Source organism: Flavobacterium sp. (assembly GCF_044360715.1).
Classification (GTDB): Bacteria; Bacteroidota; Bacteroidia; order Flavobacteriales; family Flavobacteriaceae; genus Flavobacterium.
In genome coordinates, this window is sequence record NZ_JBIKJY010000011.1 from 1 (window position 1) to 57,671 (window position 57,671).

Consider the following 57,671-nt stretch of genomic DNA (forward strand, 5'->3'; position numbering starts at 1 on the left):
TGAAAAATCCTTTTATTATTCCTGGTATTAGAAATGTTAAAATAGAATCTCAATTAAATGCCAATTATAGCTTTGATAATTTTTTAGAAGGCGATTCTAACCGATTATCTAGAAGTGCAGGTTTGGCAGTTGCCAATAAACCAGGTGGTACGTCATTTAACCCATTATTGATTTTTGGTGGTGTTGGTTTAGGAAAAACACACTTAGCACACGCTATTGGTGTTGAAATTAAAGATAAATTCCCTGAAAAAACCGTTTTATATATTTCTGCAGAAATTTTCACGCAACAATATATCGAATCTGTTAAGAAAAATACTAGAAATGATTTCATTCACTTCTATCAACTTATTGATGTATTAATTATTGATGATGTTCAGTTTCTATCAGGAAAAGCTGGAACTCAAGATGTGTTTTTCCATATTTTCAATTATTTGCATCAAAACGGAAAACAAGTTATTTTAACTTCAGACAAAGCGCCTGTAGACATGCAAGATATTGAGCAACGCTTATTATCTCGTTTCAAATGGGGATTGTCTGCCGAATTACACCAACCCGATTATGAAACAAGAATTTCTATCTTAAGAAATATCTTGTACAGAGATGGTGTTGAAATGCCAGATGAAATTTTAGAATACGTAGCAAAACATATAAAATCAAACGTTAGAGAATTAGAAGGGGCTATTATTTCATTAATTGCGCAGTCTTCATTTAACAAACGTGAGATTAATATAGAATTAGCTAAGCAAGTTGTAGAGAAGTTTGTGAAAAATATCAAACGTGAAATTTCTATTGATTATATTCAAAAAGTAGTTTCTGATTATTTCCAATTAGATACAGAAACTTTAAAATCGAAAACCAGAAAGCGTCACATTGTTCAAGCGCGTCAATTAGCTATGTACTTTTCTAAAAAATTCACTAAAGCATCATTGGCAAATATTGGTTCACAAATTGGTGATAGAGACCATGCAACCGTATTACATGCTGTAAAAACAGTTGACAATTTAGTGGCTACCGACAAACAATTTAAAAAGTTTGTGGAAGACATTAACAAAAAGCTGAGTATTTAAAATGCCTACCAAGGTTTTAATGGTTTGTTTGGGAAATATTTGCCGCTCGCCATTAGCAGAAGGTGTTTTACAATCAAAACTTCCTAGAAATAAATGTATAGTTGATAGTGCTGGAACAGCAAACTATCATGTTGGAACGGCACCAGACAAACGTTCTATAGTAACTGCTAAGAAATTTGGTATTGACATTAGTCAACAAAAATGCAGGCAACTATCAAAATCTGATTTTGAAACTTTCGATTATATTTATGTTATGGATAACTCCAATTACAAAAACGTAATCGCCATAGCGCCCAATAAGGCTTCCAAACAAAAAGTTAAATTAATTTTGAATGAAGTAGATTCAACTAGTGATTTGGAAGTTCCAGATCCCTATTATGGTGAAATGGAAGATTTTGAACATATTTTTCATCTGTTAGATGAAGCATGTACTCTAATCGCAAACAAAATTCATTCAAAATAAACACATTAAGTTATTTTCTCTTTATTAAAAAAATAAAAGATGAGCACAAACACAACATTTGGTAAATTATATTTGATTCCATGTACCTTATCAAATCCTGGTGAAGTTACTGTAAATCCAAATGATGTTTTACCAGAAACCATCAAAAGATGTGTGACACTTTTGGATCATTATATTGTAGAGAATGAAAAAACGGCCAGAAAATGCATTAAAGCAATATGCCCAGAAAAATCGCAACCAAGTTTAAAATTATGGTCATTAAATAAACATACTGAGATTTCTGAACACTACGAAATGATTCAACCGCTATTAAACGGAATAAATATGGGTGTAATGAGCGAAGCTGGATGTCCAGGAGTTGCTGATCCAGGAGCTGTGATTGTCAAATTGGCTCACGAAAAAGGAATTCAGGTAGTACCTCTTGTAGGACCAAGTTCTATTCTTTTAGCATTAATGGCGAGTGGTATGAACGGTCAAAGTTTTGCTTTTACTGGTTATTTACCCATTGATAAAAGTGAAAAGAAAAGTGCTTTGAGAAATTTAGAGAGATGGTCTCAAGAAAAAAATCAGGCGCAACTTTTTATGGAAACGCCGTATAGAAATAATAAATTTTTAGAAGATATTTTAACCACACTTCATCCACAAACTAATTTGTGTATTGCATGCGATGTTACGTTACCGACAGAATATATAAAAACAAAAACCGTAAACGACTGGAAAAAACAAAAGGTCGATTTACATAATCGACCTTGTATATTTATTATTCAAAAAAATTAGTTTGTTACTTTAGCAAACCTATTGGATATAACATTTGAAGTATCATAACCGTTAAATCGTTTGATATAAGACCTCAAGGAAGTCCCAAATCCGTCTCTAAAACCATTTTTACCATTACTTCTAAGGTATGCTTTTACTGAACTTGCACCTGCTAAATGAGCTGCCGCTAACAATCCCGATTCTGTAATTTTAATTCCGTTAATTATTCTACCTGAATAATTTTTAATTTCTTTTCTTAACTCCCATTTATTTATGCATAATAACGTATAAAAAGCATTTTCTTGTAAGTTTGGGTTATCAAGGAAGTTTTTGAAGTTATAAACACCAATGTGTCGTAATGTGCTTCTTCCGAATTGGTATTTGCCCATATAACCATAAGGATTAACCAAAGTGTAAATGCCTGCAGATTCTTTAACTCCTAGGGCTTGTGTGAAACCGATATAAGTATTTCCTGTATAAGGTATAGAAAAATTGAACTTTACCGATTCGTCTTTTGAAGGTACTCGATATTCGAAAACTTCCGAATCATCGATATGAAACCCTGTTACAGATTCCTCTTTAAATGCTTTAAAACCAGAACTAATAATGGCAATAAATGCAATGGTAACTCCAAAATAAAAAATGTCTTTTCTCATGTAAATTTATTTCTCAAAAGGGTAAAAAAATTCATTTTTTACATTGTGTTTGATTGACATAAATCATACCACTCCAATTGAATTAACTATGCAAAGATACAACATTTTTTATTATTTTTCTGAATATCAAGTAATTAACATTTCATTAAGATGTATTAAACCGTCAAATTGTGATTTAACCATCTTGATTAATAGGGTTTTAGAGAAAACAAAAAAATCAGAATAAAAGACAATAAAATTGAAAAATTAAGCTGTTTTTAGATGATTTTGAAGAAATAAAAAGAATAAATAATGGCAAAAAACCGCAAAAAATATACTATTTGAAAAATGTATTAATAATGTGATTTGTATAGATAATAGCCCCCTCATTATTTAGATGTCCACAAGATGCAAAATAACGATCATCTGTAACCGTATTTTCAAAATTATTTATTTCTGGATATTGTTTTTTTACCTTGTCAAAAAAATCTAATCCTTTTGTGTTTTTACACATGGGTGTCATTACTACAATTAAATTGATATTATTCTGCTTACAGAGTTTTTTAATTTCTTCGTAATATTTATTTCGGATTACTTTTAATGTAGAAATATCATTTTTCATACTTCCTTTTTTATCTGAGATTAAAGGGTAATATCCTTTATTATAAAGTGTATTTGTTGGTTTTTTTGAAAGTACTTCGTATACTTCTCTAAAACCAATTTTTGCATCAAATTTAATATATCTGTAAAATGGTACATAATATAGTTGTTTAAAATCTGATTCGTGTTTATAATGTTCTTTAATAATAGAATTCGTATGAATATAAGGCATAAAACGCGCTGTTGTTCCTTCGTCTCTTTTTTCATTACAAATACTTAAATCCGCTTCCAGAATTAGATTCTTAATTTGAAATTTATTTGCCATCATTAGTTTTAACAACAAAGACGTTTCAAATAAATGCGAGCCACTAATGCCATAATTAAAGGATTTTAGTCCTTTCATTTCAAACAAATCGGTTACGAAATGATTGTTGGCACGAGAAGTTCCCATAATAACTACATCATATTTTTTTCCAAATGAATGCAGTACGTTTTCTACTTTATTTCTTTCAGAAGATTGAGAAATTATTGTAGTAAAAATAACATCTAATAACAATGAAGCTATAAAAAGTATAAAAACAAAAAGAACTAAGAGTTTAAAAAAACGTTTCATTAAAACTGAAAATAAATAAATTCTTTATAATCTGAAAAAACGCCTAACGCTAAAATAGCTAAAATGCAAAACAATAATTTTATATTTTCATATTTTCCGGAAATGGGTTCTGTTTTGTATTTGTTAAACCATTCAAATAAAATAAAAACACCAATTAACCATAGCAATTCTGGAGCATAACGAGCATTATTTAAATATTGAATATCAAAATTTAAATTCGTAAACATACTCTTTATATATTCTATGCCAGCTGTAAGCGATTTTGCTCTAAAAAATATCCAAGCTAAAGTGGTTATTGAAAAAGTAATAAGCATTTGGAAAATCGTTTTTACTCCTTCAAAATTCCATTTAAAATGAATGTCTTCTAAGTTATTTCTGTTTTTATTTAGTAATAGTAATGGCAAAAAGTAGATAGCATTTAGAAACCCCCATGCAATGAATGTCCAATTGGCACCGTGCCAAAAACCACTTACTAAAAAGATAATAAACGTGTTACGAACTTGTATCCATTTTCCACCTTTGCTCCCGCCTAAAGGAATATATAAATAATCCCTAAACCAAGAAGATAATGAAATGTGCCAACGTCTCCAAAACTCAGCTATATCTCTTGAAAAATAGGGAAAATTAAAGTTTTTCAATAAATCAATTCCAAATAACTTTGAAGTTCCTAATGCAATATCCGAATATCCTGAAAAATCGCCATAAATTTGAAAAGCAAAATAAATCGCACCTAATAATAAGGACAACGAATTCATTTGTTCCTGATGATTGAATACTTCATTGGCATACAAGGCGCAAGAATCTGCTATAACGACTTTTTTTACTAATCCCCAAATAATTTGATGGACGCCTTCTTTGGCTTTTTCGAAATTAAATTCTCGTTTTACTTTTACTTGAGGAAGTAAATGAGTAGCTCTTTCAATAGGTCCTGCAACTAATAAAGGAAAGTAACTTACAAAAAGCGAATAGTCGATGAAATTTGTCTCGGCTTTTATACGTTTATAATAAATATCAATTACGTAAGATAAGCCATGAAAGGTATAAAATGAAATTCCGACCGGTAAAATTACTTTAATCAACAACGGATTTACTTGAAATCCGAAGCCATTTAGTAATTCGGTGAATGAAGTGGCAAAAAAATTGTAATATTTAAAAACACCTAAAAAACCTAAGTTAATTATAACACTTAACCAAAACCAGAATTTTCTTTCCTTAACTGATTTGCTTTTTTCTATTTGAATACCTGAAAAATAATCTAAAAGCGTAGAAAAGACAAGCAAAAAAAGAAAACGCCAATCCCAACATGCATAAAAATAATAACTAGCAATAATTAACAATGCATTTTGCCATGATTTATTTTTATTAAAAACAAACCAATATAAAATAAAAATTATTGGTAAAAATACGGCAAAGTGAAGGGAATTAAAAAACATAATTTATGAACCAATGGCTTGATAAATAAATCCTATTTTTTCCAATTCTGCTTTGTTCAATACATTTCTTCCATCAAAAACAAAGGCAGGTTTCAGCATATTGTCATATATTTTTTGCCAATCGTAGGTTTTAAACTCATCCCATTCTGTCAAAATAGCAATAGCGTGAGCTTTATTACAAGCATCGTAGCCATTATTTTCTACTGAGATGTATTTTTTATTTTCTTCCGCTGAACGAGATTCTAAATAATTTAAATCCGAAAGTATTTGATTTTCTTCAACTTTTGGATCGAAAACCGCAATATTTGCCCGTTCACTTATTAAATCATTTGCCACATAAATAGCAGCAGATTCTCTAGTATCGTTTGTGTCTTTCTTAAAAGCCCAACCTAAAAAAGCGATTTTTTTTCCCGAAACGGTATTGTATAACGTATTAATAATATTTTTAGAAAAACGACGCTTTTGATGGTCATTCATAATGATAACTTGTTCCCAATAATTGGCTACTTCATTTAAACCGTATGATTTAGCGATATATACCAAGTTTAAAATGTCTTTCTGAAAACAAGAACCGCCGAAACCTAATGATGATTTTAGAAATTTTGAACCAATTCTACTATCTAAACCAATGGCTTTTGCCACTTCATTTACATCGGCACCTGTTTTCTCACACAATTCACTCATTGCATTAATAGAAGAAACGCGTTGCGCTAAAAAAGCATTTGCGGTTAGTTTTGATAATTCCGAAGACCACACATTTGTGGTTAAAATAAGATCTTTATTTACCCAATTTGCATATACATCAACTAATTTACGAATGGCATCTTGGCCTTCAACTGTAGTGTCCCCACCAATTAACACTCTATCTGGAGCAAACAAGTCTTCAATTGCTGTACCTTCAGCTAAAAATTCAGGATTCGATAAAATTTGAAAATTTACACCGTTTCCAGTATTATCTAAAATATCTTTTATTGCCTGAGCAGTACGAACAGGTAAAGTTGATTTTTCAACAACTATTTTATCTGTTTTAGCTACGCGAGCAATTTGTCTGGCACATAATTCGATATATTTTAAATCTGCTGCCATACCTTTTCCTACACCATACGTTTTCGTGGGTGTATTTACAGAAATAAAAATTAAATCCGCTTCATCTATGGCTTGATCTACTTCGGTTGAAAAGAATAAATTTCTTCCTCTTGCTTCAGCAACTACTTTATCTAATCCAGGCTCATAAATGGGTAATAAACTCACATCTTCATTATTCCAAGCGTTAATTCTGTCTTGATTTAAATCAACTACAGTTACCTTAATATGTGGACATTTTTGAGCAATAACCGCCATAGTTGGACCTCCAACATAACCTGCACCAATACAACAAATATTTTTAATCATCTTATTAACGTTCTTTATTTTTTAAATTTTATTTAATGTATTAAAATCTACATTGATTTCATAGAAGATTCAAAAGGAATTCTTTGCAATAAACTTCTTCCTAATGTAACTTCATCTGCGTATTCTAATTCGTCACCAACTGAAATACCTCTTGCAATTGTTGATACTTTTATTGAAAATGGTTTAATTTGCTTAAAGATATAAAAATTTGTAGTATCGCCTTCCATAGTGGAACTTAAGGCAAAAATAATTTCTGTAACTTTTTGTTCCTTCACTTTTTCTACTAATGAAATAATATTTAATTGGCTAGGTGAAACACCTTCGATAGGTGATATTTTACCACCTAAAACGTGATAAATTCCTTTATACATTCTAGTATTTTCAATAGCCATTACGTCTCTTACATCTTCAACCACACAAATTATTGAATGGTCTCTTGAAGGATTATTGCAAATTTCACATACTGCAAAATCAGAAATATTGTGACAATTTTGACAATATATAATTTCATTTCGCATTTTAGTTAATGCATCTGTTAATAAAAGCGTTCGTTCTGCTGGTTGTTTTAGCAAGTGTAACACCAATCGCATCGCCGTTCTTTTACCTATACCTGGCAACATAGCGACTTCATTAACGGCATTTTCTAATAATTTTGACGAGAATTCCATTTTGCAAATATATTAAAAAGAAAAAACCTATTTACATAAATATAAATAGGTTTTTTACGATTTTATTTTGTTCTAATTTAAAATTTGTGCAGAAATAATAGCTTTTTTTGCTTCTTTTTCAAATATTGACTTATGTTTGGGCTGAAACATAGACGTTACCACAATACAATGGTCAGCATCTGTTTCTTTTAATATAACTTCTAAGAAAAACTCTTTCGTTTTTTCCACTATAATATTTCCTGAATAGAAAAAATACTTTTGCCCTGCATTTTCAAACTCACCATTTTGTAAATTCTTTACACCATCTGCTGCATCTTTTTTCATTTCCTCCATCAAATCAGTATATTTTTTTGGAACAATCATACCAACCAAGGCGGCCTTAGGATCTTCAGAAAAATAGGCATTTCCTTCACTTTTTGCATATAAAGATTTATTAAAATCCATAAAAATTACAACCGCAGGAGCGAGTTTTTCTTTGCTTTCTACTTTTTGAGCGAATGCAGTACAGGAAACCATAAAAAAAGTTAAAAAGCTTACGAACTTTCTTGTAAATAAATTTTTCATCTTAATTAATTTTTTCAAATTTAAACAAATATGCCGCGAATATACATTATTCTGTTATTTTTGTAAAAAAAACTTATGCAACCAATTACAATTTTACTATTTTTTGTTTCATATTTCATTGTTTTGTTTGGAATTTCTTATTTCATGAACAAAAAATCAGGGAGCAGTAACGATACTTTTTTTAAAGCAAATAGCAAATCACCCTGGTATTTAGTAGCTTTTGGAATGATTGGAACAGCACTTTCAGGTGTTACTTTTATTTCAGTTCCTGGTGCTGTAGAAGCGAATCAGTTTGCTTATTTTCAATTTATTTTAGGAAATGCTATTGGATTTATTATTGTAGCCACCGTATTATTACCTTTATATTATAAACTTAATTTAACTTCAATTTATACGTATATTGAACAACGATTGGGTTATTTTAGTTACAAAACCGCTTCTTTTATATTTTTATTAAGCAGAACAATTGGTTCTGCCTTTAGATTGTATTTAGTGGTTTTAGTGTTACAAAATTTTGTTTTTAACACTTATGGCATCCCATTTTGGGCGACTGTTTTGATAAGTTTAGGACTAATTTTTGCGTATACTTATAAAGGAGGATTAAAAACAATTATTATTACAGATACGTTACAAACTGTATTTTTAGTAAGTTCGGTGTTTTTTACTATTTATTTTGTTTGTGACAGTTTAGATTTTGGATTTAGCGAAGCCATTTCAAAAATTAATGGTTCGAAATATTCTAAAATTTTCTTTTTTGAAGATTTTATAGGTTCAGGACAACATTTTGTAAAACAAATTTTAGGTGGGATTTTTGTCACCATCGCAATGGTAGGATTAGATCAAGATTTAATGCAGAAAAATTTAAGCTGTAAAAACATCAAAGAAGCTCAAAAAAATATGTTTACGTTTACGGGAATTTTTGTAATTATCAATTTATTTTTCTTGAGTGTTGGGGCTTTATTGTATTTATTTGCAGCTAAAAATAATATTCCAGTTCCAACTTTAAATGGCGCTGTTAGAACCGATTTATTATTTCCTGAAATAGCATTCAATCATTTTGCTTTAATACCAGCAGTTGTGTTTTTATTAGGATTAACCGCTGCTACATTTGCAACAACAGATTCTGCATTAACTGCATTAACTACTTCATTTTGTATTGATTTTTTAGGAATGGAGAAAAAAGAAGAAACAAAAAACACAGTAAAAACAAGACATCTTGTGCATATTGGATTTTCATTGGCAATTTTTTTGGTGATATTAATTTTTAATTCATTAACCAATCAATCAGTTGTAAAACTGATATTTAAAGTTGCGTCGTACACCTACGGACCGCTTTTAGGATTGTTTGCTTTTGGAATTTTAGCCAAAAATCGTTCTGTGAAAGATAAATTGGTGCCGTTTATTTGTTTGTTATCACCTGCCATAACTTTTTTAATTAGTATGAATTCTGGAATTGATGCGGAAGCCCCTAAATTAATTCCATATGCATTTGCAGAAGAATTAATTATAGTTAACGGATTAATTACTTTTATTGGACTTTACTTAATAAGTAAAAAAGGTGAAATTAATACTGATTTGTAGCTAATAAAACCAACGTGCAAGCCACATCGAATTCAATATTATTTTGTTTTAATATTTCATAAAATGCTGGATTTTCAGTTCCAGGATTAAATATCACGCGTCTTGGTTTTAATGAAATAATATAGTCGTAATAGTCTTCTTGATTCTTTGGATTTAAGTATAATGTAACGGTATCAATTCCCGTAAATGGAAATTTAGTTATCTCAATTTTTACATCTAAAGCCATACCTTCTTTGGTTCCGATTGCTACAACTTGATGCGTTTTGTTAATTAAACTTTGTATCGCTTTATAAGCATATCTTTCCTTATTTGTGGTGGCACCTATAACTAACGTTTTCATTTTGTCGATTTTTATTGACACTAATTTACAAAATGTTTTTTAATTTACATTTAAATAATTGTATTATAAATTCTATCTTTGAATAACAAGATATATTTGCAAAAAAACTATGGAGATTTTTATTTATTTATTTGCCGCCTTATTTTCTGTTTTAAATCCGATTGGAACCGTGCCTATTTTTGTAGGATTAACGCAAGGATATTCTTCATCTGAACGATCTAAAACTTCTTTAATTACTTCAATTAATGTATTTGTGATTTTACTAATTTCGTTTTTTGTAGGTCAATATGTATTGTCTTTTTTCGGAATTACTATAACCGCTTTACGAATTGCAGGTGGGATTATAATAGCCAGTTCGGGATTTTCATTATTAAATGGAAACTTTAGCAAAAACAAAGGAATTAATAAAAAGGTGCAAAAAGAAGTAGAAACACGTCAACATATTGCTTTAACACCTTTAGCAATGCCTATGCTTGCTGGTCCTGGATCTATTTCTTTATTAATAGCATATTATCAAGAATTAACAGAATCTGACGCTTCTATAACCACTTCGGAAATATTATTTTCTTGTTTTGCCATTTTGGCTGTAGCCATTTTAATTTATTTAATATTACGAAGTGCCCATTATTTAGCAAAAATATTAGGATCATCTGGAATTGTAGCCATATCCAGAATTATTGGTTTTTTAACCATTGCTATCGGAATTCAATATATAATAAGTGCCGTTTTAAGTATTATTAGAGGAATTTAAATTTAGAATACTCCTAAAACAAAAATTCCAAATTCCATCTGAATAGTGTTGGAATTTGGAATTTAAGCATTTATATAATTTTCATTTATTCGATTTTCGGCAAGAAAACCTCAGCCATCATACAGCGCGCGCTTCCCCCACCGCACGCTTCAATAACATCTAAACTTGCGTGTAAAATCTCACAATGTTTTTCGATTTTATCAATCTGTGCTTTCGTTAGATTTTGATATGCTGAATTACTCATTACTAAATAACGTTTATCAGCAGCACCACGAACTTGTAACATATTTCCTGCAAAATTATTTACTTGCTCTTCTGTGATTAAAATAATTTCTTTACCGTCCGCTTTAAGGTTTTCTAAAACCATTTTGCGTTCTTTTTTATCATCAATACAATCGGCACAAATAACGGCAAATGTTTCTGCAATACACATCATTACATTGGTATGATAAATCGCTTTTCTTTCTCCATTTACAGTTTGGAAGGCTTCGAAAATAATGGGAGACATATCAAAATCTTCACAAAATTCGATAAATAATTCTTCGTCAGCTCTTGGCGAAAGCGCGCAATACGCTTTATTAAATTCTCTGTCTAAAATTAAACTTCCTGTTCCTTCTAAATATACATTATCCTCTTCAGCCGAAGAATAATCCATAATTTCAGTTATTTCAAAACCTTTGTCTTCCAAAACATCCAAAATATCTTCTCTTCGTTCTAATCTTCTGTTTTCGGCAAACATTGGATATAAAACAACATCACCTGTTTCGTGAAAAGAAATCCAGTTATTTGGAAAAATACTATCTGGTGTGTCAGGTTCTTTCCTGTCTTGAATTACAATTACTTGTACGCCTACACTTTTTAATTTTTCAACATAGGCATCAAATTCCTGCACTGCTTTAAAATTTACCGTTTCTGGAGTTAAATCATCTAAAACTTTTTGATAATAATTGTTTACAGCTGTTTGTTCGTTCATACGAAACGCCACGGGACGAATCATTAATATGGTGTTGGTAGTTTGTTTCATTTTATTTTGTTTAAAGTTTCAGGTTTCAGGATTTATTACGTGAAACTTGAAACAAATTAATTTAATCTCTAATTAATGGTAAAGTGGAACATCTTAGTAGTCCTTCTTGTTTTGAAATTTCGGCATAAGGAATTTCTTCTACCGTAAAACCGTTTTGGCGTAACCAAGTATTTAATCTTGTGAAATTTTTCTCAGATACAATTACATCTGGAGCTATTGAAAAAATATTTGAGTTCATATGATACATTTCTTCTCTTTCGATATGAAACAAATTATCTTTACCAAATAAATTTACAAGAAACATATAATCTGCTTCTTCACGAAAACCGCTTTTGTAAATTATTCCTTTATTTGTTCCGATTGGCTGAAAACAACAGTCTAAATGTAACGCATTATCTCGCGGTTCAATTTTAGATTTTACCAAGTCAAAAGCCTTTACTATTTTATTTGGAAACAAATTTTGAATGAATGCTACCCCTTCCATATTTGTTCTTGCTGTAATATAATTTTTATAATCAGAACCTTTATATGTACCAATAAAAATGTAGTCATTCCAAGGCATTACATCGCCACCTTCGATATGAACATTTTCGGGTGGACGAACCACTTTTTTTGGATTAATTTTATCAATTATGTATTGAATGGCATCTAATTCTCGTTCTCTATCTGGTAAAATATTCGCTTTAATAAAAATGTCATCAATAACAAAACCAATATCTCTTGAAAAAATTTGGTTGTAATTTTCAATAATTTCTGGTCGATAAACTTCTACATTATATTTTTGAAAAACAGCATTAAAAGCTTCCATTTCAGCAACCATATCTACTTCAATTGGATAGGTTCCTGCTTTTATGTGCTCTAATGATTTTGGATCATAAGCTTCTTCAACTGTAGGTGTTGGTCCATTACTAATAGCGGTTCCAAGTACTACTGCTCGTAATCGTGAGGTTTCGTTTTTTACATTTAATGATAACATAAAACTGTTTTTTACAAATATAGAAAATTGATAACGATTGAGAAAGAGAGAACTTTGGTTTTATTTTAAAAATTTGAGCGCGAATTAAAAAGAAATTTACAATTTGTTAAAATAATTTTTTGTGTATTGATTTCCAATTACTTATCTTTGAACAAACTTAAAACTAAATTATTATGGGATTATTAAATTTTTTTAGCTCATTATTTGGAAAAGCTAAACAAACTGAAGAAAATACGAATGTAAAAAAGTCAGAAATTGCTGAACCAAAATTGGAAAAAGCCTCTGAAATAATTGAAGAAAAGCCAATAGTTAAAAAAGTTCCTGTTAAAAAAGCTGCCGTTAAAAAAGCACCTGCAAAAAAAGTAGCAGCGAAAGATAAAGTTGAAAAAACAACAGAGAAAACAACAAAAAAAGCAGCTCCAAAGAAAGCTCCAGCTAAAAAAGCTCCAGCAAAAAAGACAACATCAAAAGAAGCTACTCCTAAAAAAACAACTACAAAAAAAGAGTAACTTTTTATATACATTCAAAAAAGCTTCAGAAAATTCTGAAGCTTTTTTTTATAAATTTAATAGTATAATTAATTTGAAATGACCTCAACTTCTGCATTAGGTTGAAATAAGAATAATCTTCCTGAACTTATTTCTAAACATTCATATCGTTTCACGCGTAATGCAATTTTTTTAAAAACTTTTCCATTTTTAATACGAAAGGTACTACCAAACGGAATTTCAAACATATAATTGTGCTCTGTATTTCTTTCGTCAAACTGTTTTAACGCTAAAGACAAAGTGGCATCCGTATCTGAACTTGCTTTTGGATTTCTGAAATGTCTTGCCATTAAAGGCAATATTTGATGAGGAAAAATTTCTGGACGAATAAACGGAATCATTAAATGCTGAAACGTAATTTTCCATTCCGTTCCATGAGGCAAAATGTTTCTACCATATTTTTCAAAGGCAACCAAATGCGCAATTTCATGAATCAACGTCATTAAAAATCGGTATTTATTCAAATTGGCATTGACCGTTATTTGATGAAACCCGTCTGGATGTCTACGATAATCACCGTGACGCGTATTTCGTTCATTTACTATTTTTAAATGCACGTGATTTTGCTTAATCAATTCGAAAACGGGTGCTACGGCGTGTTCTGGTAAATATTTTTGTAAAACGTTAAACATTTAATTGGTATCGTTATTTTTACTATTTAAAAGTGCTTTTGCATTAGTAGCCGTAATTACTTTTTTTCCTGTTTTTGCTTCTAATTCTTTCCTTGCTACATTTGCTACATTTCCACCTTGAGCAGCTACGATTTTGTTTTCTTCAAAAGTTTCAGGATTTACAGACTGTGAAATATCTTTTACTGAAGCTTCTGCCAACATGTTTAAAATTAACTCCGTATTTGTCATGTTGTCTCTAAGATTTTCTTTCTTTAGACCTTTTAATATTTTATATTCTTTTGTAGTTTTATTTGACCAAGATTTAGAAATAATATCTGTTAAAATAGCGAATTGTTGTCCTTCTTTTACCCCTCTATTTTTCCATTCATCTGTTAATTCTTTTCGAATTTCAATACTTTTTAAGCGTTGATTTATCCAATTCTCAGAATATCCCAATTGCAAATATTGCTCCAAAGCCCTATCAATTGAAAGTTCTGGATCTTGCATTTCATCTAATCTTTCTGCTGCGATTTGTGCTAACCACAGTTTGAATGGTTCTGCTTTTGGAGATGGAACAGATTGAATTATTCTAAAAAGTTGTTCTGTATCTGCAACATCTGTTTTATAAAATTTACCGTCTGATGATTGCAGTTTCAGTTGACTACAATTTGTAGTCAACTCACTTCCTTCTCTTTTTAAACGAAGTTTTAAAACACTCCAATACTTTCGAGCATTTGGACTTTCCGTTAAAACTTCAATTACATCAATAATTGAAATAAACCATTTTTCTTGTTCGGAATCCCAAATGGTTCTTACTTTTTTGTCTTCAAATAATTGAATGGCGTTTAATTTAGTCATAGGTATATAGTTTAATTTGAAATCAAGTTACTACTTTTAAGGTGTTGAAGCACTTACCTGAAGTACTTTCCCATTATAATATTTATTTCCAGTTAGGGAAAAATTAAATATATAATCCGCCATTTCTTTGGCAGAAAGCGGTGCTTCATATCCTGGAAAAGCTTCTTGTAACATTTCTGTATTGACAGCACCTAAGGCTAAAACATTAAATGCAATTCCGTTTTCTTTATATTCCTCCGCTAATAATTCTGATAATGTAATAACGGCTCCTTTACTTGAACTATATGCTGAAAGTCCTGCGAATTTCATACTTCCTTGGATGCCGCCCATAGAACTTATGGTTACTACATGACTTCCTTTTCCCATAAATGGAATACAAATTTTAGTTAGTTCTGCGACAGCGAAAACATTTACTTTATAGATATTTTGAAATTCTTGTGAAGAAATTTCAGTAAAATTTTTATGCAATAAACTCCCTGCATTATGAATTAGCACATCCACTTTTTTCCAAGTTTTCGAAACAAAAACAAGTACTTGTTGCAACTGATTTTCATCTGAAATATCAATTGACAAACACGTAATATTTTCGTGTTCCATTAAAACTTGTGATGTTTTACGAGAAATCGCCAGTACTTGATGACCCGCATTAGCAAACTGCAAAGCCATTTCATAGCCAATTCCACGAGAAGTTCCTGTAATTATTATATTTTTCAAAATAGTATTTGTTTTATGTAAATATAAAAAAAAATCCCGAAAAAAATTTTTCAGGATTTCATTATTGTAAAAATATTTTTTTATGCTAACATCGTAACTGGATTTTCCATAAACGCTTTAAATGTTTGTAAAAACTTAGCGCCTGTAGCTCCATCAACTGTTCTGTGGTCGCAAGCTAAAGTTACTGTCATGGTATTACCCACTACAATTTGTCCTTTTTTAACAACTGGTTTTTCAACAATGGCTCCAACAGATAAAATGGCTGAATTGGGTTGATTAATAATTGAAGTAAACGATTGAATTCCAAACATTCCTAAGTTAGAAATGGTAAAGGTACTTCCCTCCATTTCAACTGGTTGAATTTTCTTTGATTTTGCTTTTCCTGCTAAATCTTTTACACTTACACCAATTTGAGTTAAACTCATTTGATCCGTAAATTTTAATACCGGAACCATTAAACCGTCTTCAACAGCAACAGCTACACCAATATTTACATGATGATTAATAACTATTGCATCTTCTCTCCATTGTGAATTTACTTGTGGATGTTTTTTCAATGCCATAGCAGATGCCTTTATAACCATATCGTTAAATGAAACTTTAGTTTCTGGCAAGCTATTGATTGTATTTCTTGAAGCAATCGCATTATCCATATCTAACTCAATTGTTAAATAATAATGTGGTGCTGTAAATTTAGATTCTGATAAACGTCTCGCGATAGTTTTACGCATTTGCGAGTTTTTAATTTCTTCTTGAAACATTTCTCCTGCTGGAACGAAAGGTTTCACAGTCGAAACTGCATTAGTAGCATCTGTAGCAGCTTGAACCGGAGTACTAACAGCAGATGGAGTAAAGTTTTCTACATCTGATTTAGTAATTCTTCCATTTTCACCTGTTCCTTTAACTTGAGATAAATTCACACCTTTATCTGAAGCGATTTTTTTAGCTAAAGGCGATGCAAATATTCTATCATTAGAATTAGGTGTTGCGTGTTGGGTATTTGGTGTTGGGTTTGAATCTTGTTTAACATCTTCAACCTTTGGAGTTGCAACAGTTGCACCCACTGAATAGTTAGCTGCAATTCCTGAAACATCCGTACCAGCTGGTCCTAATATTGCTAAAATTGTATCAACCGGAGCTGTACCGCCTTCTTCTACTCCAATATATAATAAAGTACCTGAATTAAAAGATTCAAATTCCATAGTAGCTTTATCCGTTTCAATTTCAGCCAAGATATCACCTTCTTTAACAGTATCGCCTACTTTTTTCAACCAAGTGGCTACAGTACCTGTTGTCATCGTATCAGACAAACGAGGCATAGTTACTACTTTTACACCAGCTGGAATTTCAGATGGCGTTGAAGCTGTTTTAGTTTCTGTTTTAATTTCTTCGGCAGCAGAAGCGGTAGTATTTCCACTTAATAATGCAGAAATATCTTCACCTTGTTTTCCAACAATAGCTAATAATGAATCAACCGGAGCAGATTCACCTTGTTGAATACCTATATGCAATAAAACACCATCATAGAATGATTCAAATTCCATTGTGGCCTTATCGGTTTCAATTTCGGCTAAAATTTCACCTGTTTTTATTGTGTCTCCCACTTTTTTCAACCAAGTGGCTACCACGCCTTCTGTCATGGTATCACTTAAACGGGGCATTGTAATTACTGTTGCCATAATTTATAGTCTGTGAGGAATAAATGGATAATTTTCTTGTTCGTAAACCACATCATATAGTTGCTGTGCTTCAGGGAATGGAGATTCTTCTGCGAATTTTTCACATTCAGCAACTAAATCATTTACTCTTTGATCTATTGTTTCAATTTCTGCTTCAGTAGCATACTTTTTTTCTTTAATAACATCTAAAACCTGAGTAATTGGATCAATTTTTCTATATTCTTCTACTTCGTCTTTAGTTCTATAATGTTGTGCATCAGACATAGAATGTCCTCTGTATCTGTATGTTTTCATTTCTAAGAAAGTTGGTCCTTCTCCTCTTCTAGCACGTTCCATAGCTTCATGCATTGCTTCGGCTACTTTAACAGGATTCATTGCATCTACAGGCCCACAAGGCATTTCGTATCCTAAACCTAACTTCCAAATATCTGTATGATTGGCCGTTCTTTCTACTGAAGTTCCCATAGCATATCCGTTATTTTCACAAATAAAAACAACTGGTAATTTCCACAACATAGCCATATTGAATGCTTCATGTAATGACCCTTGACGTGCTGCTCCATCTCCAAAATAAGTCAATGTTACACCACCAGTTTCAAAATATTTATCGGCAAAAGCCATACCCGCACCAACAGGAATTTGAGCGCCTACAATACCATGTCCTCCATAAAAACCATGTTCTTTAGAAAAAATATGCATTGAACCACCCATACCTTTTGAAGTTCCGGTAACTTTTCCTAATAATTCTGCCATTACGGCTCTAGGATCTACACCCATACCAATTGGCTGTACGTGATTTCTATAAGCGGTAATCATTTTATCTTTTCCGCCTAATTCCATAGCGTGCAATGCACCTGCTAAAACGGCTTCTTGTCCATTATATAAATGAAGAAATCCTCTTACTTTTTGTTGTATATATAAGGCTGCTAATTTGTCTTCAAACTTTCTCCAAAACTGCATGTCTTCATACCATTTTAGATATACTTCTTTTGTAATTGGTTTCATATATGTAACTATTTATTTTTTACGAACCACAAAAATACTACAACGTATTTTATTCTAAAAATTTATTGCTGTTTAAATTAAGAAAATAATCAATTTATTTTATTTTTTACTAACGAAATCGTTATAGATTCGCTTTATCAAACATAAAAGGTAATAAATTTTTCAAAGAATCCGATTTATGTATAGGTCCAGTTGATCCCATATAATAAATTTCGATAGGCAAATCTTGTTTCACTTCATATTCAGAAATGGATTGACGACACGATCCGCAAGGAGGAATTGGACTTGTCGCCTCACGGTCTGATGGTGCAGCGGAAATAAACATTTTTACAATTTTATTGTCTGGATAATTTGCACCAGCATAAAAAATAACTACTCGTTCAGCGCACAAACCGGATGGATACGCAGCGTTTTCTTGGTTAGAACCTTGTAATACTGAACCATTATCTAAAACAATTGCTGCACCTACTAAAAATTTAGAATAGGGCGCATACGCTTTTTTTCTAATTTCAATGGCTTTATTCATGTATTCTTTTTCCGAATCCGATAATTCATCAAATGACTCAAAAACAGATACTTTAGTTTCTATTCGTATTTCTTTCATAAGTTACTTATTTATATATTTTTACTTATTTTGGAAAAAAAATCCAAATTCAAAAATATTGAATTTGGATTAAAATTAATTATATATTTTATTAGTTATCATCGTATTCGTCTCCAAAATTAAATGATAAAGAAAATCGTAAAGTATTCTCAAGTGGATTTCTAACTTTAGATGCTGAGAACAAATAAGAAACGTCTATTTTAACTGTGTTATATTTAAACCCTGCTCCTAGTGTTAGGTATTTTCTGGCACCTTTTTCTACACTTTCATTAAAATAACCTGTTCTTAAAGCAAATGAATCTTGGTACCAATATTCAGCTCCTAACGCCCAAGTAAATTCTTGTAACTCTTCTGAAAAACCGTTAGGCGCATCGCCAAAAGATTGAAAAATTCCGCTTGTCCAACTTATTTTTCTGTAATTTTGATTGTTTATAGATTTATCAGTAGCATTAATTACGCCGTCATTATTTAAATCCGTAACAGTTTGAGGTGTTGGCACTAATAATTTTGTAGTTTCACCAATTAAACTTACTTTATTATAATCATCTAAAATAAAATCAAAACTTCCTCCCAATCGCATATTTGCTGGGATAAAGTTTTCATTTAACAAATCATTATCATATGATAGTTTTGGTCCTAAGTTTTGAAAATTAAAACCTGCTCTCCATTTTCCATTGAAATTGTCAAACGCTACTTCTTCCGACTGATAAATACCTGATACATCCACTGCAAATGTTGTTGCTGGTCTTGCATCAGTTGTTGCATTGGCAATTTTTAAATTAGAGCGAATATAACGACCAGAAACGCCCATCGCAAACTCTGGACTAAGTTTTAATGAATACGAACCGTCTAATGCAAATTCATTTGGGCTTGTAATTACAGGTACTTCATTAGGGTCACCTGTTTCTCTTAGTTCAATATCTCCAAAACCAAAATAACGCAAACTACCAGAAAAAGCCATTCGGTCATTAAATCTATTAAAATAAGTCAATTGTCCTAAAGAAATATCATTTGCAATACTGGTTAAATAAGGCGTATAACTCATTGAAAATCCTTGCTTTTGCTTTGAAAACGCGTATTTTGATGGGTTATATTGTTGCGAATACGCATCTGCAGAAGTCGCCACACCCATATCTGCCAAACCCGCAGAACGAGCGTCTGCAGCGATTAATAAAAAAGGTACTGCAGTAGTAATTACTCTGTCTTGCGCTTGCGTATACTGCGCAACTACTAAAATTGTTAAAAGTTTAATTAGATTTTTCATCTGTTTGATTTGGTTACTATTTATATGTTAATTTCAGATGTAATTTTATTTCAATATGATTGTTTTTATAGTGAATTGACAAATATACATTTTTTTTATAGGATTACAAGTTTTTCTATTTTTTCTGTTTTTTTACCCGTTATTGCTGATTTTACTGTTAGTTTATAGACATAAACGCCTTTACCTATTTTATCACCAAAATCATCCTTACCATCCCATTTTAAATCTCTTGAAGTAAATCCTTCATTTACAATAGTTTGATTAATTGTTTTTACCAATTTCCCTGTTATGGTTAGAATTTGAACTTGTACATCTAATGGTTCAAATGGTCGATTGTGACTAAACCAAAATTCGGTATAACTTACAAACGGATTTGGATAATTTAAAACATTTTGTAATTCTAAATCACCATCGCCAATAACCACAAACTGAATTTCAGCCGTTATTAAATTATTATATACATCCCAAGCTTTAAATAAAATAGTATGTAAACCGGGAGCTAAATCCCTAAAAGGATAAGTAACCTTTCCTTTTTTATAGTTATTGTTTTCAGTTTCGTAATAATCATTTAAATTGTATGGATTGTTTTCATCATTATCCAAAATAGCTACAATATCGTGTCCAATTCCACTTGCGGTGTTTATTCCGTTTTCATCTTCAAGAAAAGCCAGGAAAATTGGTGATTCATTTGTAATCCCACCACTCACAAAATTCGTATCGTTCATGTACAATTTTAACTTCGGCGGAGTGGTATCAGAAGGGGCTAATGTATTCACACCACCTACTTTAATTTGCGTATTATATCCAGTTTGATTTTGCAAAGTTGGCGAGATACTTTTAGCATAAAAACTTACTCTACCATTCCCTATTGGAATTTGAATATCTTGTGGTACGATAAAACTAAATTCAAACTTTCCGTTTACTACTGATGCATTTCCTCTGTAGATAACTTCTCCTAAACTCACAAAATTTAGTTTAGGTTGATTATAAGGTGGCAAAGAAGCATTGTCGTTATCTAATGTTAATCTGTTTAAATTTTTATCATAAACCTGTACAGCTAAATCTCCATTATAATTAGCTATTAAAGCATTGTTCTCGTCCAAAACCTCTCCTGACAGTGTAGCTAATGACAAAGCTTGTAAAGAAAGTGATGTTGTATTAATGTTTTCGCCATTTACTTTGGTTAAAACTACTTTTGGCCTTGGAATGGCTAATTTTAATGCGGGATCGCCAATATAAAAAACAACTCTTTTGTTTGAACCACCAATATTAATTTTAGCTCGACGAAGTGACTCTGCAATGGAAATGTAGGAATTGTTTTCCATAGTGAACAAATTATTATAAATTTCTTCATTTAACTGAATTCCTAAAGATTGACTAATTTGTCTGGTTGTAGCCAACAATGAAATGGCGCCTCCAGCTTTATTCCAATACATATATTCTCCACCTGTCGGGCGGTTTGGGTCATCAAATCTAGTAAATTCACAAGTAATAGTAATAAACAGCGGATATTTAAATCTGTTTCCCAAGGCTTGTGCGTCTGCTTTTTCAAAAATGCGTTCTACAGCAAAACTTTCTTCATTTCCATGTCCGTAATAATTTAGTACTAATGCACCTAATTCTATAGCATCTAAAAATGCTTTTTTTGCTTGAGGATACCTTGGACCACCAGCACTTACTTCTTGTACGTATGCATCAGTAAAAATTTTATTGCTATTAAAAAACGGATTTGCAACTGAAACTTCATCAGCTAATTCGTTTAAATCTTTTTGTAACAAATAATCCCCAGATAAAAAAGGATCGGGGTCATCAGCATAATAAACTAGGTTATTTCGCCATCTTTTGTAAGATCTTTCATCATGATATTCAAGTACTTTGTTTACCATTTCTGAAGCTTGTGTGTTTGAAGAAACTAGCATTCTACCTACAGCTAAATCCATTAAATCTGCTGAAGATTGCATATTTCCTTCATTGTCATCCATAAGCGTAAAGAAATCATCAGACATAAAAGATGAAAATAATGAAAAATTAGTGCTATTATTCGGATTTAAAGATTGAGACACTTCAAAACCATGAAATATAGGCACTACATTAGTATTGTTTCGAATTCTATTCTTAAAATCGTAAGATGCATCCCCAAATAAATTTAAATATTTTACTTTATTAGCTGTATTTGAAGCATTATCATACACATATTTTACAAAATTTCTAATAGCAGCTACATCTTGTTTTCCGCCTCCAAATTCGGTGTAAATTAAAGGTAGCGACACTACTTTAACATTCATATTTGAATTGTTTCTATGGAAATTAGCTAATGTTTCTGCTTGTGCTACTAAACTAAATGGAGTAACTATTAAATAATCAATATCTTGAAAAAGACCTTGGTTATTTTTAAAAATAGTCCCTTTTAAATTTTGATTAGCCACATTTGTTTCATTTTCTCTTAAAGGAGTGTAAAAATCCAGATTATCAACTGCAACAAACTTTTTATCTTGACCTAAAGCCAATTTAAAAGACATACTATTTTGCGTGTTGTCTAATTTTGTTACATTATATATATCCGTAACATCCCAAACCGATTTAATATTTGTCGCATTAGAAATAGTAAATTGTCCAACACCAATGTTTGTTTTTACTAAATTATTTGAAAACAAAAACTGTTTACCAAACCCTTTTAATTCGGCATTGTATTTTAAAATAATGTAATCTAAATATCCTTTTGAAGATGGTACACCATTATTAATGTATGATAAATCAATAGTTACGGCATTAGAAGCAGGAACAAAAGTGGTGTTTAGAATATTTTCAAAACCTAGAGTAGAACCTACAGCTGCGTTTATTGAAACGGTTCCTATATCTACAGCATTAGCTTTTACTTTAAATGAAGTGGAAACAAAAGAAACCGCCGCAAAATTTGCAGATAAATTTACGGGTGAACCCGAAGTGTAATTTGGTAATACGAATGGAAAAGTCTGATTATCATCTAAATCAAATTTTTCACCAAACCATCTTCTACCTATTTTTCCAGCATTAAAAAGGTCTACTTCGTGAAATTGATACCCATCATAATATGAAAGAAATAAGTTTGCCGAACCAACTGGCTCAATATAAGGTTGGATTCTTTTTCCAGCTGAACCAGAAGTAGATACATAATAATACGATCTGTCTGCAAATTGATTTACGTGCGTTAAACTTTCTTCGTTCCAAGTATCGACACCTTCAGCATAAAATAATATGTAATCATTATCATTAAAAACACCGTCTTCTTCTCCAATAAACTGAACGGCATTTTCTTCTAAATCAATTGGATAAGCAGTACTATTTAATAAAGGCAACATTCTGCCTCCATTGCCATATATTTTAATATTTCTTGGGTCAACAGCAATATTTACTCCAATGCTTTGAAGAAAACTTTTGCTCACTAAATAAACTCCTGATTTTTCAACATAAAATCTATGCCAAGACCCCGTAGCTAAAACTGAGTTCTGAATAGAGTTTGTACTTTGAGACGACCTATTGGAATTTGAAATCGAATAATTTAGTGTAAATGATTTTACTCTTTTATATCCCGAATTGTCTTTAATTATTGGATTAAAATTAAAAGAAAAATAGGCATCATCTCTTGCAAATGAAGAAAATGATTTAAAATCAATTTTGGAGAAAATTTTAGAGATATCCAAAACACTTAATTTAGATACATCTATTGTTTCATATACAATATTTTCAATTGAGGCAGCTCCTTCAGAAACCAAGCCAGGCACCTTGAAACTATTTACATATGTAATTGATTTTTTTGCTTCGTGAAATTCAAAATTCTCGGATTGAAATTGAGGTATAATGTACTTTGTTTCACCTATTACAAATGCGGCATTATCATTCCATATCAATGAAAATTCTTTAGTGTTTTGAGCAAAACTCAAAAATGAAACCAATAATAAAAGTAGATATTTCTTTTTCATTTCCATCATAACGCAAAATAAACTAAAATATTGCAAATAATAAATTTTTAAATAACTTTATACAATATTTAACACGTTTTTTCGTTTTATGGTATATCAAGTAAAATTATTGTTTAATTTTTTTTTATTTTTTTGTTGCATATTAATGGTTTATTAGTATCTTGCGGCACTTAAATTTTTTACCTACAAAAGTATGAAAGTTACTAAAATTATGACTTTAAAATTGTTACTAGCGTTGACTGTAGCAATAGGTTTTACCAGCTGCAGTAAGAGCGGAAGCACTAAAGGCGGCTCTAGCGCAACTGGATGGCAAATCAACGATAAAAAAGGTGGTTTCCAATATAACACTAAATTTAAAAAGCAAGAAAATCCTCCTGGAATGACCTCAATTGAAGGTGGAACATTCACAATGGGTAAAGTAGAAGACGACGTAATGCACGATTGGAATAACAGCCCAACAAAGCAACATGTTCAATCTTTTTACATGGATGAAACGGAAGTTACAAATATGATGTATGCTGAATACTTATATTGGGTAAAATCAGTATATCCTCCAACAGAAGATAATTACAAACATATTTACAATGGAGTAGTTCCAGACACTTTAGTTTGGAGAAGTCGTTTAGGATATAACGAGACGATGACTAATTACTATTTAAGACATCCTGCTTATTCAAATTATCCTGTAGTTGGAGTAAACTGGATTCAAGCAACAGAATTTTGTGAATGGAGAACCAATCGTGTAAACGAAAATATTCTTGAAAAAGAAGGTTACCTTAAAAAAGGAAATAAAATCAGTGCAGAAGTAACTGCAGATTCAAATTTTGATACTGAATCATATATCAATTCACCTTCAAAAACTTTTGGTGGAAAAGATGATATTGTTTTGAAAAAACAAATGGGCAAAAAAGCTCCTAGCAAAAAGTCTGGATCAGCTACAGGTACTGAAGCTAAAAATGTATATGCTCAAAGAAGTTCTGGAATAATTTTACCGGAATACAGACTTCCAACTGAAGCAGAATGGGAATATGCTGCATTAGCTTTAGTAGGAAATAGAGAATACAATATTTACAAAGGACAAAAAAAATATCCTTGGAAAGGTCAATATACTCGTTCTGGTAAAAGACAATTAAAAGGTGATCAATTAGCCAACTTCAAACAAGGTAAAGGAGATTATGGTGGAATAGCTGGATGGTCTGATGATGGTGCAGATATTACACAAATTGTTAAATTTTACCCACCAAATGATTTCGGATTATATGATATGGCTGGAAATGTAGCAGAATGGGTACAAGATGTTTACAGACCAATTATTGATGATGAAGCGAATGACTTTAACTACTTTAGAGGAAACGTATACACTAAGAATAAAATTGGTGATGATGGTACTGTAGAAATGATTACTAGCGAAAACATTAAATATGACACATTAAGTACTGGTAAAGTAATTGCTAGAAATTTCCCTGGATCTATTGCTCAAGTACCTGTTGATGAAAACGAAACATACTTAAGACAAAACTTCTCAACTTCTGATAACAGAAATTATAGAGATGGAGACAAACAATCAACAAGATACTTTGATTTTGGAGCAACTGATGAAGAAGCAAGTAAAAAAGAGGATCCAAATAAAAGAATGTACAAATCTCCATTACATAAAATTTCAGCAGATAGTGCCGGAAATCAATTAAGACAATATGACAAATCTGATAACAGAACTACTTTAGTTGACGATAATGTTAGAGTATACAAAGGAGGATCATGGAGAGATAGAGCCTATTGGTTAGACCCAGCATCAAGAAGATATTTCCCACAAGATATGGCTACAGACTATATTGGATTTAGATGTGCAATGTCTAAAGTAGGTCCTAAAAACAACAAGAAAACACCAAGAGGTAACGTTAAGAATTAATAATTCTTAAAATATTTTACAAAAGCCCTTTAATTATAAAGGGCTTTTTTTTATTTTAGCAGTATGGAAATAGCGACAATTTACAACTACTTTTTGCAATCAAGCGGTATTGCAACAGATAATAGAAAAATCAACGCAAACAATATGTTTGTAGCGCTCAAAGGCGACAACTTTAACGGAAACAAATTTGCGTTAAGTGCTCTTGAAAACGGTGCTAAATTTGCTATAATAGATGAAGTTGAATATAAAATTGACGACCGTTTCATTTTAGTAAAAAATGCATTAGCAACCCTACAGCAATTAGCAAATTACCACAGGAATCAACTTAATATTACCATAATTGGATTAACGGGAAGTAATGGAAAAACAACTACAAAAGAACTTATTCACACTGTACTTTCTCAAAAATACAACACCAAAGCAACCATTGGAAATTTAAACAATCACATTGGCGTTCCCTTAACACTTTTGTCTTTTGATACTAATACAGAAATAGGCATTGTAGAAATGGGTGCCAACCATCAAAAAGAAATTGAAATACTTTGCGATATTTGTCAACCCGATTATGGATATATCACCAATTTTGGAAAAGCCCATTTAGAGGGTTTCGGAGGAACTGAAGGCGTTATTAAAGGCAAAAGTGAATTGTACGAATTTCTTTTTGCGAACCAAAAAACAGCATTTGTAAACACTGATGATGCCATTCAAAATGATAAAACGAAAAACATCAGTAGCATTACTTTTGGATTAAATACTCCAGAAAATTTCGTTTCGATTTCTAACATAGAAACCAATCCAATGGTAAAAATTGAGTTTGATAACACCATTATTCAATCGCATTTAATAGGATTATATAATGCGAACAACATTAATGCAGCCATAACTATTGGTAAACATTTTGGCGTTTCAAATGAAAAAATAAAATTTGGAATAGAAAACTACATTCCAAATAATAATCGTTCTCAATTAATAGAAAAAAATTCAAATAAAATAATCCTCGATGCATACAATGCCAATCCGAGTAGTATGGCTGCAGCGTTAACCAATTTCTTTCAACTAGAAGAGAAAAATAAAATGGCTATTTTAGGAGATATGTTTGAGTTAGGTACAGAAAGTTCCGAAGAACACAAAAAACTAATTGACTTTTGTATAAATCAAACAGAAATTATGTTTTATTTTATTGGAAAAGATTTTTTTACTCTTAAAAATTTAAATTCAAATATGCATTTTCACGACACATTTGAATCTTTTCAAGCAAATTTCACAAATCAAAAAACAGAAAATAGTTTTCTACTGATAAAGGGTTCTCGCGGAATGAGTTTAGAAAGAACGCTAGAATTACTATAATAAAAAAGGCAACCAATTGGCTGCCGTTTTTATTATAATCATATTTGAATATTACGATACCAAACCTCTTGAAATTACAATTCTTTGAATCTCTGAAGTACCTTCATAAATTTGTGTGATTTTAGAATCACGCATCATACGTTCTACATGGTACTCACTAACATATCCGTTACCACCATGAATTTGTACCGCTTCATTAGCTACTTCTAAAGCAATTTCAGAAGCATATAATTTAGCCATTGCACCTGAATGCGCAATATCTTCACCTAAATCTTTTTCAGCTGCTGCCTTATGAATTAACAATCTTGCACATGTAATTTTCACATGCATATCAGCTAATTTAAAAGCAATGGCTTGATGTTGAAAAATTGGTTTTTTAAATGCCACTCGCTCTTGAGAATATTTCAACGCTAATTCATAAGCACCTTGAGCGATTCCTAATGCTTGAGAAGCTATTCCGATTCTTCCTCCATTTAAAGTTGACATGGCAAAGGCAAAACCAAAACCGTCTTCACCAATTCTGTTTTCTTTTGGAACTTTTACATCATTAAATAACAATGTATGCGTATCCGAACCACGAATTCCCATTTTCTTTTCTTTCGGACCAACTTCAAAACCAGGCATCCCTTTTTCTACAATTAAAACATTAATTCCTTTATGTCCTTTTGAAACGTCTGTTTGCGCAATAACTAAATATGTAGAAGCTGTACCTCCATTTGTAATCCAATTTTTAGTACCATTTAATAAATAATGGTCACCCATGTCAATTGCAGTTGTTTTTTGTGAAGTTGCATCAGAACCCGCTTCTGGCTCAGACAAACAAAAAGCACCAATTACGTCGCCTTTAGCTAAAGGCGTTAAATATTTTATTTTTTGTTCTTCCGAACCATATTTTTCTAAACCAGCACAAACTAATGAGTTATTTACCGACATAATAACTGCTGCAGAGGCATCTACTTTAGCAATTTCTTCCATGGCTAATACATAAGAAACACTATCTAAACCGGCGCCACCGTATTTAGGATCTACCATCATTCCCATAAAACCAAGTTCCGCCATTTTTTTAACTTGCTCAGTCGGAAATTTAGAATGTTCATCTCTTTCAATAACACCAGGTAATAATTCTGTAACAGCAAAATCTTTAGCCGCTTGTTGAATCATTAATTGTTCTTCATTTAATTTAAAATCCATTATTTTACTATAAGTTAATTGAATATATCATAAAAATTTCGCTCAAATGTAGGTAAATAATATGAAATTTTCAATAAGAAATTGTATTTTTAACCCATGTTTAAGCACAACTATAACGTTATCGGCGTAATGTCAGGTACTTCATTAGATGGAGTGGATTTGGCACATATTAATTTTGAAATAAATGATGGAAAATGGTCCTATCAAATATTTGAATGTGACACTATTTCGTATTCTAATGAAATGATTTTAAAACTAAAAAATGGAATTCATTTAAGTAGCATTGAGCTTTCAGAGTTAAATATTGAATACACGAATTTATTAGGAAATATTATTTCTGAATTCATAGCCAAAAACAACATTTCAAATCTTGATGCGGTTTGTTCACACGGACATACTATTTTACATCAACCACAAAATGGCTTCACGCTTCAAATTGGTAATTTACCAGAAATCGCAAAAATTACAAATCAAAAAGTAGTTTGTAATTTTAGAGTTCAAGATGTGCTTTTTGGTGGACAAGGTGCTCCTTTAGTCCCAATTGGCGATAAAATTTTATTTTCTGAATTCGATTATTGTTTAAATTTAGGTGGCTTTTCAAATATTTCTTTTGAAGAAAATAACGAACGAATTGCTTTTGACATTTCACCTGTAAATACCGTTTTAAATTTTTATGCGAATACGTTCGGATTAGAATATGACGATAAAGGTAAAATTTCAGAATCTGGGAATATAAGTGCCGCATTATTTGATGAATTGAATACGTTAGAATTTTATCAAAAACCATATCCGAAATCATTAGGTTTTGAATTTGTACAAGAAATTGTTTTACCTATTTTAGAAAATTATCCCATTTCAACTGAAGACAAAATGCGAACATTTACTGAACATATTGCCTTTCAAATTGGTAAGATATTACAGACAAAAACTGGAAAACTATTAATTTCTGGCGGAGGAGTTTATAACGATTTTCTAATCGACAGAATCAAAAATCACGTGCCAAAAACTGAAATCATAATTCCTGATGAAAAAACCATAAAATTTAAAGAAGCTTTAATTTTTGCTTTACTTGGTGTTTTAAAATTACGAAATGAAGTTAATGTTTTAGCAAGTGTAACAGGTGCTAAACAAAATCATAGCTCAGGAGAAGTATTTTAACTAATAATTTTCCGCAATCATTTTTTACAATTATATTTGCAAAATAAATCAAACCCTAAAATCAAAAAATGAAAGATTTACTACATAAATTCGAAAACAAAGAACCTGAAATAGTATTTAACTGGAAAGATCCTGAAACGGAAGCAGAAGGTTGGACAGTAATAAATTCATTACGTGGTGGTGCCGCAGGTGGTGGAACGCGAATGAGAAAAGGATTAGATCAAAACGAAGTACTTTCTTTAGCAAAAACGATGGAAGTAAAATTTTCAGTTTCTGGTCCTGCCATTGGTGGTGCTAAATCTGGAATTAATTTCGATCCAGCAGATCCTCGGAAAAAAGGCGTTTTAGAACGTTGGTATAAAGCGGTTTCTCCTTTGTTAAAAAATTATTACGGAACAGGTGGCGATTTAAATGTAGATGAAATTCACGAAGTAATACCAATGACAGAAGAATGTGGTGTTTGGCATCCGCAAGAAGGTGTTTTCAACGGACATTTCAAACCAAGTGAAGCAGACAAAATCAATAGAATCGGACAATTGCGTCAAGGTGTAATCAAAGTAATTGAAAATGGAGAATTTACTCCAGATTTATCTAAAAAATATACTGTAGCCGATATGATTACAGGTTACGGAGTAGCAGAAGCTGTAAAGCATTTTTATGGAATTTATGGCGGAAGCGTTGTTGGCAAAAAAGCCATTGTACAAGGTTTTGGAAATGTAGGTTCTGCCGCCGCTTTTTATTTAGCCAAAATGGGTGCAAAAGTCGTTGGGATTATTGACAGAGATGGCGGTGTTATTAACGAAAACGGATTTACATTTGAAGAAATCACAGAATTATTCAGAAATAAAGATGGCAACAAATTAGTTTCTGACCAAATGATTCATTTTGCTGAAATCAATGATAAAATTTGGAAAATTGGTGCACAAATTTTTGCTCCGTGTGCCGCTTCAAGAATTGTTTCTAAAGACAATGTAGAAAATATGATAACAAATGGTTTAGAAGTGATTTCTTGTGGTGCAAATGTTCCTTTTGCCGATAAAGAAATATTCTACGGACCAATTATGGAAGAAACTGACAATAAAGTAAGTTTAATTCCAGATTTCATTTCAAACTGTGGAATGGCAAGAGTTTTCGCTTACTTTATGGAGAAAAAAGTACAAATGACAGATGAAGCTATTTTTAATGATGCTTCTGAAATTATTGGAAAAGCTATTCAAAAAACATTTGATGTAAATTCTAGCAAAACAAATATTAGCGCTAGAGCTTATGAAATTGCTCTAAAACAATTGGTATAAAATTAAAAATACTTTAACTATTAAAACTAGGTTTAAACTATTTTGAACCTAGTTTTTTTGTTTCAACAATTTTTATTACTTTTAATCGTTATTACAAAAAACCAAAAATGAGATCAATTATAAATTTATTTAAAACACTATACGAGCACGGCTATTTTACCTTGCTTTTACTTGTTTTATTAATTGGTTCAATTTGGTTGTTAATTCATTTTCTAAAGAAATCAACTCTTTCTGATTCAAATAAATCCATTGTAATTACTACACATTCAGTAGTCTGCATTGTACTTTTATTATTATTTGTACGATTTTGGCCTCCATATGGAAAAACCGAAATGTTAATCGCACAAGGTGGCGGTGGCGGTGGCGTTACTCTAAATTATGGCAATACCGATTTTGGAAAAGGTGATGATTATTTAAATGAAACCTTAGAAGTGAATATGAAAGACGTGGATTCAGAACCTGAAGAATCTACTCCTGAAGATATATTAACCCAAGATAATACAGGTGCCGATGTACCTACTCCACCAAAATCTAAAATCAAACCTAAAGATAAAAAACCTACCGAAACAAAACCAGTAGAAACTCCAAAAGCGCCTGTAAAAAAACCTAATAGCGCTTTGAGCAATATGATTAAAGGCAAAAACAAAGGTGGTGATGGAAATAGTAGTACAAGTGGAAATCAAGGCTCGGCTAATGGGAATTCCAATTCGAACGGATATTATGGAAGTGGCGGTTCAGGGGGTGGAACAGGCGGCGGAAATGGAACAGGAAACGGCACGGGAACTGGAGCAGGAAATGGCTCAGGGTCTGGCGGCGGAAATGGAAGTGGTGGCGCAGGTGGTGCCAATTATAGTTTAGCTGGAAGAAGAAATATTAATAAACCTGCAGTTGATAACGAATGTAATTCTTTCGGAAAAGTAGTAATTGAGGTTACAGTAGATAAAGCTGGTAATACTATTGGAGTATCAAATGGTAGAGGTACAACAGGAGATGCTTGCTTAATTGCATTAGCTAAAAACTTTGCTCGAAAAACAAAATGGTCAGCAAGTGATTCAGCTGCTGAGAAACAAGTGGGAACAATTACTTATAATTTTACAAATTAATATTTAGCTATAGAATTTCTATACGAATTCTCAAATAAACCTTCTAAACTTTTAAACTTTTAAACATAAACATTTATATTTGCATCACTATAAAAACATAACAGATGCAACATATAATCGATCGTTTTATAGGATACGTTACTATAGATACAGAATCGGATCCAGAATCAAACACTACACCAAGTACAGCTAAACAATGGGATTTAGCCAATAAATTAGTTGAAGAGTTAAAACAAATAGGTTTGTCGGATGTTTCAATTGACGACAAATCCTATGTAATGGCAACTTTACCAAGTAATTTAGATTACGAAGTGCCTACAATTGGGTTTGTTTCGCATTTTGACACTACTCCAGATTTTACTGGAAAAGATGTAAAACCACAAATTATTAAAAATTATGATGGTGGCGATATTGTTTTAAATGCCGAAAAAAACATCATTTTATCGCCTTCTTACTTTAAAGATTTATTACAATATAAAGGTCAAACTTTAATTACTACTGACGGTACTACGCTACTTGGTGCAGATGACAAAGCAGGAATTACAGAAATTATGACTGCAATGGAATATTTAGTGCAACATCCAGAAATTAAACACGGAGCATTAAAAGTATGTTTTACACCAGATGAAGAAATTGGACGTGGCGCAGACCACTTTGATGTAGAAAAATTTGGTGCAGATTGGGCATATACGATGGACGGAAGTCAAATTGGCGAATTAGAGTATGAAAATTTTAATGCAGCTGGAGTAAAAATAACTTTTAAAGGAAAAAGCGTACATCCAGGTTATGCGAAAGGAAAAATGATCAATTCGATGCTTTTAGCAAATAAATTTATTTCAAAATTGCCGAAAGATGAGACTCCTGAGACGACTAAAAATTACGAAGGGTTTTATCACGTTACAAATATTCAAGGGAGTATAGAAGATACTTTAGTGCAATTGATTATAAGAGATCATAATCGTAAGAAATTTGAAAAACGAAAGGTTTATGTTGAAGAAGTAGTTGCTAAAATTAATAAAAAATACCAAAAACAATTTGGCGAAGACATTGCTGTTTTAGAAATAAAAGACCAATATTATAATATGCGTGAAAAAGTAGAACCCGTAATGCATATTGTAAAACTTGCCGAACAAGCTATGAAAGAACTAAACATCAAACCTTTAATAAAGCCAATACGAGGCGGAACTGATGGTTCGCGTTTATCATTTATGGGATTACCTTGTCCGAATATTTTTGCTGGCGGTCACAATTTTCACGGTAAATACGAATATGTTCCTGTAGAAAGTATGCAAAAAGCTGTTGAAGTAATTGTGAAAATTGCAGAATTAAACGCGATTCAGAATAAGAAATAACAGAAAAGAAAAGATTCTGAAACAAGTTCAGAATGACAAAATACACTTTATACAAAAATTCCAAATTCCACTGTTTTTTCAGTTTAGAATTTGGAATTTAATTTTTTGGAATTCAAAATATTATTTCTTCTCGTTTAATTTTAAACTCATTTCAGCAGAAATTGAACTTTTTTCAATTTTTAATTTCCCCGACATGGTTTCCATAACAATTGTAGTTTCAGCAATTTCAGAAACTTTACCATGAATTCCGGCAATTGTAATAATTTTATCGCCTGTTTTTAAATCGGTTAAAAATTGTTTTTCTAATTTAATTTTTTTGTTTTTCGGCATAATGATTAAGAAGTAAAATACTCCTATCATTAATACCAACTGTGCAATTAACATTGGATTCATATCGTTTTTATTTAGTTTTAATACTTGCTTTTATATTAATAGTTTCAACAATTTTTGCTGTATTACACGTAATCAATACTGATTTTGTAACTTCGCCAGACTTTCCGTTAGAATCGAATTTTACATCAATTGGAGCTGATTCTCCAGGTTCTATAGCTTCTTTTGTAACTTCAGGAACGGTACAGCCACAAGAACCGTGTGCCTCTATAACATACAAATCATTGTCTCCTATATTCTTAATAGTAAATGTAGTAGACACAACTTCACCTTGTTTAATTTCACCAAAATCGTGAACCATTTTATCAAATGTTACTTTCGTTTTTGGCGCATCAGCATTCTTTTGTAAACTAAGCATCAAATTTTCTTCTGGAGTCAACTCTTTTTTACAAGACCAAGTAATTAGCAATGAAGCTATTACAAAAATTCTAATTGTTTTTTTCATAATAATTAATTTATAATAATCCTCTACCTGTTTTTTTAATTTTATCTTCGGCTTGAAAATCTTTTACTAAATTATCTAAAATTCCGTTGATAAATATACTGCTTTTTGGTGTAGAATATTCTTTAGCAATTTCTAAATATTCATTTAAAGTAACTTTTACAGGAATTGATGGAAATTTTAACAATTCGCAAATAGCCATTTTAAGTATAATAGTATCCAATTCTGCAATACGTTCCTTATCCCAATTTGGCGTTTTATTTTCAAATGTGGCTGCAAATTCCAATTCATTTAAAACTGTTTTTCTAAATAAATTTCTTACAAATTCTTTGTCATCTAAATCTTTAAAAACAACTGGCAACTCTAAAGAATCATCGAAACTTTTTATCGACTTAATTTGCTTAGAAAGTAAGGTGTTAATTACAGGAATATCATCAACCCATGTAATTTTATAATCTTCTAAATAATCGTAAAGTTTTTCGTTTGGTGCAATAATCTCATTAAAAACATCATATATAAAGAAAACATCTTTCTTAAATTCTGAGGTTTCAACTGCCATATATCGTTTGTATACATCCGAAGTTTTAATTGCTTCTAAAAGGAAAATAATACAATCGTCATTACGTTTCCAATTGTCAATTTTTCTTTCTTCTAATTTATCATAAAAGGCAGTGTGATTTTCTAAAATTTTAAAAAAGCTATTATTTACAAACTTAAAGTTAGGATTTTGTTCTTCTTTTGTAGCCAAATGTTTTTTAGAAGCTAATTCTAAATATGCTTTTTCTTTGAGTTGTAATTCATTGAAAATAGAAAGCATAACTAAATATAAATCTTGAGAATTTTCAATACTTTGTAATAAAAATTTTTCCTCTTTATCTAATGAATCCGATTCGTGACGATGCATTGCATAGATGGTTTGCATCACTTTTACTCTAAAATGTCTTCTGTTAAGCATGGCTAAGAACTTTAAAAAAATTATCCCGAAATAATTATTGTTTTATTTCGGGACAAATTTACAATTTTTTATTTTAAAGAATTATTTGTTTTGTAATTCTTTTTTTCTGTCATCAATTCTTTTTTGAGCAATATTTAATGCCGCTTGATGTGTTGTAATATTTTGAACATCTGATAAGGTAAAGATATCCATTGCAGTGTTATAAATATTTTCTGTTTTTTCCATAACTTGAGCAGATGTTAAATTTGCCAACTCAGAATACACATTAATTACACCACCTGCATTTATTAAGAAATCAGGAGCATATAAAATTCCTTTTTCTTTCAATAATTTTCCATGAATCAATTCATTAGCAAGTTGATTATTAGCCGCCCCAGCAATTACTTTTGCTTGAATTTTGCTAATGGTTTCATCGTTAATAGTTGCACCTAAAGCACATGGTGCATAAATATCAACATCTAAACTGTATAAATCGTTTCCACTAAAAATTTTAGCGCCGTATTTTGAACCCACTTCGTGTAATCTATTTTCATTAATGTCAGAAATAGTTACAATAGCACCTTCATTCGTTAAATGTTGTACTAAAACTTCTCCAACATGTCCAATTCCTTGTACTAAAACGCTCTTTCCAGCTAAAGTATCTACGCCAAATTTGTGTTTAGCTGCCGCTTTCATTCCCATAAAAACTCCATATGCTGTGATTGGAGAAGGATTTCCAGAGCCGCCTTTACTTTCAGAAATTCCAGTAACATAAGGCGTTACTTCTCTTACCGTATCCATATCTTTAGTTTCCATTCCAACATCTTCAGCTGTAATATATTTTCCTGATAAAGAATTTACATATTCTCCGAATTTTCTCATCAATTCAGGTGTTTTTTCAGTTTTGGCATCCCCAATAATAACTGCTTTTCCACCACCTAAATTCAATCCAGAAATAGAAGATTTAAAAGACATACCGCGAGATAATCGCAACACATCATTTAAAGCTTCCCACTCGTTTGCATATTTCCACATTCTGGTACCTCCAAGTGCAGGTCCAAGAACGGTATTATGAATTCCTATTATTGCTTTTAATCCTGTATCTTTGTCATTACAAAAAACAACTTGTTCGTGTCCGTCAAAAGAAATTTGACCAAAAACAGGATCTACTTTATGTAGTTCGTTTGAATTTATAATATCTGTTGTCATGAGTATATTTGATTATTTGTCAATAATAAGTCGCAAAAATAGGTATAAATTATATAAAATTCTCGTATTTTATTTTATTTTTACGAATACAATAATTACGGGCTTTAAACATAAAATAGAAAAAACCATAAATTAACTAACAAAATTAAAATTACTTTTAATTACATTACTTTAAATGAAAGAATTACAATATTTAAATAAATATTTCATAAAATACAAATTCCGCTTTTTATTTGGAATTGTCATTACTATTGTAGCGCAAATATTTGCATTATACACTCCGGAATTAGTTGGAAAATCAATTTCCTTAATTGAAGCCTTTCTGAAATCGGAAAACAAAGACACTGTTATATTAAAAAACGAACTCTTTAAAAATATTGCACTAATCATATTCTGCACTTTAATTGCTGGATTTTTGACCTTTTTAATGCGTCAAACCCTAATTGTAATGTCTCGATTTGTAGAATTTGATTTGAAAAATGAAATATTCAATCATTACCAAAACCTTTCTCAAAATTTTTACAAAAAAAACAGAACAGGCGATTTAATGAATCGTATTAGTGAAGATGTTGGTAAAGTAAGAATGTATGTAGGTCCAGCGGTGATGTATACCATAAATACAATAATTCGATTTGCTGCAATCATAATTAGTATGTCGGCAGTAAACGTAAAACTTACCATTTACTGCTTGCTTCCGCTACCGATTTTATCCTATAGTATTTTTGTTTTAAGCAAACGAATCAATAAAAAAAGTACCGAATATCAAGAAAATCTATCTACGCTTTCTTCGTTTACACAAGAATTTTTTTCAGGTATTAGAGTAATAAAAGCATATGCTTTAGAAAATGATAGAAATAATGAATTCATAAAATTATCTAAAATTAGTAAAGAAAAAAACTTAGCGTTAGCCAAAACAAACGCTTTATTTGGACCTCTAATGATTTTATTAATTGGATTAAGTTATTTAATCGTAATTTTTGTAGGCGGGCAAATGTATGTTAATGGAGAAATTAAAGACATTGGAGTGATTGCAAAGTTTTTATTATATATAGGAATGTTAGTTTGGCCAGTTGCCTCATTTGGCTGGGTATCTTCATTAGTTCAAGAAGCAGAAGCATCACAAAAACGAATCAATGAATTTTTGACAGAAACACCTGAAATTCAAAATATAGGAACAATTACCACTCCAATTGAAGGAAAAATTACTTTTGAAAATGTAAGTTATTCCTATGACGACACGAACATAAAAGCACTAACTGATGTTAGCTTTACAATAAACAAAGGAGAAACTATTGCGATTTTAGGGAAAACAGGATCAGGAAAATCTACCATATTATCTTTATTAACTCGAATTCACGACGTATCTGGAATTTCTAAAATTAAAATTGATGGTAAAGATTTAGCAGATTACGATTTATATCATTTGAGAAAAAGTATGAGTATTGTTACGCAAGATCCATTCTTGTTTTCCGATTCAATTAAAAACAATATAAAATTTGGAAAAGAAGATGCCACTGACGATGAAATTGTTGAAGCAGCAAAAATGGCCGTAGTGGATGATAATATTCAATTGTTTACTAATAAATATGACACTATTTTAGGAGAACGAGGTATTACATTATCAGGTGGACAAAAACAAAGAGTTTCAATTGCAAGAGCGATAATTAAAGAAGCACCAATATTAATTTTAGATGATTGTTTAAGCGCCGTTGATACAGAAACTGAAGAAAAAATAATCAATAATTTTAAATTAATTTTCAAAGACAAAACAACAATTATCGTAACACATAGAGCATCTGCAGCTAAAAATGCAAATAAAATAATAATTTTAGATGAAGGAAAAATTGTTCAGCAAGGCACACACAATGAACTTGTATCTGAAGAAGGCTTTTATAAAGATTTATTCATAAAACAACTTTCTGAAAAAGAAAATGCTTAAAAAAATTGTTTAATAAAGTTTTTTTTTAGATTTTTGAAACACGAAAACAACTAATAATTGAACGAAGGATTATGAATGACAAAGAATTAGTAGAAAAAGACATTTTTTCTAAGGTATTAAGAGCAGGAAGAAGAACGTACTTCTTTGATGTAAGAGCAACAAAAGCAGACGATTATTACATTACCATTACTGAAAGTAAAAAATTTACTGAAGAAGACGGTTCGTATCATTTTAAAAAACATAAAATTTATTTATATAAAGAAGATTTTGCTTCTTTTAATGAAATTTTAAGCGAAATGACCGAATATGTAATTAACCATAAGGGCGAAGAAGTAATTTCAGAAAGACATCAAAAAGATTTTAAAAAAGAATCTGATGGTGCAGAATACTCTAATTCTGAAGCGCCTACTTCAACTTCTTCAAAAAGTTACACAGATATAGATTTTGACGATATTTAAAACCAAAAATGCTTTCTTAGGAAAGCATTTTTTTTATAACCTATTTTGGTTTTTTAAACTTCAATAAATACAAATAAAAAAAGGCAATCTTTCGATTGCCTTTTTTTTGAGCCAGTGGAGGGACTCGAACCCACGACCTGCTGATTACAAATCAGCTGCTCTAGCCAGCTGAGCTACACCGGCGACTCATTTTGCAGTGCAAATATAGTCTTGATAATTTAATTTGCAAAAAAAATAATCTTTTTTTTTGCGATTTTTTTTAGTTTAATTCGTTCACTTTTGCAACAAATTGATTTGCAGCAACTTCGAATTCAGCTTTTACTAATTTGTAATGTGCTTTTTTATTTTCAACATTTTTTTGGTTTACTTTTACCATTAATGCATCAAATGTATCGTAAATATCTCCTACTAAAGCCTCTGATGATTCAGTTGGTTTTCCTGTAGAAGTCATTTCCCAAATATATACTATGTTTAAGATATCTCCTAAAACGTAGTTAATTTCTTTTTTCAAGTTTTTAACGCTTGCCATTTTCTTATTTTTAAAAATTATGATGCAAAAGTAAACAATATATCAATACGCTGCTAATTAAATTGTAATTTCCAAAAGAGACGCTTCGCCAATTATATCAAAACTATCTATTATAGCTGGAATTAATATAGTATCTCCTTTTTTAAATTCAGCTTTAAAACGTAGCATATTAATAGTGAAACTTCCTTCTGTACACATCAAAACCGTAAACGATTCTTTCGTTTTTTTCCAATTGTATTTTTCTGAAATTTGTAAAATATTGGTGTTAAAAAACGGACATTCTACTAAATTAACTGACTTGTTTTTAGCAGCATCGTAGTTTAATTTAGTATTTGTAGGTTCAAAGTTTATTGCATCAAGAGCTAAATCTGTATGTAATTCTCTACCAACTCCATTTGCATCTACCCTATCCCAATCATATAATCGATAGGTAATATCGCTTGTTTGTTGAATTTCTGCAAGTAAAACACCAGCACCAATGGCGTGAACAGTTCCTGTTTCCAGAAAAAAAGCATCGCCAACTTTTACAGGAGCTTCATTTAAAACTGCAACTAATGTTTTATTTTCTAAATGTTCTTGATACTCTTTTTTATTTGTTTTGTCTTTAAATCCAACAACCAATCTTGCATTATCATCGGCTTGCATTACAAACCACATTTCTGTTTTACCAAAAGAGTTGTGCCGCTCTTTTGCCAATGCATCATTAGGATGAACTTGAATAGACAAATCTTCTTTGGCATCAATAAATTTAAAAAGTAAAGGAAAATTATTTCCGAAATATTGGATGGTCTTTATGCCTAAAACTTCTGTTGGATATTTTTCAATTAATTGATTTAAATTCAATCCTTCAAATGCTCCATTGGCTACAACACTAATATCATTTTCTACGGTTGATAATTCCCAGCTTTCGCCAATTTGGCTGCCATCAAAAGATTTATTTAATATTTCTTTTAGTTTGGTACCACCCCATATTCGTTCTTTAAAAATGGGTTCGAAAAGTAAAGGATAAAACAACATTTATTCGCCTCTATAAGTTACAAAATTACGAGGCGTTTCATATAAAACCACTTCTAAATCTAAATTTAGATTAATGTGATTTCTTAATTTTTGCCAAATAATAATTGAAATGTTTTCGGCAGTTGGATTTAAATTTTCAAAATCGGGAACATCTAAATTCAAATTTTTATGATCAAACGCATTTTCAATATGTTCTTTTATTAAATCTGATAAAATTTTTACATCAATTACAAAACCTGTTTCTTGATCAATTTCACCTTTAACACTTACAATTAATTCGTAGTTGTGCCCATGATAACTTGGATTGTTGCATTTACCAAAAATGGCATCGTTTTGTTCCATAGACCAATCTTTTCGATATAACCTATGTGCGGCATTAAAATGCGCTTTTCTGCTTACTGTTACTTTCATTTTTTTATTTATTGTCATCAAAATGATGATAAAATTCCTCAAATATTATTTTAAACCAAACCGTATAAAGATTCGGATTTACAATCATGTCATTTTTTACTTCTTCAATCTTCATCCATTTCCAACTTTCTACCTCATCTTTATTAATATCGGGCATTTCGTTATAATAACCAAGCATAACATGATCTAATTCGTGTTCGGTTAACCCGTTATCAAATGGTGCTTTATAGATAAAATGGAACATTTCTTTTAGTTCTGTTTCAAAACCCATTTCCTCTCGAAGTCGTCTGGTGCCAGCTTGAATATTTGTTTCATTTTCTCGTTGATGACTACAACAAGTATTGGTCCACAATAAAGGAGAATGGTATTTATGATGCGCACGTTGTTGCAACATCAACTCATTTTTATCATTTAAAATAAAAACAGAAAAGGCTCTGTGCAAAACCGCTTTTTCGTGTGCTTCTAGCTTATTCATCAATCCAATTGGATTGTCATTTGCATCAACTAAAATAACTTTTTCTTCTACCACTCTTAAATATTTAATTGTCAAATTTACAAAAAAAATAATTTTTACAGCAAAGATATACTGAAATAAAGACTTTAACGTATTGTTAATAAAATTGGGTTGGTTATACCATAAAAAATTGTATTTTTACGCTTCTAAAATTTTAAAAGAAAAAATGGGTAAAATCATTGCAATTGCCAATCAAAAGGGCGGGGTAGGAAAAACAACAACTTCGATAAATCTTGCCGCGGCATTAGGTGTTTTGGAAAAAAAGGTGCTTTTAATTGATGCCGATCCGCAAGCAAATGCGAGTTCTGGTTTAGGAATTGACGTGGAAGGTGTTGAAATAGGTACTTATCAAATAATAGAACACAGCAATACCGCAAAAGAAGGTGTGATTTCTACAAGCGCTCCAAATGTTTGGATTATACCCGCACATATTGACTTAGTTGCCATAGAAATTGAATTGGTTGACAAAGACAATAGAGAATATATGCTAAAACAAGCCTTACAAGAAATTAAGGAGGATTACGATTATATAATTATTGACTGCGCACCATCTTTAGGTTTATTAACGTTAAATGCGTTAACCGCTGCAGATAGCGTTGTAATTCCTATTCAATGTGAATATTTTGCATTAGAAGGTTTAGGAAAACTATTAAACACAATAAAAAGTGTACAAAAAATTCATAATCCAAGTTTAGATATTGAAGGATTACTTTTAACTATGTACGATACCCGTTTACGATTATCAAATCAGGTAGTTGAAGAAGTTCAAAAACATTTTAACAATATGGTGTTTTCGACTATTATTCAAAGAAATATTAAATTAAGTGAAGCACCAAGTTTTGGAGAAAGCATTATAAATTATGATGCAACAAGCAAAGGAGCTGCAAATTACTTAAATTTAGCAGAAGAAATTATCAAGAAAAACAGTAGTAACTAATGACAAAAGCAGTAAAAAAACCTGTGTTAGGAAGAGGACTTTCAGCACTTTTAAGCGATCCTTCAAACGACATTAAGTCTGTAGAAGATAAAAATGCAGATAAAGTTGTAGGAAGTATCATTGAACTTGATATTAATTTTATTGAAATAAATCCGTTTCAACCAAGAACTAATTTCAATGAAGATACGCTTCAAGAATTAGCTAAATCCATTAAAGAAGTTGGAGTTATTCAACCTATTACTGTTAGAAAATTAGAATTTAACAAATACCAACTAATTTCTGGAGAACGAAGATTACGTGCTTCAAAATTATTAGGCCTTTCTACTATTCCTGCCTATATCAGATTAGCAAATGATAACGAATCACTTGTTATGGCTTTAGTTGAGAACATTCAACGTCATGATTTGGACCCAATTGAAGTGGCCATTTCGTACCAAAGATTAATTGAAGAAGTAAATTTAACTCAGGAAGAAATGAGCGAGCGTGTGGGAAAAAAACGTTCAACCATTACTAATTATTTACGTTTGCTAAAATTAGATCCGATTATTCAAACAGGAATGAGAGATGGATTTATTTCGATGGGACATGGTAGAGCATTAATAAATATTGAAAACCAAGAAGCGCAAAGCGATATTTATCACACCGTTGTTACTCAAAACTTATCGGTTAGAGATACTGAAGCGTTAGTGAAAAAATATCAAGAAGGATTAAAACCAAAAACAAGTAAAACGGCTACTACAAAATCATTCGAAATTGCTACTGAACAAAAGAAAACTTTTGCCAACTTCTTTGGTGCAAAAGTAGATATCAGTGTTTCTGCAAATGGCAAAGGAAAAATAGCCATTCCTTTTCATTCTGAAGAAGATTTTAATCGAATTATGAAATTAATCAACGATTAGTGAAGCGGTTTCTTTACATATTTATTTTACTGTTTTTGGGCACAACATTTTCTGTGGCTCAAAAGAGAGAATTAAAAATTGAAACTAAAGACATCGTAAAATCCGACATCAATCCATTATCGCCAGCAAAAGCAGCTTTTTATTCTGCAATTTTGCCAGGATTAGGTCAGGCATACAATAAAAAATATTGGAAAATTCCTATAGTTTACGGTGCTATTGGTGCTGGGGTGTATTTTATCATGGACAATAATAAAAAACACAATCAATACCGTGACGAATACAAAAAACGATTAGCCAATGGCGGCGCAATAGACACATCAGATCCTACTTATGGAAAGTTAAGTACTGAAAGCGTCATTAGAGGACAAAAATTCTATCAAAAAAACAGAGACTTATCCGTACTTATTACTGCGGGTTTGTACATTCTAAATATTGTAGAAGCAAATGTAGACGCTCATTTATTGCAATTTAACGTAAATGACGATTTATCATTAAAACCAGATTTACACACCAATCCGTATACATTTAACCAAAATGTAGGGTTTACGTTGACGTATCAATTTTAACATTTTATTTCGTAACATTTTATTTAAAACAACAACTAATCAAAATGAAAATAGCATTATTAGGTTATGGTAAAATGGGAAAAGTAATTGAAAAAATTGCTTTAGAACGTGGTCATGAAATTGTTTTAAGAAAAAGTAGTTCAGATAATTTTGATGGTATTACAAATGCAGATGTTGCAATAGATTTTAGCGTTCCAAGTTCTGCTGTTAATCATATTTCAAAATGTTTAAACCAAAATATTCCAATAATATCTGGAACAACAGGTTGGTTAGAAAATTATGATGAAATGGTGCAATTGTGTCAAGCAAAAAACGGAAGTTTTATTTATGCTTCTAACTTTAGTTTAGGCGTAAATATATTTTTCGAACTAAATAATTATTTAGCGAAAATGATGAAAAACCTTAAAGACTACAATGTCTCAATGGAAGAAATTCATCACACACAAAAATTAGATGCACCAAGCGGAACAGCAATAAGTTTGGCAAATGGAATCATAGAAAACACAGATTATGTTAATTGGACATTAGAAAATCCAACTGCGAATCAAATTTATATTGACGCAAAAAGAATAGAAAACATTCCTGGAACTCATTCTGTTTTTTACGATAGCAAAGTGGATCAAATAGAAATTAAACATACCGCTCATAGCAGAGAAGGCTTTGCTTTAGGTTCGGTCATAGCTGCAGAATGGTTAATAGGTAAAAAAGGCGTTTTCACTATGAAAGACGTTTTAGGAATATAAGTATAATTTACGATTTACGATTTACGATTTACGATTTACAAAAAAACAAAATTATGGACATATCAACTTGGATTATTACAATATTAATAATTAGTACAATACACGCAATTTGTACTTGGAAATTATATCTAAAAGCAGGTAGAAAAGCTTGGGAAGCCTTCATTCCTGTTTATAACGGAATTGTATTAATGCAAATGATAAATCGACCAAAATGGTGGGTGCTTTTATTATTTTTACCGGTTATTAACTTGTTAATTTTACCTGTAATTTGGATTGAAACCTTACGTACTTTCGGTAAAAAAACTACTGCAGATATGTGGTTGGGCGTTATTACTTTAGGTTTATACATCGGATATGTAAATTACACACAACAAGTTTCATACGAAGCTGAACGCGATATCAAACCCGCAACAAAAGCTTTAGATACTTTAGGTTCAATTACTTTTGCTTTAATAGTAGCGACTTTTGTGCATACGTATTTTATTCAACCCTTTGTAATTCCTTCTTCATCATTAGAAAAATCATTATTAATTGGAGATTTTCTTTTTGTAAGTAAATTTCATTATGGCGCCAGAACACCAATGACTCCAGTTGCAGCACCAATGGTTCACGACTCTATTCCAATGGTAAAAAAACTTTCATATTTAAGCAAGCCTCAATTACCTTATTTTAGATTTCCTGCTTTAGAAAAAATTAAAAATAACGACATTGTTGTTTTCAATTGGCCAAGAGATACACTTGCAAATATGTATTTACCAGCAAAAGAAAGAATTGACAAACCTCGCGATAAGAAAACAAATTATGTAAAACGTTGTGTGGGTATTGCCGGCGACAGTTTGCAAATTAAAGACGGAATTGTTTTTGTAAATGGTAAAGAATTACTATTACCTGAAAGAGCGAAACCTCAATATTCTTATAAAATTAGTACCGACGGCAAAACACCAATTGATTTTGAAACGATTTTAAGAGAAATGAAAGTTACTGATCCAGCAGGAATGATAACTAACGACACGCTTTACGTTCAAGCATTAACTTTTGAAAATGCAGAAAAATTAAAATCAATTAGCGGTATCACTTCGGTAAAAAGAATGATAAACAAAAAAGCAGAAGACGGCGTATTCCCAGATTTTAAAGATGGAAAGCCATCCGAAACGAACAATTGGAATGGTGATAATTTCGGTCCAATTTACATTCCACAAGCTGGAAAAACAGTTGCTTTAAACAAAGAAACGTTACCCTTGTATAAATTAATCATCACAGAGTACGAAGGAAATACGTTAGAAGTAAAAGGAAATGAAATTAAAATAAACGGAAAAATAACTACTTCCTACACCTTTAAACAAGATTATTATTGGATGATGGGAGACAACAGACATAATTCGTTAGATGCGCGTTATTTTGGTTACACACCTGCAGATCATATTGTTGGTAAACCTATTTTTATTTGGATGAGTTTAGATTGGAATGCAAAAGGCTTACTAAATAAATTTAGAACCGAACGTTTCTTTACAACCGTTAGCGGAGAAGGTCAACCTGAATCGTATTTTAAATACTTCTTATTCCTTTTAGTAGGATATTTTGCTTGGGATTGGTATAGAGGTAAGAAAAAGAAAAAAGAAACAGATTTACTTTAAATAATTTAAGAGTTGTAATTTAGTTTGCAACTCTTTTTTCATTACAATAGAATTATGAACAATGAAATTTTAATTTATCCTACTTACTTTCCATCTATCAGTCATTATATTGCTATGATTGCTGCTGAATCGGTTACATTTGAAGTAGAAGATACCTTTCAAAAACAAACCAACAGAAACCGAATGTACATTTATAGTCCAAATGGAATTCAAATGTTAAACATATCAGTAAAGCATGACGATGCAAATAACAACTTTAAAGACATCAAAATAGACAACCAATACAATTGGCAAAAAAACCATTTTAAATCTTTAGAAGCTGCTTATAAGAATTCGCCTTTTTACGAATATTTCATAGATGATTTACAACCCATATTCGAAAAAAAACACGAGTTTATGTTAGATCTAAACTTTGAAATATTTGAAAGAATAAATGATGCTTTGGGAATTTCCATTCCTTTTGAGAAAACAACGGAATATTTTCATGAAGTTACTGATAAAACTGATTTTCGCAATTTAGTAAATGGTAAAAAAGACGCCACTCAAATTGAACCATACACACAAGTTTTTGATAACAAGCACGGTTTCATAAATAATTTATCCATTTTAGATTTACTTTTTAATGAAGGTAGATATGCAGTGGATTATTTAAAGCAACAACATTTATAATTTTTTCATATAACTTATAAAAAAAACGTCCCGATTTTCATCGGGACGTTTTACTTATATAATATCACAACGTTATACGTTGTGCTCTGCTTCAATTTGTTTTTTATCTGATGCTGACATCGTATCCACTAATACTGGTGTCGCAATAAATAACGAAGAATATGTTCCTACAATAATTCCGATTAACATCGCAAAGATAAATCCACGGATTGAATCACCACCAAATACAAACATAATTGCTAATACCATAATCATCGTTAAAGATGTGTTTAAGGTACGAGATAATGTCGTGTTTACAGAATCGTTTACAATTTTGTTAAAATTACCATGGTGCGATTTTCCACCTAAGAATTCACGAACTCTATCAAATACAATTACGGTATCATTCATTGAATATCCAATTACTGTTAGAATAGCAGCAATAAAGTGTTGGTCAATTTCCATATGGAATGGCATATATTTGTATAATAAAGAATAAATACCTAATACAAAAATAACGTCATGCGCTACTGCAGCAATTGCTCCTAATGAATATTGGTATTTTCTGAACGAAATTACTAAGTATAAACACACTAATAACATCGCTCCTAATACTGCCCAATAGGCGTTTGTTTTAATGTCATCTGCAATAGAAGGCCCAACTTTCATAGCTTGCAATACACCAAATTGTTTTCCTTCTTGTGTATTTGTAAACTCATCGTAAGAAATCTCTTTAGCATAGAATTTTTTCAAACCTGCATATAATTTTTCATTTACTTCTTTATCAACCTCAACACCTTGCTTGTCGATTTTATATTTTGTAGTAATTTTTAATTGATTATCGTTACCAAATGTTTTCGCTTCCGCTTTGTCAAAAAACGCAGCTGTAGAAAGCGCATTTGAAACTTCTTCTGGAGACACTTTTTGGTCAAATTGCACTTGGAAGGTTCTTCCTCCAACAAAGTCAATACCTTGATCAAAACCATTCGTAAAGAACGAAACAAAACTAACAATACAAACCACTAACGAGAATGCATATGTGAATTTCTTAATTTTTAAGAAATCGAAGTTGAAACCTGTAAACCAATTTTTAGTAATGTTGGTACAAAATTGCAAACTTCTTCCTTTAGCAATATCTGCATCAATAAAGAAACGCGCAATAAAGATTGAAGTAAATAATGAAGTTAAAATACCAATTAATAAAGTAATCGCAAAACCTCTAATCATTCCTTCTCCAAAAATATATAAAATTGTACCTGTTAATATATGTGTCACGTTGGCATCAATTATAGAACGCATAGCGCCTTTCCATCCGAAAGCAGTAGTAACTGCATTTTCTAATGATAAACCAGCTCTTAATTCTTCTTTTGCTCTCTCGTAGATAATAATATTCGCATCTACCGCAGTACCCATTGTTAAAACGATACCTGCAATACCTGGTAATGTTAAAACAAAACCAAAGTTAGCCATAGCGCCAAATAACAAAACTAAGTTTAATAATAAAGCTGCGTTAGCATACCAACCTGCTCTTCCGTAATAGAAAACCATCCAGAAAGAGACTAATAATAAACCAATGATAGAGGATAAAATACCATTATCAATAGCTTCTTGACCTAAAGAAGGTCCAACTACTGCTTTTTGAACGATATCTGCTTTAGCTGGTAATTTACCTGCTCTTAATACATTTTCTAAATCTGCAGTTTCTTCTAATGTGAAAGAACCTGAAATTTGTGTTTGTCCACCAGAAATAGCTGCTTTTGCAGTAGCTGCAGAATACACAACATTATCTAATACAATACAAACTTGATTTCCGTTTTTAGCAATGTCACCCGTTAATTGTTCCCATTTTCTTGAACCAACTGGATTCATTTGCATACTTACTGCTGGTTTTCCAAACTGGTCAAAATCAGCACTTGCATCTGTAATGGCACCACCTAATAATGGCGCAACTCCATCTGCAGTTCCTTTTAATATGTATAATTCTGTAACATCTTCAGCTTTAGAAGTTGTTTTTCCCCAAGCAAATTTTGCGTTTGAAGCCGTTGCAGGAAGTAAAGCTCTAATTTCTGCTCTTTTTAAATACGAGTTAATTTTAGCTGTATCCTTAACATTATATCCAATTAATCCTGACGGACTTGGAATTGCATTTTCAAATAAAGGTCCTAAATCTTTAGCTGCTTTTTTAGCGGCATCTTTTTTATCGCCTAATAATTCATTTACTTTAGATTTTGCATCTACCGCTTTCGTTGTATCAACAATTGCAACTTTTGCAGCTGGTTTTTTCTCAGTTGCTTTTAAAGCATCATTTGCAGCAGTAAAGAAATTACCTAATTCTTCTGGTTTTAAAGTTTCCCAAAATTCTAATTGTGCGGTTTGAGATAATAATTTTTCAACTCTATCTAAATCTTTAGCACCTGGTAATTCTACTAAAATTCTTCCTGTTTCACCAATTTTTTGAATGTTTGGTTGCGCTACTCCGAATTTATCTATACGTTTAGTTAATACTTTATAAGCACTTTCAATAGATTCAGCTACTTTCTTTTTCAAAATAACTTTCACTTGATCATCAGTCATACTTAACTGAATTTCTTCAAATGTTCTATTGTAGAATGCTTCAGCTGAAGCCATTTTTATAGTTCCGTTAGATTCTGCAGCAAAAGCGTCAAAAAAGGCATCTAAATAATCTTGATTTCCTTTTCTATCTTTTGTAGCTCTTTCTAAAGCTCTGTTGAAAGTTGGGTTTTTAGAATTGTTAGATAATGTTTTTAAAACGTCTTTAACAGAAACTTCTAACGTTACGTTAATTCCACCTTCTAAATCTAATCCTTTGTTAATTTGTTGTTTTTCAACATCTTCATAAGTAAAGCCTAAAAAAACGTCTTTTTTCTTTAGATCTTTTAAGTAGTTTAATTCTTTTTGAGAATCTCCTTTCGCAAATTCTTTCGCATCTTTTACAATTCCGTTAGCAACAAACGTAAAAGAAAGTTGATAGATACAAGCAATCGTAAATATGATTGCGAAGAATTTAATTAGTCCTTTGTTCTGCATTATAGTTAATTTAAGTTATTTTCTTTAAAAACGGACAAATATATCATTTCATAAAGGATAAAACAATTTTATTTGAGCCTAAAATTCATTTTTTATTAATATTTATTCAACATTACGAAAAAATCATCTTTTTTACACTTTTAAGTAACTAAAAATAAGATGAATAAAAAAAAGCGTTGAAACAATCAACGCTTTTTAATTTTTATAATTTGTTCAAATTATTTATCTGTAATTGTTGATTCTGCAATTTTTTTGTACGTTCCGTTTTCTAATTTCTCACGTATGGCTTCAAAAGCAGTTAACGTTTCATCAATATCTTCTAATGTATGCGTTGTGGTTGGAATCATTCGTAATAAAATCATACCTTTTGGAATTACTGGATACACAACTATAGACAAGAAAATTCCGTAGTTTTCTCTTAAATCGTTTACCATAATCATAGCTTCAGGTATAGAACCTTCCAAGTAAACTGGTGTAATACACGTGTTTGTATCGCCAATATTGAATCCTTTTTCTTTTAATCCGTTTTGTAACGCATTAACATTTACCCATAATTTATCTTTAATTTCAGATGAATTACGTAATAATTCTAAACGTTTCAGCGAACCAATTGTTTGAATCATCGGCAATGCTTTAGCAAACATTTGAGAACGTAAATTATATTTTAAATAATCAATAATATCTTTATCAGCTGCTACGAAAGCACCAATATTAGCCATTGATTTTGCAAAAGTTGAAAAATACACATCAATTCCGTCTTGACACCCTTGCTCCTCACCTGCTCCAGCACCTGTTTTACCAAGTGTACCAAAACCGTGCGCATCATCAACCAATAAACGGAAATTGTATTTTTTCTTCATTTCTACAATTTCTTTTAACTTACCTTGTTGTCCTCGCATTCCAAAAACACCCTCCGTAATAAACAAAATACCACCACCCGTTTCGGTAGCTAATTTTGTAGCACGTTGCAAGTTTTTTTCCATACTTTCGATGTCATTATGCTTATACGTAAAGCGTTTTCCACTATGCAAACGAACACCGTCAATAATACACGCGTGTGCATCTACATCATAAACAATAACATCATTTCTGGTAACCAAAGCGTCAATTGTAGATAAAATTCCTTGGTAACCAAAATTCAATAAATATGCCGATTCTTTCATTACAAAAGCTGCCAATTCTTGTTCTAATTGTTCGTGATACTTAGTGTGTCCACTCATCATACGAGCTCCCATTGGGTAAGCCGCACCATATTGTGCTGCTGCTTCAGTATCTGCTTTACGAACTTCTGGATGATTGGCTAACCCTAAATAGTCATTCAAACTCCAGTTTAATATATTTTTACCTTGAAATTGCATTCTTGGGCCCAATTCACCTTCCAACTTTGGAAACACGAAATAACCTTCTGCTTGTGAAGCCCATTTTCCTAACGGTCCTTTATTTTGTTGTATTCTTTCAAATAAATCTTTAACCATAATTTCTTACTTAATTTGTGGTGCAAAAGTATAAATAAAAAAACGTTTTTAATAATTTTTTTTATACTTCTAACGTTTAACTTGATTGCAATAAAAACATATTTGTAGAGAATAAAGTTTTACTTATCTTTGACATTCTTATGAAAGCAATAAAAATTATCGAATGTCCGCGCGATGCCATGCAAGGCATTAAAACGTTTATTCCCACCGAAAAAAAGGTTCAATATATTCAATCTTTATTACGAGTTGGATTTGACACGCTGGATTTTGGAAGTTTTGTTTCGCCAAAAGCGATTCCGCAAATGCAAGATACTGCTGACGTTTTAGCTCAGTTAGATCTTTCGCAAACAAAAAGCAAACTATTAGCAATTATTGCCAATACGCAAGGAGCAGAAGCTGCATCAAAACATAAAGCAATACAATATCTTGGTTTTCCGTTTTCTATTTCTGAAAATTTTCAAATGCGAAACACGCACAAAACCATTGCTGAAAGTTTGATAACATTGCAAGAAATATTAGAAATAGCTGACAAATCTAACAAAGAAGTTGTAACGTATATTTCTATGGGATTTGGAAATCCGTATGGCGATCCATACAATGTTGAAATTGTAGGTGACTGGACAGAAAAATTAGCTAAGATGGGCGTAAAAATTTTATCACTTTCCGATACGATTGGCTCTTCTACCCCCGAAGTTATCGATTATTTGTTTCGTAATTTAATAACAAAATATCCAAATATTGAATTTGGTGCGCATTTACATACCACGCCAGACAAATGGTTTGAAAAAATTGACGCCGCATATCAAGCTGGCTGCAGAAGATACGATGGCGCCATTCAAGGTTTTGGAGGCTGCCCAATGGCTAAAGACGATTTAACCGGAAATATGCCTACCGAAAAATTATTGTCCTATTTTACTACCAAAAAAGAAAACACCAACACCAGCCCAATGAGCTTTGAAAGTGCTTATAACGAAGCAACTAAATTGTTTGGCGCGTTTTATTAATGAATAAACTTAAAGCATTGATTTAGTTGATAAATTTAATTGTTTTGAATTAAATTATGATTTACTACTAACTTTTTCTTATATTTGCACGCAATTTAACTACAATTGCAGGATGAAAGCACACACTACAAAAATTATAGGAGAAGGACTAACGTATGACGATGTTCTTTTAATCCCAAATTACTCAGAAATTCTTCCAAGAGAAGTTTCTATTCAATCAAAATTTAGTAAAAACATTACCTTAAATACACCAATTGTTTCCGCTGCAATGGATACAGTTACAGAAAGCGCAATGGCAATTGCTATGGCGCAAGAAGGTGGTATTGGTGTGCTACATAAAAATATGACTATTGCACAACAAGCTGCAGAAGTTAGAAAAGTAAAACGTGCAGAAAGCGGAATGATTATAGATCCTGTAACATTGCCTTTAACCGCAAATGTAGGTGATGCCAAAAATGCGATGAGAGAATTTGGTATTGGTGGAATTCCAGTTGTAGATGAAAAAGGAATTTTAAAAGGAATTGTTACCAATAGAGATTTGCGTTTTGAAAAAGAAAACTCAAGAGCGATTACTGAAGTAATGACCTCTGAAAATTTAGTTACTGCAGGAAAAGGTACTACTTTAGCCGCTGCAGAAGAAATTCTTCAAGAAAGTAAAATTGAAAAATTACCTGTAGTTGATGCTGATTTTAAATTGATTGGATTAATTACATTTAGAGATATTACTAAACTTACACAAAAACCAAACGCAAATAAAGATAAATTTGGTCGTTTACGAGTGGCTGCTGCTTTGGGTGTTACATCAGATGTACTTGACCGAGCAGAAGCTTTAGTAAAAGCAGGTGTTGATGCCGTAATTATTGATACCGCACACGGACATACAAAAGGTGTGGTAGATGTCTTAAAACAAGTAAAAAACAAATTTCCAGAAATAGATGTAGTGGTTGGAAACATTGCTACGCCAGAAGCGGCTTTATATTTAGCTGAAAATGGTGCTGATGCTGTAAAAGTTGGAATCGGACCTGGTTCTATTTGTACGACTCGTATTGTAGCTGGTGTTGGTTTTCCTCAATTTTCTGCCGTTTTAGAAGTGGCTGCCGCATTAGAAGGAACAGGTATTCCAGTAATTGCTGATGGAGGTGTTCGATATACTGGAGATATACCAAAAGCGTTGGCTGCAGGAGCTTCTTGTGTGATGTTAGGTTCGATGTTAGCTGGAACGAAAGAATCTCCAGGAGAAACTATTATTTTTGAAGGAAGAAAATTCAAATCGTACCGAGGAATGGGTTCTGTTGAAGCTATGAAAGAAGGTTCGAAAGATAGATATTTCCAAGATGTGGAAGATGATGTGAAAAAATTAGTTCCAGAAGGAATTGTAGGTCGCGTACCTTACAAAGGCGAACTTAATGAAAGCATGCAGCAATTTATTGGCGGACTTCGTGCTGGAATGGGTTACTGTGGTGCCAAAAACATTGAAACCTTACAAGCCACAAGCCGATTTGTACGATTAACCTCAAGTGGAATTAGCGAAAGTCATCCACATAATGTTACCATAACTAAAGAAGCTCCGAATTATTCGAGATAGTAATTAATATATAGACCTGACAGGTTTTTGAAACCTGTCAGGTCTAAAAAGTAAAAAACCATTCCGATTTATTGGAATGGTTTTTTTTTGGTACCAGATTCTGAATGAAAAATTAAATTCCCAAATAATTACTTGGTGTAATCGCTTTTAATTCTGTTTTAATATCGTCAGAAACGTTCAACGATTCAATAAACGCGTAAATCGAATCTTTATTAATAACCGTATTGGTTCTTGTTAAATCTTTTAGTGCTTCGTAAGGATTTGGATAGCCTTCTCTTCGTAAAATAGTTTGAATCGCTTCTGCTACAACGGCCCAATTTTTTTCTAAATCTTCTGCGAATTTTGCTTCGTTTAATAACAACTTATTCAACCCTTTTAATGTAGATTCAAAAGCAATAAGTGTATGTCCAATTGGCACACCAATATTTCGTAAAACAGTACTATCTGTTAAATCACGTTGTAATCTTGACAATGGTAATTTTGCAGATAAATGTTCGAAAATCGCATTTGCAATTCCTAAATTTCCTTCCGAATTTTCAAAATCAATTGGATTCACTTTATGTGGCATAGCTGAAGAACCGATTTCTCCCGCTTTAATTTTTTGCTTGAAATAATCCATAGACACATACGTCCAAATGTCTCTATCTAAGTCAATAATGATGGTATTTATTCTTTTTAATGCATCAAAAAAAGCAGCAAAATGATCGTAATGTTCAATTTGTGTAGTTGGAAATGAATGACGCAGTCCTAACGTTTCTTCAACAAATTGCGATCCGAATGCTTTCCAATCGTGGTTTGGATAGGCTACTTTATGCGCGTTATAATTACCTGTTGCGCCACCAAATTTAGCGGCAAAAGGTACATTAAACAACAAACGCATTTGTTCTTCTATACGTTCTACAAAAACTAAAATTTCTTTTCCTAAACGGGTTGGCGAAGCCGGTTGTCCGTGCGTACGAGCTAATAAAGGAATATTTGCCCATTCTACCGAAAGTTCTTTTAATTTTTGAACAATCGCAATTAAACTTGGTAAATAAACATTTTCAAAAGCTTCTTTCGCAGAAAGTGGAATCGCAGTATTATTAATATCTTGAGATGTTAGTCCGAAGTGTATAAATTCTTTAAACGCTTCTAAACCAAATTCGTCAAACTTCTTTTTTATAAAATATTCAACCGCTTTTACATCGTGGTTAGTCGTTTTTTCGGTTTCTTTAATCCAAAGTGCATCTTCCGTTGAAAAATTTTCATAAATGCTTCTCAATTTTCCAAAGCTATTTTTATCTACACCTTGTAATTGAGGCACACCATATTCACACATTGAAATAAAATATTCTACCTCAACTAAAACTCTATATTTTATTAACGCTTCTTCCGAAAAATAAGCGGATAACGATTTGGTTTTACTTCTGTAGCGTCCGTCAATTGGCGATATGGCATTTAATTCCGTTAATTGCATAATGTTGTGTTGTTTTTTAAAGATGCAAATTTAGTAATTCGTGCGTAGTATTCCGAAATTAGTTAGGTGTTTTTTGAAAAATTAATTTTAAAATAATATACATTAAAAAATTAGAGCTATTAATTCGATCATTTTCTTTTATAGAATTTTTGTTACTTTGCGACAAATTAAACCGAAATGCAAAAAAACAAACTCGCTTTATTAGAATATTTAGAAAACTTTATGTCTGAAAACAGAAAAAACAGATTTATTGAAGTACTAAAAAACAGAACCAATCATTTTACTATTGCTATGGAAGATGTGTATCAGCTACATAATACAAGTGCTGTTATGAGGAGTTGTGAGGTTTTTGGCATTCAAAATTTACATATTGTAGAACAACGATACGGAAAAGCGATTGACAAACAAATTGCGATGGGTGCCGAAAAATGGGTAGACATTAACCAACATCAAGATATGAAAAGTTGTATCGCAAGTTTACGGGCAAAAGGGTATCAAATTATTGCGACCACACCACATAATGACTCCTGTATGTTAGACGAATTTGATGTTTCGAAAAAATCGGCAATCTTTTTTGGAACGGAGATTGATGGGCTTTCAGAAGAAGTAATAAAAGAGGCGGATGGGTATATTAAAATTCCAATGGTTGGATTTACAGAAAGTTTAAATATTTCTGTTTCAGCTGCATTGGTTATTCAAGATATTACAAACAGAATGCGACAATCAGATATTAACTGGCAGCTTACAGATGAAGAAGTGTTAGAAAAACGAATGGATTGGACGAGAAAAACAATTAAAGATATTGCGTATATTGAAAAACAGTTTGTGGGATAGTTTTCAGTAATCAGTTATGAGTTGGCAGTTGTAAATAGCTACTTGACACTTTGAAACTTTGCACTTTGACACTTTGCAACTCTTCACATAAACTACTTTCTTCTCAAAACTTTGTAATCATTATAGGAAGTTGCTAAGGCATCTAATACTTGCAAATCACTTGCTGTATTAATGAAATTTTTAGAATAATTGCATTTTTCTAAAATTTTATCAATTTCATTTTTATCCAATTGTAACAACATCACTAAAACTTCACGATTCGTATTATTACTTAAAATGGCAGAAAAATGCGTATCTTTTTTTAAATCGATTAATTTCTTAAAATCTTTTTCTTTTGTATTAAACAATGAATACACTAAATCTACTGGATTAGACAAAGCCTTTAATAAGTTTTCTGTAGCATTTTTAGCTTTCATTCCAGGTTCGTAACCTAAATTTAAACCCGCAATATTGTAGCGATAGTTTTCGTTTACTGGAATTAATTTTGTATCAATTTGTAAATACCCTGTTAAAGTATAATTTGTAACTAAAACCGTTTCAATTTCATTTTCTTTAAAACTTAAAAAAACCGTTTGGTTTCCAGCATACCATTTTTGGTTCACACCAACCTCAGCATAATTATAACCCAAATGAGAAAACAACAATTTGTCATTTGTTTTCGCAGAAATTTCAAAATCACCATTTTCAGATGCCAAAACCACCGAAGATGTATTTTTATTTAAAACCGTTACTCTGGCAATTGGCATATTAGTTTTAATATCTATAATTTTTCCTTTCACTTTTACTTGCAATGTGTCGGATTGAGAAAACCCAAACACGGCAGTTAAAATTAAAATAAGAAAAGCTATTTTTTTCATCTGAAAATTTATTTCTACAAAAATAAGATTTAATTTTAAATAGGTAATGTTGTTAACATAAGATTATAAAAAAGTTGAATTTTAAAGCATAAAAAATCCCGAAACGAATGCACGAATCGGGATTATTATATTTAAACTAAAAATTAGTCGTTTGATCTTCTTGGTGTTCTTCTTGCTCCTTCAAATCCAGAACTTCTTCTTTCAGTTGAACGACCTTCAGAAGCACGACCTTCTCCTCTTCTTCCGCTATCGCGAGAATCAGAACTTCTTCTATCGCTTCCTCCTGTTGATGAAGTTCTTGGTCTGAAACCACTTCCTCCTTCACGGTTGAAACCACCTTCACGATTTCCACCACCTGAATTTCCTCTGTAGCCTCCACCTTCACGGTTTCCTCCATCACGATTTCCTCTATAACCACCGCCAGAATTTACTCCTTCACGTCTTCCTGAGAAACCGCTTCCGCCAGATCTTCCGCCACCACTTCTTCCGTTATGGTCTCTGCGTCCTGAACTTCTTCCACCTTCGTTTTTAGAAATTTCAACGTTAATTTTTCTGCCGTTAATATTAACAGCATTTAAAACTTCCATTACTTTTTCTGCTAAATCAGCATTAGTATTAAAGAAAGAAAAACCTTCTTTACAATCTACTTTAAATACGTCGTCTTGACCTACTTGTAAAGTAT

At 31.4% G+C, this 57,671-nt stretch carries 54 protein-coding genes and 1 tRNA gene (1 of these 55 running past the window's edge); 23 read left to right on the forward strand and 32 right to left on the reverse strand.

The features are described 5' to 3' along the window. The 3 genes from dnaA to ACIQ16_RS05165 form a co-directional block, all read left to right on the forward strand. Positions 1–1,067, forward strand: a 1,067-nt coding sequence (gene dnaA, locus ACIQ16_RS05155) for a chromosomal replication initiator protein DnaA (RefSeq protein ID WP_396149292.1), incomplete at its 5' end; no start/stop codon positions are given. Position 1,068: 1 nt separating this feature from the next. After that, positions 1,069–1,530, forward strand: coding sequence for a low molecular weight protein-tyrosine-phosphatase (locus ACIQ16_RS05160; RefSeq protein WP_396149294.1), 462 nt, complete (start codon positions 1,069–1,071; stop codon positions 1,528–1,530). A 39-nt stretch (positions 1,531–1,569) separates the two neighbouring features. Further along, entirely contained in the window at positions 1,570–2,307 is a 738-nt protein-coding gene (locus ACIQ16_RS05165; RefSeq protein ID WP_396149296.1) for an SAM-dependent methyltransferase, read from the forward strand. Here the strand turns inward: ACIQ16_RS05165 and ACIQ16_RS05170 are convergent. The 6 genes from ACIQ16_RS05170 to ACIQ16_RS05195 form a co-directional block, all read right to left on the reverse strand. Next, positions 2,304–2,942, reverse strand: coding sequence for a peptidoglycan-binding protein LysM (locus ACIQ16_RS05170; RefSeq protein WP_396149298.1), 639 nt, complete (start codon positions 2,940–2,942; stop codon positions 2,304–2,306). The genes ACIQ16_RS05165 and ACIQ16_RS05170 overlap by 4 nt on opposite strands. Before the next feature lie 316 nt (positions 2,943–3,258). Then, entirely contained in the window at positions 3,259–4,134 is an 876-nt protein-coding gene (locus ACIQ16_RS05175; protein WP_396149300.1) for a hypothetical protein, read from the reverse strand. Beyond that, on the reverse strand, positions 4,134–5,567 hold the full coding sequence (locus ACIQ16_RS05180) for an MBOAT family O-acyltransferase (RefSeq protein WP_396149302.1): 1,434 nt from the start codon (positions 5,565–5,567) through the stop codon (positions 4,134–4,136). Before ACIQ16_RS05180 ends, ACIQ16_RS05175 begins: the two co-directional genes overlap by 1 nt. Before the next feature lie 3 nt (positions 5,568–5,570). Then, positions 5,571–6,959 carry a UDP-glucose 6-dehydrogenase gene (locus ACIQ16_RS05185; protein WP_396149304.1) on the reverse strand — a complete coding sequence of 463 codons (1,389 nt, stop codon included), beginning with the start codon at positions 6,957–6,959 and terminating at the stop codon, positions 5,571–5,573. A gap of 47 nt (positions 6,960–7,006) precedes the next feature. Further along, entirely contained in the window at positions 7,007–7,627 is a 621-nt protein-coding gene (gene recR / locus ACIQ16_RS05190; protein WP_396149306.1) for a recombination mediator RecR, read from the reverse strand. A 72-nt stretch (positions 7,628–7,699) separates the two neighbouring features. Further along, the gene (locus ACIQ16_RS05195) at positions 7,700–8,209 is read right to left on the reverse strand and encodes a hypothetical protein (RefSeq protein ID WP_396149308.1); all 510 of its coding nucleotides are present in this window, start codon (positions 8,207–8,209) and stop codon (positions 7,700–7,702) included. A 57-nt stretch (positions 8,210–8,266) separates the two neighbouring features. Between ACIQ16_RS05195 and ACIQ16_RS05200 the strand changes: the two genes are divergently transcribed. Next, positions 8,267–9,772: a sodium:solute symporter gene (locus tag ACIQ16_RS05200; RefSeq protein ID WP_396149310.1), complete on the forward strand. Its 1,506-nt coding sequence runs from the start codon at positions 8,267–8,269 to the stop codon at positions 9,770–9,772. Here ACIQ16_RS05200 and ACIQ16_RS05205 read toward each other — a convergent pair. Continuing rightward, on the reverse strand, positions 9,756–10,112 hold the full coding sequence (locus ACIQ16_RS05205; protein WP_396149312.1) for a CoA-binding protein: 357 nt from the start codon (positions 10,110–10,112) through the stop codon (positions 9,756–9,758). The two genes, ACIQ16_RS05200 and ACIQ16_RS05205, sit on opposite strands and share 17 nt — an antisense overlap. 109 nt (positions 10,113–10,221) lie before the next feature. Between ACIQ16_RS05205 and ACIQ16_RS05210 the strand changes: the two genes are divergently transcribed. Then, positions 10,222–10,863 carry a MarC family NAAT transporter gene (locus ACIQ16_RS05210; RefSeq protein WP_396149314.1) on the forward strand — a complete coding sequence of 214 codons (642 nt, stop codon included), beginning with the start codon at positions 10,222–10,224 and terminating at the stop codon, positions 10,861–10,863. A gap of 85 nt (positions 10,864–10,948) precedes the next feature. Here ACIQ16_RS05210 and ctlX read toward each other — a convergent pair whose 3' ends face one another. After that, a complete protein-coding gene (gene ctlX, locus ACIQ16_RS05215) occupies positions 10,949–11,887 on the reverse strand; it encodes a citrulline utilization hydrolase CtlX (RefSeq protein WP_396149316.1) in 939 nt (312 codons plus the stop codon). Between the two features lie 61 nt (positions 11,888–11,948). Next, positions 11,949–12,863, reverse strand: a complete 915-nt coding sequence (locus ACIQ16_RS05220; protein ID WP_396149318.1) for a dimethylarginine dimethylaminohydrolase family protein — start codon at positions 12,861–12,863, stop codon at positions 11,949–11,951. A gap of 173 nt (positions 12,864–13,036) precedes the next feature. On the opposite strand from ACIQ16_RS05220, the gene ACIQ16_RS05225 reads away from it, so the two are divergent. Next, a complete protein-coding gene (locus ACIQ16_RS05225) occupies positions 13,037–13,372 on the forward strand; it encodes a hypothetical protein (RefSeq protein ID WP_396149320.1) in 336 nt (111 codons plus the stop codon). Between the two features lie 68 nt (positions 13,373–13,440). Here the strand turns inward: ACIQ16_RS05225 and ACIQ16_RS05230 are convergent, their stop codons facing one another. From ACIQ16_RS05230 to porU, 8 genes are all read right to left on the reverse strand, one after another. Continuing rightward, a complete protein-coding gene (locus ACIQ16_RS05230; RefSeq protein ID WP_396149322.1) occupies positions 13,441–14,043 on the reverse strand; it encodes a SprT-like domain-containing protein in 603 nt (200 codons plus the stop codon). After that, on the reverse strand, positions 14,044–14,880 hold the full coding sequence (locus ACIQ16_RS05235; protein ID WP_396149324.1) for a Bro-N domain-containing protein: 837 nt from the start codon (positions 14,878–14,880) through the stop codon (positions 14,044–14,046). A gap of 36 nt (positions 14,881–14,916) precedes the next feature. Then, positions 14,917–15,594 carry an SDR family NAD(P)-dependent oxidoreductase gene (locus tag ACIQ16_RS05240; RefSeq protein ID WP_396149326.1) on the reverse strand — a complete coding sequence of 226 codons (678 nt, stop codon included), beginning with the start codon at positions 15,592–15,594 and terminating at the stop codon, positions 14,917–14,919. A gap of 80 nt (positions 15,595–15,674) precedes the next feature. Further along, positions 15,675–17,273 (reverse strand): 2-oxo acid dehydrogenase subunit E2, encoded by a 1,599-nt coding sequence (locus tag ACIQ16_RS05245; protein WP_396149328.1) that lies wholly within the window; start codon positions 17,271–17,273, stop codon positions 15,675–15,677. Between the two features lie 3 nt (positions 17,274–17,276). Further along, complete coding sequence (pdhA, locus tag ACIQ16_RS05250; protein WP_396149330.1) at positions 17,277–18,278, reverse strand: pyruvate dehydrogenase (acetyl-transferring) E1 component subunit alpha; 1,002 nt, start codon at positions 18,276–18,278, stop codon at positions 17,277–17,279. A gap of 121 nt (positions 18,279–18,399) precedes the next feature. Then, on the reverse strand, positions 18,400–18,882 hold the full coding sequence (locus tag ACIQ16_RS05255) for a cytidine deaminase (protein WP_396149332.1): 483 nt from the start codon (positions 18,880–18,882) through the stop codon (positions 18,400–18,402). 91 nt (positions 18,883–18,973) lie between these two features. Continuing rightward, complete coding sequence (gene porV / locus ACIQ16_RS05260) at positions 18,974–20,146, reverse strand: type IX secretion system outer membrane channel protein PorV (RefSeq protein ID WP_396149335.1); 1,173 nt, start codon at positions 20,144–20,146, stop codon at positions 18,974–18,976. A gap of 95 nt (positions 20,147–20,241) precedes the next feature. Beyond that, positions 20,242–24,105 carry a type IX secretion system sortase PorU gene (gene porU, locus ACIQ16_RS05265; protein ID WP_396149337.1) on the reverse strand — a complete coding sequence of 1,288 codons (3,864 nt, stop codon included), beginning with the start codon at positions 24,103–24,105 and terminating at the stop codon, positions 20,242–20,244. 193 nt (positions 24,106–24,298) lie between these two features. On the opposite strand from porU, the gene gldJ reads away from it, so the two are divergent. After that, a complete protein-coding gene (gldJ, locus tag ACIQ16_RS05270) occupies positions 24,299–26,014 on the forward strand; it encodes a gliding motility lipoprotein GldJ (RefSeq protein WP_396149339.1) in 1,716 nt (571 codons plus the stop codon). Between the two features lie 63 nt (positions 26,015–26,077). Continuing rightward, positions 26,078–27,361, forward strand: coding sequence for a UDP-N-acetylmuramoyl-tripeptide--D-alanyl-D-alanine ligase (murF, locus tag ACIQ16_RS05275; protein ID WP_396149341.1), 1,284 nt, complete (start codon positions 26,078–26,080; stop codon positions 27,359–27,361). Between the two features lie 51 nt (positions 27,362–27,412). Here murF and ACIQ16_RS05280 read toward each other — a convergent pair whose 3' ends face one another. Then, complete coding sequence (locus tag ACIQ16_RS05280; protein ID WP_396149344.1) at positions 27,413–28,552, reverse strand: acyl-CoA dehydrogenase; 1,140 nt, start codon at positions 28,550–28,552, stop codon at positions 27,413–27,415. Positions 28,553–28,648: 96 nt separating this feature from the next. Here ACIQ16_RS05280 and ACIQ16_RS05285 point away from each other — a divergent pair, with 96 nt between their 5' ends. From ACIQ16_RS05285 to pepT, 4 genes are all read left to right on the forward strand, one after another. Continuing rightward, positions 28,649–29,710 carry an anhydro-N-acetylmuramic acid kinase gene (locus tag ACIQ16_RS05285; RefSeq protein WP_396149346.1) on the forward strand — a complete coding sequence of 354 codons (1,062 nt, stop codon included), beginning with the start codon at positions 28,649–28,651 and terminating at the stop codon, positions 29,708–29,710. A 68-nt stretch (positions 29,711–29,778) separates the two neighbouring features. Continuing rightward, a complete protein-coding gene (locus ACIQ16_RS05290) occupies positions 29,779–31,005 on the forward strand; it encodes a Glu/Leu/Phe/Val dehydrogenase dimerization domain-containing protein (RefSeq protein WP_396149348.1) in 1,227 nt (408 codons plus the stop codon). 107 nt (positions 31,006–31,112) lie between these two features. After that, on the forward strand, positions 31,113–32,108 hold the full coding sequence (locus tag ACIQ16_RS05295) for an energy transducer TonB (protein WP_396149350.1): 996 nt from the start codon (positions 31,113–31,115) through the stop codon (positions 32,106–32,108). 104 nt (positions 32,109–32,212) lie between these two features. Continuing rightward, positions 32,213–33,460 (forward strand): peptidase T, encoded by a 1,248-nt coding sequence (gene pepT / locus ACIQ16_RS05300; protein WP_396149352.1) that lies wholly within the window; start codon positions 32,213–32,215, stop codon positions 33,458–33,460. 120 nt (positions 33,461–33,580) lie between these two features. On the opposite strand, the gene yajC is transcribed toward pepT, so the two are convergent. From yajC to ACIQ16_RS05320, 4 genes are all read right to left on the reverse strand, one after another. Further along, complete coding sequence (gene yajC, locus ACIQ16_RS05305; RefSeq protein ID WP_291242194.1) at positions 33,581–33,853, reverse strand: preprotein translocase subunit YajC; 273 nt, start codon at positions 33,851–33,853, stop codon at positions 33,581–33,583. 7 nt (positions 33,854–33,860) lie between these two features. Then, positions 33,861–34,295: a DUF1573 domain-containing protein gene (locus ACIQ16_RS05310; protein WP_396149354.1), complete on the reverse strand. Its 435-nt coding sequence runs from the start codon at positions 34,293–34,295 to the stop codon at positions 33,861–33,863. Between the two features lie 10 nt (positions 34,296–34,305). Next, positions 34,306–35,247, reverse strand: coding sequence for a transcription antitermination factor NusB (gene nusB / locus ACIQ16_RS05315; RefSeq protein WP_396149356.1), 942 nt, complete (start codon positions 35,245–35,247; stop codon positions 34,306–34,308). A gap of 81 nt (positions 35,248–35,328) precedes the next feature. Continuing rightward, complete coding sequence (locus ACIQ16_RS05320; protein WP_396149358.1) at positions 35,329–36,435, reverse strand: Glu/Leu/Phe/Val dehydrogenase; 1,107 nt, start codon at positions 36,433–36,435, stop codon at positions 35,329–35,331. A gap of 175 nt (positions 36,436–36,610) precedes the next feature. Between ACIQ16_RS05320 and ACIQ16_RS05325 the strand changes: the two genes are divergently transcribed. Both ACIQ16_RS05325 and ACIQ16_RS05330 read left to right on the forward strand, forming a co-directional pair. Next, positions 36,611–38,374: an ABC transporter ATP-binding protein gene (locus tag ACIQ16_RS05325; RefSeq protein ID WP_396149360.1), complete on the forward strand. Its 1,764-nt coding sequence runs from the start codon at positions 36,611–36,613 to the stop codon at positions 38,372–38,374. A gap of 71 nt (positions 38,375–38,445) precedes the next feature. After that, positions 38,446–38,832: a PUR family DNA/RNA-binding protein gene (locus ACIQ16_RS05330; RefSeq protein WP_396149362.1), complete on the forward strand. Its 387-nt coding sequence runs from the start codon at positions 38,446–38,448 to the stop codon at positions 38,830–38,832. 109 nt (positions 38,833–38,941) lie between these two features. On the opposite strand, the gene ACIQ16_RS05335 is transcribed toward ACIQ16_RS05330, so the two are convergent. The 5 genes from ACIQ16_RS05335 to idi all read right to left on the reverse strand — a co-directional run bounded on the left by ACIQ16_RS05335 (position 38,942) and on the right by idi (position 41,318). Beyond that, a tRNA-Thr gene (locus ACIQ16_RS05335) sits at positions 38,942–39,015 on the reverse strand. Positions 39,016–39,091: 76 nt separating this feature from the next. Further along, positions 39,092–39,361: a hypothetical protein gene (locus tag ACIQ16_RS05340; protein WP_353077329.1), complete on the reverse strand. Its 270-nt coding sequence runs from the start codon at positions 39,359–39,361 to the stop codon at positions 39,092–39,094. A 57-nt stretch (positions 39,362–39,418) separates the two neighbouring features. Beyond that, entirely contained in the window at positions 39,419–40,378 is a 960-nt protein-coding gene (locus tag ACIQ16_RS05345) for a type I phosphomannose isomerase catalytic subunit (protein WP_396149364.1), read from the reverse strand. Then, positions 40,379–40,789, reverse strand: a complete 411-nt coding sequence (locus ACIQ16_RS05350; protein ID WP_396149366.1) for a 6-pyruvoyl trahydropterin synthase family protein — start codon at positions 40,787–40,789, stop codon at positions 40,379–40,381. Positions 40,790–40,793: 4 nt separating this feature from the next. Next, complete coding sequence (idi, locus tag ACIQ16_RS05355) at positions 40,794–41,318, reverse strand: isopentenyl-diphosphate Delta-isomerase (RefSeq protein ID WP_396149425.1); 525 nt, start codon at positions 41,316–41,318, stop codon at positions 40,794–40,796. A gap of 151 nt (positions 41,319–41,469) precedes the next feature. Between idi and ACIQ16_RS05360 the strand changes: the two genes are divergently transcribed. From ACIQ16_RS05360 to ACIQ16_RS05385, 6 genes are read left to right on the forward strand one after another with little or no spacing between them, the layout of a single operon-like run. Next, on the forward strand, positions 41,470–42,240 hold the full coding sequence (locus tag ACIQ16_RS05360) for an AAA family ATPase (protein ID WP_353079719.1): 771 nt from the start codon (positions 41,470–41,472) through the stop codon (positions 42,238–42,240). Next, on the forward strand, positions 42,240–43,139 hold the full coding sequence (locus ACIQ16_RS05365) for a ParB/RepB/Spo0J family partition protein (RefSeq protein ID WP_396149368.1): 900 nt from the start codon (positions 42,240–42,242) through the stop codon (positions 43,137–43,139). Before ACIQ16_RS05360 ends, ACIQ16_RS05365 begins: the two co-directional genes overlap by 1 nt. A 53-nt stretch (positions 43,140–43,192) precedes the next feature. Next, positions 43,193–43,705 (forward strand): DUF5683 domain-containing protein, encoded by a 513-nt coding sequence (locus tag ACIQ16_RS05370; RefSeq protein ID WP_396149370.1) that lies wholly within the window; start codon positions 43,193–43,195, stop codon positions 43,703–43,705. A gap of 44 nt (positions 43,706–43,749) precedes the next feature. Continuing rightward, positions 43,750–44,448 carry a 4-hydroxy-tetrahydrodipicolinate reductase gene (gene dapB, locus ACIQ16_RS05375; RefSeq protein ID WP_396149371.1) on the forward strand — a complete coding sequence of 233 codons (699 nt, stop codon included), beginning with the start codon at positions 43,750–43,752 and terminating at the stop codon, positions 44,446–44,448. 53 nt (positions 44,449–44,501) lie between these two features. After that, positions 44,502–46,082, forward strand: a complete 1,581-nt coding sequence (lepB, locus tag ACIQ16_RS05380) for a signal peptidase I (RefSeq protein WP_396149373.1) — start codon at positions 44,502–44,504, stop codon at positions 46,080–46,082. Positions 46,083–46,136: 54 nt separating this feature from the next. Then, positions 46,137–46,751: a WbqC family protein gene (locus tag ACIQ16_RS05385; RefSeq protein ID WP_396149375.1), complete on the forward strand. Its 615-nt coding sequence runs from the start codon at positions 46,137–46,139 to the stop codon at positions 46,749–46,751. A gap of 72 nt (positions 46,752–46,823) precedes the next feature. On the opposite strand, the gene secDF is transcribed toward ACIQ16_RS05385, so the two are convergent. Together secDF and ACIQ16_RS05395 are read right to left on the reverse strand one after the other, a co-directional pair. Next, complete coding sequence (secDF, locus tag ACIQ16_RS05390; protein WP_396149377.1) at positions 46,824–49,778, reverse strand: protein translocase subunit SecDF; 2,955 nt, start codon at positions 49,776–49,778, stop codon at positions 46,824–46,826. A 218-nt stretch (positions 49,779–49,996) separates the two neighbouring features. Continuing rightward, entirely contained in the window at positions 49,997–51,253 is a 1,257-nt protein-coding gene (locus tag ACIQ16_RS05395; protein WP_396149379.1) for an aminotransferase class I/II-fold pyridoxal phosphate-dependent enzyme, read from the reverse strand. Positions 51,254–51,393: 140 nt separating this feature from the next. Between ACIQ16_RS05395 and ACIQ16_RS05400 the strand changes: the two genes are divergently transcribed. Together ACIQ16_RS05400 and guaB are read left to right on the forward strand one after the other, a co-directional pair. Beyond that, a complete protein-coding gene (locus ACIQ16_RS05400) occupies positions 51,394–52,257 on the forward strand; it encodes a hydroxymethylglutaryl-CoA lyase (RefSeq protein ID WP_396149381.1) in 864 nt (287 codons plus the stop codon). 112 nt (positions 52,258–52,369) lie between these two features. Then, on the forward strand, positions 52,370–53,842 hold the full coding sequence (guaB, locus tag ACIQ16_RS05405) for an IMP dehydrogenase (RefSeq protein ID WP_396149383.1): 1,473 nt from the start codon (positions 52,370–52,372) through the stop codon (positions 53,840–53,842). Positions 53,843–53,954: 112 nt separating this feature from the next. Here the strand turns inward: guaB and purB are convergent, their stop codons facing one another. Next, the gene (gene purB / locus ACIQ16_RS05410) at positions 53,955–55,298 is read right to left on the reverse strand and encodes an adenylosuccinate lyase (protein ID WP_396149385.1); all 1,344 of its coding nucleotides are present in this window, start codon (positions 55,296–55,298) and stop codon (positions 53,955–53,957) included. A 177-nt stretch (positions 55,299–55,475) separates the two neighbouring features. Between purB and ACIQ16_RS05415 the strand changes: the two genes are divergently transcribed. Next, positions 55,476–56,132, forward strand: coding sequence for a TrmH family RNA methyltransferase (locus ACIQ16_RS05415; RefSeq protein WP_396149387.1), 657 nt, complete (start codon positions 55,476–55,478; stop codon positions 56,130–56,132). Positions 56,133–56,224: 92 nt separating this feature from the next. Here ACIQ16_RS05415 and ACIQ16_RS05420 read toward each other — a convergent pair whose 3' ends face one another. Both ACIQ16_RS05420 and ACIQ16_RS05425 read right to left on the reverse strand, forming a co-directional pair. After that, the gene (locus ACIQ16_RS05420) at positions 56,225–56,989 is read right to left on the reverse strand and encodes a carboxypeptidase-like regulatory domain-containing protein (RefSeq protein WP_396149389.1); all 765 of its coding nucleotides are present in this window, start codon (positions 56,987–56,989) and stop codon (positions 56,225–56,227) included. Between the two features lie 143 nt (positions 56,990–57,132). Next, positions 57,133–57,671, reverse strand: partial view of a DEAD/DEAH box helicase gene (locus ACIQ16_RS05425; protein ID WP_396149391.1) — the final stretch only. 1,435 nt of this gene lie beyond the right edge of the window; 539 of the gene's 1,974 nt are visible here — the last part of the coding sequence; the start codon falls outside the window, past its right edge — the gene reads right to left on this strand; its stop codon occupies positions 57,133–57,135.

What these genes read in the sequence shown, in the direction of transcription:
- ACIQ16_RS05160 (WP_396149294.1), top strand. Translation starts at nt 1,069, where the DNA reads ATGCCTACCAAGGTTTTAATGGTTTGTTTGGGAAATATTTGCCGCTCG.
- ACIQ16_RS05165 (WP_396149296.1), top strand. Translation starts at nt 1,570, where the DNA reads ATGAGCACAAACACAACATTTGGTAAATTATATTTGATTCCATGTACC.
- ACIQ16_RS05170 (WP_396149298.1), bottom strand. Translation starts at nt 2,942, where the DNA reads ATGAGAAAAGACATTTTTTATTTTGGAGTTACCATTGCATTTATTGCC.
- ACIQ16_RS05175 (WP_396149300.1), bottom strand. Translation starts at nt 4,134, where the DNA reads ATGAAACGTTTTTTTAAACTCTTAGTTCTTTTTGTTTTTATACTTTTT.
- ACIQ16_RS05180 (WP_396149302.1), bottom strand. Translation starts at nt 5,567, where the DNA reads ATGTTTTTTAATTCCCTTCACTTTGCCGTATTTTTACCAATAATTTTT.
- ACIQ16_RS05185 (WP_396149304.1), bottom strand. Translation starts at nt 6,959, where the DNA reads ATGATTAAAAATATTTGTTGTATTGGTGCAGGTTATGTTGGAGGTCCA.
- recR (WP_396149306.1), bottom strand. Translation starts at nt 7,627, where the DNA reads ATGGAATTCTCGTCAAAATTATTAGAAAATGCCGTTAATGAAGTCGCT.
- ACIQ16_RS05200 (WP_396149310.1), top strand. Translation starts at nt 8,267, where the DNA reads ATGCAACCAATTACAATTTTACTATTTTTTGTTTCATATTTCATTGTT.
- ACIQ16_RS05205 (WP_396149312.1), bottom strand. Translation starts at nt 10,112, where the DNA reads ATGAAAACGTTAGTTATAGGTGCCACCACAAATAAGGAAAGATATGCT.
- ACIQ16_RS05210 (WP_396149314.1), top strand. Translation starts at nt 10,222, where the DNA reads ATGGAGATTTTTATTTATTTATTTGCCGCCTTATTTTCTGTTTTAAAT.
- ctlX (WP_396149316.1), bottom strand. Translation starts at nt 11,887, where the DNA reads ATGAAACAAACTACCAACACCATATTAATGATTCGTCCCGTGGCGTTT.
- ACIQ16_RS05220 (WP_396149318.1), bottom strand. Translation starts at nt 12,863, where the DNA reads ATGTTATCATTAAATGTAAAAAACGAAACCTCACGATTACGAGCAGTA.
- ACIQ16_RS05225 (WP_396149320.1), top strand. Translation starts at nt 13,037, where the DNA reads ATGGGATTATTAAATTTTTTTAGCTCATTATTTGGAAAAGCTAAACAA.
- ACIQ16_RS05230 (WP_396149322.1), bottom strand. Translation starts at nt 14,043, where the DNA reads ATGTTTAACGTTTTACAAAAATATTTACCAGAACACGCCGTAGCACCC.
- ACIQ16_RS05235 (WP_396149324.1), bottom strand. Translation starts at nt 14,880, where the DNA reads ATGACTAAATTAAACGCCATTCAATTATTTGAAGACAAAAAAGTAAGA.
- ACIQ16_RS05245 (WP_396149328.1), bottom strand. Translation starts at nt 17,273, where the DNA reads ATGGCAACAGTAATTACAATGCCCCGTTTAAGTGATACCATGACAGAA.
- pdhA (WP_396149330.1), bottom strand. Translation starts at nt 18,278, where the DNA reads ATGAAACCAATTACAAAAGAAGTATATCTAAAATGGTATGAAGACATG.
- ACIQ16_RS05255 (WP_396149332.1), bottom strand. Translation starts at nt 18,882, where the DNA reads ATGAAAGAAATACGAATAGAAACTAAAGTATCTGTTTTTGAGTCATTT.
- porV (WP_396149335.1), bottom strand. Translation starts at nt 20,146, where the DNA reads ATGAAAAATCTAATTAAACTTTTAACAATTTTAGTAGTTGCGCAGTAT.
- porU (WP_396149337.1), bottom strand. Translation starts at nt 24,105, where the DNA reads ATGAAAAAGAAATATCTACTTTTATTATTGGTTTCATTTTTGAGTTTT.
- gldJ (WP_396149339.1), top strand. Translation starts at nt 24,299, where the DNA reads ATGAAAGTTACTAAAATTATGACTTTAAAATTGTTACTAGCGTTGACT.
- murF (WP_396149341.1), top strand. Translation starts at nt 26,078, where the DNA reads ATGGAAATAGCGACAATTTACAACTACTTTTTGCAATCAAGCGGTATT.
- ACIQ16_RS05280 (WP_396149344.1), bottom strand. Translation starts at nt 28,552, where the DNA reads ATGGATTTTAAATTAAATGAAGAACAATTAATGATTCAACAAGCGGCT.
- ACIQ16_RS05285 (WP_396149346.1), top strand. Translation starts at nt 28,649, where the DNA reads ATGTTTAAGCACAACTATAACGTTATCGGCGTAATGTCAGGTACTTCA.
- ACIQ16_RS05290 (WP_396149348.1), top strand. Translation starts at nt 29,779, where the DNA reads ATGAAAGATTTACTACATAAATTCGAAAACAAAGAACCTGAAATAGTA.
- ACIQ16_RS05295 (WP_396149350.1), top strand. Translation starts at nt 31,113, where the DNA reads ATGAGATCAATTATAAATTTATTTAAAACACTATACGAGCACGGCTAT.
- pepT (WP_396149352.1), top strand. Translation starts at nt 32,213, where the DNA reads ATGCAACATATAATCGATCGTTTTATAGGATACGTTACTATAGATACA.
- yajC (WP_291242194.1), bottom strand. Translation starts at nt 33,853, where the DNA reads ATGAATCCAATGTTAATTGCACAGTTGGTATTAATGATAGGAGTATTT.
- ACIQ16_RS05310 (WP_396149354.1), bottom strand. Translation starts at nt 34,295, where the DNA reads ATGAAAAAAACAATTAGAATTTTTGTAATAGCTTCATTGCTAATTACT.
- nusB (WP_396149356.1), bottom strand. Translation starts at nt 35,247, where the DNA reads ATGCTTAACAGAAGACATTTTAGAGTAAAAGTGATGCAAACCATCTAT.
- ACIQ16_RS05320 (WP_396149358.1), bottom strand. Translation starts at nt 36,435, where the DNA reads ATGACAACAGATATTATAAATTCAAACGAACTACATAAAGTAGATCCT.
- ACIQ16_RS05325 (WP_396149360.1), top strand. Translation starts at nt 36,611, where the DNA reads ATGAAAGAATTACAATATTTAAATAAATATTTCATAAAATACAAATTC.
- ACIQ16_RS05330 (WP_396149362.1), top strand. Translation starts at nt 38,446, where the DNA reads ATGAATGACAAAGAATTAGTAGAAAAAGACATTTTTTCTAAGGTATTA.
- ACIQ16_RS05340 (WP_353077329.1), bottom strand. Translation starts at nt 39,361, where the DNA reads ATGGCAAGCGTTAAAAACTTGAAAAAAGAAATTAACTACGTTTTAGGA.
- ACIQ16_RS05345 (WP_396149364.1), bottom strand. Translation starts at nt 40,378, where the DNA reads ATGTTGTTTTATCCTTTACTTTTCGAACCCATTTTTAAAGAACGAATA.
- ACIQ16_RS05350 (WP_396149366.1), bottom strand. Translation starts at nt 40,789, where the DNA reads ATGAAAGTAACAGTAAGCAGAAAAGCGCATTTTAATGCCGCACATAGG.
- ACIQ16_RS05360 (WP_353079719.1), top strand. Translation starts at nt 41,470, where the DNA reads ATGGGTAAAATCATTGCAATTGCCAATCAAAAGGGCGGGGTAGGAAAA.
- ACIQ16_RS05365 (WP_396149368.1), top strand. Translation starts at nt 42,240, where the DNA reads ATGACAAAAGCAGTAAAAAAACCTGTGTTAGGAAGAGGACTTTCAGCA.
- dapB (WP_396149371.1), top strand. Translation starts at nt 43,750, where the DNA reads ATGAAAATAGCATTATTAGGTTATGGTAAAATGGGAAAAGTAATTGAA.
- lepB (WP_396149373.1), top strand. Translation starts at nt 44,502, where the DNA reads ATGGACATATCAACTTGGATTATTACAATATTAATAATTAGTACAATA.
- ACIQ16_RS05385 (WP_396149375.1), top strand. Translation starts at nt 46,137, where the DNA reads ATGAACAATGAAATTTTAATTTATCCTACTTACTTTCCATCTATCAGT.
- secDF (WP_396149377.1), bottom strand. Translation starts at nt 49,778, where the DNA reads ATGCAGAACAAAGGACTAATTAAATTCTTCGCAATCATATTTACGATT.
- ACIQ16_RS05395 (WP_396149379.1), bottom strand. Translation starts at nt 51,253, where the DNA reads ATGGTTAAAGATTTATTTGAAAGAATACAACAAAATAAAGGACCGTTA.
- ACIQ16_RS05400 (WP_396149381.1), top strand. Translation starts at nt 51,394, where the DNA reads ATGAAAGCAATAAAAATTATCGAATGTCCGCGCGATGCCATGCAAGGC.
- guaB (WP_396149383.1), top strand. Translation starts at nt 52,370, where the DNA reads ATGAAAGCACACACTACAAAAATTATAGGAGAAGGACTAACGTATGAC.
- purB (WP_396149385.1), bottom strand. Translation starts at nt 55,298, where the DNA reads ATGCAATTAACGGAATTAAATGCCATATCGCCAATTGACGGACGCTAC.
- ACIQ16_RS05415 (WP_396149387.1), top strand. Translation starts at nt 55,476, where the DNA reads ATGCAAAAAAACAAACTCGCTTTATTAGAATATTTAGAAAACTTTATG.
- ACIQ16_RS05420 (WP_396149389.1), bottom strand. Translation starts at nt 56,989, where the DNA reads ATGAAAAAAATAGCTTTTCTTATTTTAATTTTAACTGCCGTGTTTGGG.